56 protein-coding genes (1 of these 56 cut by a window edge) are annotated in these 55,580 nt (G+C 58.8%); 28 read left to right on the top strand and 28 right to left on the bottom strand.

Annotated features, from left to right (window positions below; translation table 11 throughout):
- The 6 genes from BLS87_RS19840 to BLS87_RS19815 form a co-directional block, all read left to right on the top strand.
- Positions 1–20: the 3' end of a LysR substrate-binding domain-containing protein gene (locus BLS87_RS19840; RefSeq protein ID WP_074754784.1), read on the top strand. It extends 883 nt beyond the left edge of the window; the window shows 20 of its 903 coding nt (coding positions 884–903); its start codon lies beyond the left edge, outside the window; its stop codon occupies positions 18–20.
- A gap of 171 nt (positions 21–191) precedes the next feature.
- Positions 192–767, top strand: coding sequence for a M12 family metallo-peptidase (locus BLS87_RS19835; protein WP_074754782.1), 576 nt, complete (start codon positions 192–194; stop codon positions 765–767).
- A gap of 230 nt (positions 768–997) precedes the next feature.
- Positions 998–1,489 carry a 5-(carboxyamino)imidazole ribonucleotide mutase gene (gene purE, locus BLS87_RS19830; RefSeq protein WP_074754780.1) on the top strand — a complete coding sequence of 164 codons (492 nt, stop codon included), beginning with the start codon at positions 998–1,000 and terminating at the stop codon, positions 1,487–1,489.
- A 7-nt stretch (positions 1,490–1,496) separates the two neighbouring features.
- Positions 1,497–2,579 carry a 5-(carboxyamino)imidazole ribonucleotide synthase gene (locus BLS87_RS19825; protein ID WP_074754778.1) on the top strand — a complete coding sequence of 361 codons (1,083 nt, stop codon included), beginning with the start codon at positions 1,497–1,499 and terminating at the stop codon, positions 2,577–2,579.
- A gap of 169 nt (positions 2,580–2,748) precedes the next feature.
- Positions 2,749–2,994: a GlsB/YeaQ/YmgE family stress response membrane protein gene (locus tag BLS87_RS19820; RefSeq protein WP_074754776.1), complete on the top strand. Its 246-nt coding sequence runs from the start codon at positions 2,749–2,751 to the stop codon at positions 2,992–2,994.
- Positions 2,995–3,075: 81 nt separating this feature from the next.
- Complete coding sequence (locus BLS87_RS19815) at positions 3,076–3,612, top strand: DUF3299 domain-containing protein (protein WP_074754775.1); 537 nt, start codon at positions 3,076–3,078, stop codon at positions 3,610–3,612.
- 77 nt (positions 3,613–3,689) lie between these two features.
- Here BLS87_RS19815 and BLS87_RS19810 read toward each other — a convergent pair whose 3' ends face one another.
- Entirely contained in the window at positions 3,690–4,601 is a 912-nt protein-coding gene (locus BLS87_RS19810) for a D-hexose-6-phosphate mutarotase (RefSeq protein ID WP_074754774.1), read from the bottom strand.
- A 100-nt stretch (positions 4,602–4,701) separates the two neighbouring features.
- A complete protein-coding gene (locus BLS87_RS19805) occupies positions 4,702–5,103 on the bottom strand; it encodes an acyl-CoA thioesterase (RefSeq protein WP_062379844.1) in 402 nt (133 codons plus the stop codon).
- Positions 5,104–5,483: 380 nt separating this feature from the next.
- Here BLS87_RS19805 and BLS87_RS19800 point away from each other — a divergent pair, with 380 nt between their 5' ends.
- Positions 5,484–6,779: an MFS transporter gene (locus tag BLS87_RS19800; RefSeq protein WP_074754772.1), complete on the top strand. Its 1,296-nt coding sequence runs from the start codon at positions 5,484–5,486 to the stop codon at positions 6,777–6,779.
- Between the two features lie 414 nt (positions 6,780–7,193).
- On the opposite strand, the gene BLS87_RS19795 is transcribed toward BLS87_RS19800, so the two are convergent.
- Positions 7,194–8,084 (bottom strand): DMT family transporter, encoded by an 891-nt coding sequence (locus BLS87_RS19795; RefSeq protein ID WP_083370720.1) that lies wholly within the window; start codon positions 8,082–8,084, stop codon positions 7,194–7,196.
- A gap of 1 nt (position 8,085) precedes the next feature.
- On the bottom strand, positions 8,086–8,958 hold the full coding sequence (locus BLS87_RS19790; protein ID WP_074754770.1) for an aspartyl/asparaginyl beta-hydroxylase domain-containing protein: 873 nt from the start codon (positions 8,956–8,958) through the stop codon (positions 8,086–8,088).
- 575 nt (positions 8,959–9,533) lie between these two features.
- On the opposite strand from BLS87_RS19790, the gene BLS87_RS19785 reads away from it, so the two are divergent.
- From BLS87_RS19785 to BLS87_RS19755, 7 genes are all read left to right on the top strand, one after another.
- Positions 9,534–10,505 (top strand): phosphate ABC transporter substrate-binding protein PstS family protein, encoded by a 972-nt coding sequence (locus BLS87_RS19785; protein WP_074754768.1) that lies wholly within the window; start codon positions 9,534–9,536, stop codon positions 10,503–10,505.
- Between the two features lie 195 nt (positions 10,506–10,700).
- Positions 10,701–12,986 (top strand): ABC transporter permease subunit, encoded by a 2,286-nt coding sequence (locus BLS87_RS19780; RefSeq protein ID WP_074754766.1) that lies wholly within the window; start codon positions 10,701–10,703, stop codon positions 12,984–12,986.
- 15 nt (positions 12,987–13,001) lie between these two features.
- Complete coding sequence (pstA, locus tag BLS87_RS19775) at positions 13,002–14,672, top strand: phosphate ABC transporter permease PstA (protein WP_074754764.1); 1,671 nt, start codon at positions 13,002–13,004, stop codon at positions 14,670–14,672.
- A gap of 111 nt (positions 14,673–14,783) precedes the next feature.
- On the top strand, positions 14,784–15,617 hold the full coding sequence (gene pstB / locus BLS87_RS19770; protein WP_074754762.1) for a phosphate ABC transporter ATP-binding protein PstB: 834 nt from the start codon (positions 14,784–14,786) through the stop codon (positions 15,615–15,617).
- Positions 15,618–15,671: 54 nt separating this feature from the next.
- Positions 15,672–16,430 (top strand): phosphate signaling complex protein PhoU, encoded by a 759-nt coding sequence (gene phoU / locus BLS87_RS19765; RefSeq protein ID WP_074754760.1) that lies wholly within the window; start codon positions 15,672–15,674, stop codon positions 16,428–16,430.
- 171 nt (positions 16,431–16,601) lie between these two features.
- Positions 16,602–17,495, top strand: coding sequence for a response regulator (locus tag BLS87_RS19760; RefSeq protein ID WP_074754758.1), 894 nt, complete (start codon positions 16,602–16,604; stop codon positions 17,493–17,495).
- Between the two features lie 389 nt (positions 17,496–17,884).
- Complete coding sequence (locus BLS87_RS19755) at positions 17,885–18,793, top strand: peptidoglycan DD-metalloendopeptidase family protein (RefSeq protein WP_074754756.1); 909 nt, start codon at positions 17,885–17,887, stop codon at positions 18,791–18,793.
- A gap of 187 nt (positions 18,794–18,980) precedes the next feature.
- Here the strand turns inward: BLS87_RS19755 and BLS87_RS19750 are convergent, their stop codons facing one another.
- From BLS87_RS19750 to phoB, 3 genes are all read right to left on the bottom strand, one after another.
- A complete protein-coding gene (locus BLS87_RS19750; protein ID WP_074754753.1) occupies positions 18,981–20,321 on the bottom strand; it encodes a hemolysin family protein in 1,341 nt (446 codons plus the stop codon).
- A gap of 98 nt (positions 20,322–20,419) precedes the next feature.
- A complete protein-coding gene (gene phoR / locus BLS87_RS19745) occupies positions 20,420–21,721 on the bottom strand; it encodes a phosphate regulon sensor histidine kinase PhoR (RefSeq protein WP_074754749.1) in 1,302 nt (433 codons plus the stop codon).
- 47 nt (positions 21,722–21,768) lie between these two features.
- A complete protein-coding gene (gene phoB, locus BLS87_RS19740) occupies positions 21,769–22,458 on the bottom strand; it encodes a phosphate regulon transcriptional regulator PhoB (protein WP_062379821.1) in 690 nt (229 codons plus the stop codon).
- A gap of 171 nt (positions 22,459–22,629) precedes the next feature.
- On the opposite strand from phoB, the gene BLS87_RS19735 reads away from it, so the two are divergent.
- A complete protein-coding gene (locus BLS87_RS19735) occupies positions 22,630–23,016 on the top strand; it encodes a COG4315 family predicted lipoprotein (protein WP_074754745.1) in 387 nt (128 codons plus the stop codon).
- A 39-nt stretch (positions 23,017–23,055) separates the two neighbouring features.
- On the opposite strand, the gene ubiA is transcribed toward BLS87_RS19735, so the two are convergent.
- Together ubiA and BLS87_RS19725 are read right to left on the bottom strand one after the other, a co-directional pair.
- Entirely contained in the window at positions 23,056–23,946 is an 891-nt protein-coding gene (gene ubiA, locus BLS87_RS19730; RefSeq protein ID WP_074754743.1) for a 4-hydroxybenzoate octaprenyltransferase, read from the bottom strand.
- On the bottom strand, positions 23,946–24,521 hold the full coding sequence (locus tag BLS87_RS19725) for a chorismate--pyruvate lyase family protein (RefSeq protein WP_074754741.1): 576 nt from the start codon (positions 24,519–24,521) through the stop codon (positions 23,946–23,948). Before BLS87_RS19725 ends, ubiA begins: the two co-directional genes overlap by 1 nt.
- Positions 24,522–24,724: 203 nt before the next feature.
- Here BLS87_RS19725 and BLS87_RS19720 point away from each other — a divergent pair, with 203 nt between their 5' ends.
- From BLS87_RS19720 to BLS87_RS19705, 4 genes are all read left to right on the top strand, one after another.
- Entirely contained in the window at positions 24,725–24,892 is a 168-nt protein-coding gene (locus tag BLS87_RS19720) for a rubredoxin (protein WP_074754739.1), read from the top strand.
- Between the two features lie 33 nt (positions 24,893–24,925).
- Positions 24,926–26,074, top strand: a complete 1,149-nt coding sequence (locus BLS87_RS19715) for an NAD(P)/FAD-dependent oxidoreductase (protein WP_074754737.1) — start codon at positions 24,926–24,928, stop codon at positions 26,072–26,074.
- Between the two features lie 189 nt (positions 26,075–26,263).
- Positions 26,264–26,563 (top strand): HU family DNA-binding protein, encoded by a 300-nt coding sequence (locus BLS87_RS19710; protein ID WP_074754735.1) that lies wholly within the window; start codon positions 26,264–26,266, stop codon positions 26,561–26,563.
- Between the two features lie 208 nt (positions 26,564–26,771).
- Positions 26,772–27,149, top strand: a complete 378-nt coding sequence (locus BLS87_RS19705; RefSeq protein WP_074754733.1) for an SCP2 sterol-binding domain-containing protein — start codon at positions 26,772–26,774, stop codon at positions 27,147–27,149.
- 240 nt (positions 27,150–27,389) lie between these two features.
- Here the strand turns inward: BLS87_RS19705 and BLS87_RS19700 are convergent, their stop codons facing one another.
- The 6 genes from BLS87_RS19700 to exbB all read right to left on the bottom strand — a co-directional run bounded on the left by BLS87_RS19700 (position 27,390) and on the right by exbB (position 34,115).
- Complete coding sequence (locus BLS87_RS19700; protein ID WP_074754731.1) at positions 27,390–28,784, bottom strand: HDOD domain-containing protein; 1,395 nt, start codon at positions 28,782–28,784, stop codon at positions 27,390–27,392.
- Positions 28,785–28,869: 85 nt separating this feature from the next.
- A complete protein-coding gene (recG, locus tag BLS87_RS19695) occupies positions 28,870–30,945 on the bottom strand; it encodes an ATP-dependent DNA helicase RecG (protein WP_074754729.1) in 2,076 nt (691 codons plus the stop codon).
- 8 nt (positions 30,946–30,953) lie between these two features.
- Positions 30,954–31,883: a hydrogen peroxide-inducible genes activator gene (locus tag BLS87_RS19690; protein ID WP_074754727.1), complete on the bottom strand. Its 930-nt coding sequence runs from the start codon at positions 31,881–31,883 to the stop codon at positions 30,954–30,956.
- A gap of 91 nt (positions 31,884–31,974) precedes the next feature.
- Complete coding sequence (locus BLS87_RS19685) at positions 31,975–32,718, bottom strand: energy transducer TonB (protein WP_074754725.1); 744 nt, start codon at positions 32,716–32,718, stop codon at positions 31,975–31,977.
- Positions 32,715–33,140 (bottom strand): TonB system transport protein ExbD, encoded by a 426-nt coding sequence (gene exbD, locus BLS87_RS19680; RefSeq protein WP_074754723.1) that lies wholly within the window; start codon positions 33,138–33,140, stop codon positions 32,715–32,717. The genes BLS87_RS19685 and exbD overlap by 4 nt, the downstream gene beginning before the upstream one ends.
- 3 nt (positions 33,141–33,143) lie before the next feature.
- Complete coding sequence (gene exbB, locus BLS87_RS19675) at positions 33,144–34,115, bottom strand: tonB-system energizer ExbB (RefSeq protein ID WP_074754721.1); 972 nt, start codon at positions 34,113–34,115, stop codon at positions 33,144–33,146.
- 212 nt (positions 34,116–34,327) lie between these two features.
- Between exbB and BLS87_RS19670 the strand changes: the two genes are divergently transcribed.
- On the top strand, positions 34,328–35,182 hold the full coding sequence (locus BLS87_RS19670; protein WP_074754719.1) for an SDR family oxidoreductase: 855 nt from the start codon (positions 34,328–34,330) through the stop codon (positions 35,180–35,182).
- A 129-nt stretch (positions 35,183–35,311) separates the two neighbouring features.
- Here BLS87_RS19670 and BLS87_RS19665 read toward each other — a convergent pair whose 3' ends face one another.
- The 6 genes from BLS87_RS19665 to BLS87_RS19640 all read right to left on the bottom strand — a co-directional run bounded on the left by BLS87_RS19665 (position 35,312) and on the right by BLS87_RS19640 (position 40,690).
- Complete coding sequence (locus BLS87_RS19665) at positions 35,312–36,049, bottom strand: hypothetical protein (protein ID WP_074754957.1); 738 nt, start codon at positions 36,047–36,049, stop codon at positions 35,312–35,314.
- Between the two features lie 63 nt (positions 36,050–36,112).
- Positions 36,113–36,493 (bottom strand): RidA family protein, encoded by a 381-nt coding sequence (locus BLS87_RS19660; RefSeq protein ID WP_074754717.1) that lies wholly within the window; start codon positions 36,491–36,493, stop codon positions 36,113–36,115.
- 24 nt (positions 36,494–36,517) lie between these two features.
- Complete coding sequence (gene spoT / locus BLS87_RS19655; protein WP_074754715.1) at positions 36,518–38,626, bottom strand: bifunctional GTP diphosphokinase/guanosine-3',5'-bis pyrophosphate 3'-pyrophosphohydrolase; 2,109 nt, start codon at positions 38,624–38,626, stop codon at positions 36,518–36,520.
- 60 nt (positions 38,627–38,686) lie between these two features.
- Positions 38,687–38,950 carry a DNA-directed RNA polymerase subunit omega gene (gene rpoZ / locus BLS87_RS19650; RefSeq protein WP_004887180.1) on the bottom strand — a complete coding sequence of 88 codons (264 nt, stop codon included), beginning with the start codon at positions 38,948–38,950 and terminating at the stop codon, positions 38,687–38,689.
- Between the two features lie 242 nt (positions 38,951–39,192).
- A complete protein-coding gene (gene gmk, locus BLS87_RS19645) occupies positions 39,193–39,813 on the bottom strand; it encodes a guanylate kinase (protein ID WP_074754713.1) in 621 nt (206 codons plus the stop codon).
- 13 nt (positions 39,814–39,826) lie between these two features.
- Complete coding sequence (locus BLS87_RS19640; protein ID WP_074754711.1) at positions 39,827–40,690, bottom strand: YicC/YloC family endoribonuclease; 864 nt, start codon at positions 40,688–40,690, stop codon at positions 39,827–39,829.
- Positions 40,691–40,987: 297 nt separating this feature from the next.
- Between BLS87_RS19640 and rph the strand changes: the two genes are divergently transcribed.
- Both rph and BLS87_RS19630 read left to right on the top strand, forming a co-directional pair.
- A complete protein-coding gene (rph, locus tag BLS87_RS19635; protein WP_074754709.1) occupies positions 40,988–41,710 on the top strand; it encodes a ribonuclease PH in 723 nt (240 codons plus the stop codon).
- A gap of 49 nt (positions 41,711–41,759) precedes the next feature.
- Positions 41,760–42,128, top strand: a complete 369-nt coding sequence (locus tag BLS87_RS19630; protein ID WP_074754707.1) for a DUF4870 domain-containing protein — start codon at positions 41,760–41,762, stop codon at positions 42,126–42,128.
- Positions 42,129–42,360: 232 nt separating this feature from the next.
- Here the strand turns inward: BLS87_RS19630 and BLS87_RS19625 are convergent, their stop codons facing one another.
- Positions 42,361–43,140, bottom strand: coding sequence for an exodeoxyribonuclease III (locus BLS87_RS19625; RefSeq protein ID WP_062379788.1), 780 nt, complete (start codon positions 43,138–43,140; stop codon positions 42,361–42,363).
- A gap of 82 nt (positions 43,141–43,222) precedes the next feature.
- Between BLS87_RS19625 and pyrE the strand changes: the two genes are divergently transcribed.
- Together pyrE and BLS87_RS19615 are read left to right on the top strand one after the other, a co-directional pair.
- Entirely contained in the window at positions 43,223–43,864 is a 642-nt protein-coding gene (gene pyrE, locus BLS87_RS19620) for an orotate phosphoribosyltransferase (RefSeq protein ID WP_074754705.1), read from the top strand.
- Between the two features lie 22 nt (positions 43,865–43,886).
- Entirely contained in the window at positions 43,887–44,501 is a 615-nt protein-coding gene (locus BLS87_RS19615; RefSeq protein ID WP_074754703.1) for a DUF4124 domain-containing protein, read from the top strand.
- An 82-nt stretch (positions 44,502–44,583) separates the two neighbouring features.
- Here BLS87_RS19615 and argB read toward each other — a convergent pair whose 3' ends face one another.
- The 4 genes from argB to coaBC form a co-directional block, all read right to left on the bottom strand.
- The gene (argB, locus tag BLS87_RS19610; RefSeq protein ID WP_062379782.1) at positions 44,584–45,489 is read right to left on the bottom strand and encodes an acetylglutamate kinase; all 906 of its coding nucleotides are present in this window, start codon (positions 45,487–45,489) and stop codon (positions 44,584–44,586) included.
- Between the two features lie 24 nt (positions 45,490–45,513).
- A complete protein-coding gene (locus BLS87_RS34990; protein WP_074754701.1) occupies positions 45,514–48,114 on the bottom strand; it encodes a phosphomannomutase/phosphoglucomutase in 2,601 nt (866 codons plus the stop codon).
- A gap of 108 nt (positions 48,115–48,222) precedes the next feature.
- Entirely contained in the window at positions 48,223–48,678 is a 456-nt protein-coding gene (dut, locus tag BLS87_RS19600; protein ID WP_074754699.1) for a dUTP diphosphatase, read from the bottom strand.
- Positions 48,679–48,684: 6 nt separating this feature from the next.
- Positions 48,685–49,893: a bifunctional phosphopantothenoylcysteine decarboxylase/phosphopantothenate--cysteine ligase CoaBC gene (gene coaBC / locus BLS87_RS19595; protein WP_074754697.1), complete on the bottom strand. Its 1,209-nt coding sequence runs from the start codon at positions 49,891–49,893 to the stop codon at positions 48,685–48,687.
- 133 nt (positions 49,894–50,026) lie between these two features.
- Between coaBC and radC the strand changes: the two genes are divergently transcribed.
- The gene (radC, locus tag BLS87_RS19590; protein ID WP_074754695.1) at positions 50,027–50,701 is read left to right on the top strand and encodes a RadC family protein; all 675 of its coding nucleotides are present in this window, start codon (positions 50,027–50,029) and stop codon (positions 50,699–50,701) included.
- 190 nt (positions 50,702–50,891) lie between these two features.
- Here the strand turns inward: radC and BLS87_RS19585 are convergent, their stop codons facing one another.
- The gene (locus BLS87_RS19585) at positions 50,892–52,481 is read right to left on the bottom strand and encodes an ABC transporter substrate-binding protein (protein ID WP_074754693.1); all 1,590 of its coding nucleotides are present in this window, start codon (positions 52,479–52,481) and stop codon (positions 50,892–50,894) included.
- A gap of 363 nt (positions 52,482–52,844) precedes the next feature.
- Between BLS87_RS19585 and rpmB the strand changes: the two genes are divergently transcribed.
- Positions 52,845–53,081 carry a 50S ribosomal protein L28 gene (gene rpmB, locus BLS87_RS19580; protein ID WP_037016669.1) on the top strand — a complete coding sequence of 79 codons (237 nt, stop codon included), beginning with the start codon at positions 52,845–52,847 and terminating at the stop codon, positions 53,079–53,081.
- Between the two features lie 11 nt (positions 53,082–53,092).
- The gene (gene rpmG, locus BLS87_RS19575) at positions 53,093–53,248 is read left to right on the top strand and encodes a 50S ribosomal protein L33 (RefSeq protein WP_062379766.1); all 156 of its coding nucleotides are present in this window, start codon (positions 53,093–53,095) and stop codon (positions 53,246–53,248) included.
- A 179-nt stretch (positions 53,249–53,427) separates the two neighbouring features.
- On the opposite strand, the gene BLS87_RS19570 is transcribed toward rpmG, so the two are convergent.
- Positions 53,428–53,790, bottom strand: a complete 363-nt coding sequence (locus BLS87_RS19570; RefSeq protein ID WP_074754691.1) for a cupin domain-containing protein — start codon at positions 53,788–53,790, stop codon at positions 53,428–53,430.
- A 265-nt stretch (positions 53,791–54,055) separates the two neighbouring features.
- Here BLS87_RS19570 and BLS87_RS19565 point away from each other — a divergent pair, with 265 nt between their 5' ends.
- Positions 54,056–55,549, top strand: coding sequence for an aldehyde dehydrogenase (locus tag BLS87_RS19565; protein WP_074754689.1), 1,494 nt, complete (start codon positions 54,056–54,058; stop codon positions 55,547–55,549).
- The last annotated feature ends 31 nt before the right edge of the window (positions 55,550–55,580 follow it).

The raw sequence follows: 55,580 nt of genomic DNA, 5'->3' as shown, positions 1-55,580 counted from the left end.
AGCAGGCAGCGGGCAGTTAAGTGGATGAGTGAGTGCGGGCGGTATTCTTACCGATCAATAAAACGCAGCCTACAAGCTGTAGTGCCGATGTCCGAGCTCTTTGCCTCTGATCTTGTTGTAGTTTGGTGTCCGGGCATTTACCCAGACCGCTGGCCATGAGGGCTGGCGAATACACCTAAAAGGAATTAGGTATGACAACTGCAAAAGAACCTGTGCACCTGCTTTTGTTTATTCACGACGACGTAAGCCTTGGGCAGCGCAAGAGCCTCTACAGCGATTACCTCAAGCACTTCTGCGTGGAAATGAAGGCCATTACCGACCGTGAAGTCATCACCTACGAGTTGACCTCGATCCCGGGCATGACCGATATCAGTTACAAGGGTAATCCGGGGCACGAAAGTTTTGTTCTGAGTACGTTTAACCGCAAAGCCTGGGAGTTCGTGCAGGGCCATCCTCATCTGCAGTGGGATAAGAACTTTCGCTACGGGTTGATCACACCTGCGCGTTTCACAGATAAGGTTCTGGGCCTGGCCCATGAATATTCGCCCGTGTTCATCGCTTCGCTTGAGGGTTACCAGGTCATCGCCCATGAGCTGGGTCATACCTTTGGGGCGCGTCACGAAGATGGAGAGGTGACTCGCAACTTCGTCGGTATTGGCTATGCATCCTACATGTACCCCGAAAACGATCCGTTCCATGCCAAGGCCTACCGGTACTCTGATGTCAACCGGGAACGGATAGCAAAGTTCCTGGCAGACGTTCCCTAAGACCCTTTTAGCGAACTTGCAGTTCGTCTAGGGAGGCGTCCCCAATCGCCGTACCCGATACGTCTGACTGTTGGTCGCCAAGGGGGCTGTCTTCGAAGCGGTTTACGGTATACTGCGCGGCCTTTGGCCGGTTCGACTGGTCATAATTCGTACGACAAGCCACGCCGGTCTTCCCGCGTGGCTTGTTGTTTTTAGACGCGCCTGCGGGCGCCCGATGAAGAGGCACGACGATGAGCGCACTGGTTGGCGTGATCATGGGCTCCAAGTCCGATTGGTCCACCCTTAGCCACACCGCCGACATGCTGGAAAAGCTCGGCATTCCGTACGAAGTCAAAGTGGTGTCGGCCCACCGGACGCCGGACCTGCTGTTCCAGTACGCCGAAGAGGCCGAAGGCCGCGGCATCGAGGTGATCATCGCCGGTGCCGGTGGTGCTGCTCACTTGCCTGGCATGTGCGCCGCCAAGACTCACCTGCCCGTGTTGGGCGTTCCGGTGCAGTCCTCGATGCTGTCGGGTGTCGATTCGCTGTTGTCCATCGTGCAGATGCCGGCGGGCATCCCGGTCGCGACCCTGGCCATCGGCAAGGCGGGCGCGATCAACGCCGCTCTCCTGTCGGCCAGCATCCTGGGCGCCAAGCACCCGCAATTCCACGCAGTGCTGAAAAAATTCCGCACTGAGCAGACAGACAGCGTTCTGGACAATCCAGACCCACGCGAGGCCTGAGGTTTTCATGAAGATCGGCGTAATCGGTGGCGGCCAGCTTGGCCGCATGTTGGCACTGGCGGGCACTCCGCTGGGAATGAACTTCGCGTTTCTCGACCCCGCTCCGGACGCCTGCGCCGCTGCGCTGGGCGAGCATCTGCGTGCCGATTACGGCGATCAGGATCATCTGCGTCAACTCGCCGATGAAGTCGATCTGGTCACGTTCGAATTCGAAAGCGTGCCCGCTGAAACCGTTGCGTTTCTGTCCCAGTTCGTACCGGTCTATCCGAGCGCTGACGCCTTGCGCATCGCCCGTGATCGCTGGTTCGAAAAGAGCATGTTCAAGGACCTCGGCATTCCGACGCCTGCGTTCGCCGACATCCAGTCTCAAGCAGACCTGGATGCCGCCGTTGTCAGCATCGGCCTGCCGGCTGTGCTGAAAACCCGCACCCTGGGTTACGACGGCAAAGGCCAGAAAGTCCTGCGCACACCGGAAGACGTGGTCGGTACCTTCGCTGAGCTGGGCAGCGTGCCTTGCCTGCTCGAAGGCTTCGTGCCGTTCACCGGCGAAGTCTCGCTGATCGCCGTGCGTGCCCGTGATGGTGAAACCCGCTTCTATCCGCTGGTGCACAACACCCACGACAGCGGCGTCCTGCGCCTGTCCATCGCCAGCACTGACCACCCGCTTCAGGCCTTGGCCGAAGACTACGCCGGTCGTGTGCTCAAGCAGCTGGATTATGTGGGCGTGCTGGCATTCGAATTCTTCGAGGTCGATGGCGGCCTGAAAGCCAACGAAATCGCTCCGCGCGTTCACAACTCCGGTCACTGGACCACCGAAGGCGCCGAGTGCAGCCAGTTCGAAAACCACCTGCGCGCCGTTGCTGGCCTGCCGTTGGGCTCGACGGCCAAGGTCGGCGAGAGCGCGATGCTCAACTTCATCGGTGAAGTCCCGGCGGTGGACAAGGTTATTGCCATCGAAGACTGCCACCTGCATCACTACGCAAAGGCATTCAAGGCGGGCCGCAAGGTGGGTCACGCCACCGTGCGCAGCAAGGACCGCGCAACGCTGGATCGCCAGGTGAAGTTGGTTGAGGCGTTGATCAAGAACTGATCGGCTGCGTCACCGCCTTTGTAGGCGCGCCCAGACCAAGGGCGCGCCTACAGTGATCGAGTCGCCTGCGGACTTTTGTTTGAACCATTCATCCCCCGTACCCCTCTCATAGCGTGTTGCCAATTGCCTACTAGGCTTTGGCATATTCATTCAAACAGAGGGAAATGGCATGGGAATCATCGGAACCATCTTCATCGGCCTGATCGTCGGTTTGCTGGCTCGCTTTCTGAAGCCTGGCGACGACAGCATGGGCTGGATCATGACCATTGTCCTGGGTATCGCCGGCTCTCTGGCCGCGACCTACGGTGGTCAGGCGGTGGGCATCTATCAGGCCGGTCAGGGTGCGGGTTTCCTGGGTGCGCTGGTTGGCGCGATTGTCCTGCTGGTGATCTACGGCATGATCAAAAAGAAGTGAAACTGAGTCTGGCCCTCTGCGCTATTGCCGCGCGGAGGGCTAGAATGCCCGGCACTTGAACCCTCCATGCCGAGCCCCTTAATGCGTCGTCTCCTCTTCGTTACCCTGCTGCTGGTCTGTGGACTGGCACGCGCCGCCGATCTCCCGGAAACCGACTGGCTCGAACTGATGCCCAAGTCGGACCAGAAAGCCCTCGAAGCCATGCCCGAAATCGATCACAACTCCCCGGAAGCCCAGGGAACGTTCGACAGCAAGGGTGGGCTGAAGCAGAGCAAAGGCCTGCCCGCCGTGATGTATTCGACCAAGACCGTCGCGGCCATGGACGGCAAGAATATTCGCCTTGGCGGTTACCCGGTGCCGCTGGAAACCGACGCCAAAGGTCACAGCACGCTGTTCTTCCTCGTGCCTTACCCCGGCGCCTGCATCCACGTGCCGCCACCGCCACCGAATCAGCTGGTGCTGGTGCGTTACCCGAAAGGCTTGAAGATCGACGACATCTACACGCCGCTGTGGGTCATCGGCACGCTCAAGGTCGAGAAAGTCAGCAACGATCTGGCTGACGCGGCTTATGCGCTGGATGCGTCTAAGGTGCGTGTGGTAGTAGAAGCGGATTTGTAAGAATCGGTTATGGTCTGGCGCAGCGTCGTGTAGGAGCGCGCTTGGTCCGGGCGCTCCTACAAAGGCACCGACTCCTGTCAGGCGTCAGTCAACGGCTCAGCCCAGATGCTCACGCTCATCACATGCATGTCGTTCGGCTTGATGGTCACGATGTCCGTCATGACGTTTGCCGTCTCGACGCACACCATGTTCTGCCAGCCATCGGCTTCCATGTCGCTGAACGTCTTGGTCTTCTCGATCCAGGGATTCCACACCACCGCTGAGCTTGAGCCGGTGGTCTGGATCTGAATCTTGCGCTTCCACTCAGGGTCAATCACCGAAATCAGGTCAGGCGTGTCCTGATAGATACGGTCCGTCTCGCCACTGAAGGTAATGTCACCGGCTTGCACCTTCTGCTGTTCCCAGCTTTCCAGCGTGTTCAGGTAGCTCACGCCGTCCAGGCCTTCGATGCGAACCTGCTTGATATCGCTGACCGCGAAATAACTGTGCAGCGCCTGGCTCAACGTGACGTCTTCAGGCCCCGCATTGAAGCTCAACAGGCTGACGTTCAAGGCTGTATCCAGACGAATCTGCAGCTTCAGGCCCACGGTGTGCGGCCAGCCCGGCAGATGCCCTTCGGCTTTGGGCTGAATGAACTCGACGATCAATGCATCGCCATCTTCGCCCATGCCCATCAACTCCCAGTCGATGGCGCGGACCTCGCCGTGGGCGTTGGCCGTTTCGCTGCTTTGACGCATCGCCTGCACGCTTTGCGGGTTGCGCTGGAAGTTGCCGAACCATGGCCAGCAGATCGGCATGCCGCCACGAATCGCCTTGCCGTGCTTGAACAGCGCGCCCGGGTTGGACCAGATCAAAGGCTGATCGCCGTCGACTTGATAACTGATGATGTGCGCGCCCTGCTGGGCAACCACCAGTTCGGCCTGACCGTGGCGAATACGCCAGCAATTGAGCTCACCGAGCTGGATGGATTCGACTTCTGGCGTAGGCATAGGGGTACTCACTCAAAGGACAGTGACTGAATCAGACTGTGCCAAGCTTGATGAGTTTAGTGCGCCCTGCCAAGTGCGAAGAACGCAGCGCCAGGCGGTTTCAGCGCCGCGCAGGAACCGAACGCGTGCGGCCACTGCCGTCGATCGCGACGAACACGAATACGGCTTCAGTCACCTTGCGCCATTCGCTGGACAGCGGATCATCGCTCCATACCTCGACCATCATCTGAATCGAGCTGCGGCCGATTTCCAGGGTCTGTGTATAAAAAGACAGCTGCGCGCCCACGGCGACCGGCACCAGAAAGGCCATGCGATCAATGGCTACGGTGGCCACGCGACCGCCTGCGACCTTGCTGGCCATGGCAGTACCTGCCAGGTCCATCTGGGCGACCAGCCAGCCACCGAAAATATCGCCGAAGCCATTGGTTTCGCGGGGAAGGGCGGTGATTTGCAGCGCGAGATCGCCCTGCGGTATAGGGTCTTCCTGTTCAAGTTCGTTCATTGCCTGGGGCCTCTGACCCATGACTCTCTAAGTCTTCATCACGTTAAATTAGGGAAACTCTGCGAAAACGACTTGGGCAAATGGTTTCGCACAAATTCCCTGAAAGACCGGTTGAGCCGCGGCCAGCGAGTATATCGGGCCATGGTTGAAGCTTCGACCGTTCGGTTCTGATTTTGACTGGCTGTTGTTTCGGTCTATGTGCATTTGGAAACAATTTGCTATCGTGCCGGACCGATTTGGCGCACTACGCCGTTATTGGCACGCAATTTTGATGCCCGATTACATCTTCGAGTCGATAAATCGCGTGCACAGCCGTTATCCCCGGCTGCATCGCAATTGATTTTTCGTCCCAAGAGAGCCTCAAAAGAGAAGCCCCTGTTATGTCCTCTGTGTCCACAAATGCTGCGCAGCCATCGCGTCCGCTGACTCGCAACGATTACAAAACCCTCTCGCTTTCTGCGCTCGGCGGGGCGTTGGAATTCTACGACTTCATCATTTTTGTGTTCTTCGCGGCGGTGGTCGGCAAGCTGTTCTTCCCCGTGGACATGCCGGAATGGTTACGTTTGATGCAAACGTTTGGCATTTTTGCCGCCGGTTATCTGGCTCGGCCGTTGGGCGGCATCGTCATGGCGCACTTTGGCGATTTGCTGGGTCGCAAGAAAATGTTCACCTTGAGCATTTTCTTGATGGCTGTGCCGACCTTGATCATGGGCCTACTGCCCACCTATGCGCAGATTGGTATCTGGGCGCCACTTTTGTTGCTGCTGATGCGCGTCATTCAGGGTGCCGCGATTGGTGGCGAAGTGCCGGGTGCGTGGGTATTCGTTTCCGAGCACGTTCCCGCACGTAACGTCGGTTACGCCTGCGGTACCCTCACCTCCGGTCTTACTGCGGGCATTTTGCTCGGTTCGCTGGTGGCGACCTGGATCAACAGTCTCTACACCCCGGCCGAAGTGTCGGACTACGCCTGGCGGATCCCTTTCCTGCTGGGCGGTGTGTTTGGTCTGATGTCGGTCTATCTGCGTCGCTGGCTGCACGAGACGCCGGTCTTCGCTGAACTTCAACTGCGCAAAGCGCTGGCTGAAGAGGTCCCGCTCAAGGCTGTGCTGCGTGACCATCGCGGCGCGGTCGTGCTGTCGATGGCCCTGACCTGGCTGCTGTCGGCCGGTGTGGTCGTCGTCATCCTGATGACCCCAACGTTGCTGCAAACCACCTACGGTTTCGCCCCGGCTGTCACTCTGAAGGCCAACAGCCTGGCGATCGTCCTGCTGAGTCTGGGCTGCATCGGCGCAGGCGCGCTGGCGGACCGTTTTGGCGCGGGTCTGGTGTTCTTGTTTGGCTCGCTGGGATTGTTGGTCAGTTCCTGGACCTTCTACCACACCGTAGGTGCTCATCCTGACTGGCTGTACCCACTGTACGCCATCACCGGCCTGTTCGTGGGCACCATCGGCGCCGTTCCGTTCGTGATGGTAAAAGCCTTCCCGCCGGTCGTGCGTTTCTCGGGCTTATCGTTCTCCTACAACCTGGCGTATGCCATCTTCGGTGGCCTGACACCAATGATCGTCACGCTGATGCTCAAGGCCAACCCGATGGGGCCGGCCTGGTACGTGGCGGGGCTGTGTGTGTTGGGGATGGTGATTGGGGTGTATCTGCTTAAAATAAGGCAGGCCTGCTGAGTTGTGAGAAGTAGTTGCACCTCAAAATAATATGAGGTGCACCTCATCATAAGTTGTTATTAGAAGTTAGAGTGTCCAAAAACTAGCACCCCGGTCCTACTGCAAAATTAGGCCACATAATCTCTGCTGGCGCGGTTTAGGCCCTATGATTTCACTGGTAGGAAACGCCCAGCCTCTAGGTGCTTCAGAATACGCCGTAAATGTTTGTTAGAGTCGGACTGATGGTCATCCTAAGTGGATAGGCGAACTGTTCAAAGTTACCTACGTAACCATGCGTTACGAGCTGAGGTTCGGGTTTTTGCCTTCAATCTAATCTACGAGAGGTCATAGAGGTTTCAGGCTCCAGCTCAAGGCCGCAGATCACGCCGAGCGAACAGAAAATGCTATTCAGAAAGGGCGATTCTTAAAATGAATCTAGGGTTGCTTCTCTGGAATTTCGGTCTGCCGGAATCCCCATACTGCACCGAGTACCACAAGCCCCCCAGCGACCGTGGTCCACGTCACTCCATTATCAAAAATTAAATAATCGAGAGTGATAGTTAGTATGGGAACTACGTAAAATAAGATGCCGACGTTGCTCGCTGAGTTGTATTTAAGGAGATAAAACATTAGCAAAACTCCTAGCGTTGAAACCATTACAATCATCCAGGTTGCAGACAATATAAATTCTGGCGTGATTGTTAGTTTAATGTTGGTCAATGGAAGGGCAATAAGGAAGACTAGAGATGCGCTTAGGCTTTGATAGAAGGCCGATGCTACTGTATCCGTCTTTAACTTTTTCTGCATGGCTGATCCCAACGAAATAGCAATAACAGATATCGTCCCGAAAATGATGCCCATTGATGTGATAGATCCAATTTCACGTGCCCCTATTATCGAAATAGTCAGGCCAAATATACCTAAAGCAAGGAAGAGGTAACCGGTCAGCCTCAGTTTTTCTCCTGCAAATAACGAAGTCAAAATAGGTTGGGTTCCTAGTACTATTGATAGTGATCCGGGGCTAAGATTATAATATAGGGCCAAAAAAAATGCTGACTGGTATCCGGCCTGTAGTAATAGCCCCGTGAGAACTGTTTGGAAAAGTAATGATTTCGTTAGGTATAGTTTTTTCCAAACCTCCCCTGTATTTGTAATTAGCGTAAGGGCGACAAAAAGCGCCACGGTAGCTCCGACTGATCGGATCGTCAGAAATACCGAAACTGATGCGTATTCCAACCCAAGTTTGACAAATATTGTTCCGCTACTCCATATCATAAGAAATAGCACAGGCGAGCATCTTTCAATTAATCTCATAGCGGAGCCCATGTCAAACCTGCCAATCGTTTATGACGTACCGCTCACCTATGTCACGTTTTTCGATCAAATATTTTTGCATGGATTTCGCTTTTCGGATGATTTCATTATCACTTATCATTTCTGCTGACGCGATAATCCAGTCGTAGCAGCAGGCGACTGGTATGTCATATAAAAAATGATACTTTGAAAGCGCGAACACTATATCTTTAAAGGTATGTCTATTTAAGATTCCAGCAGTTGAGTTAATAATAAGTTCAATTGCGCGCTCATCAAGTGGCTTGCGGTCAACGTAAAATGAGTTTCTATGGGTTGTTGTTGACACGCATTCTGCGAAAATATTATTAGTGTTTAGTTTCCCTTCGAACATAAAGTCAAGACAGAGGAACATTCGGCTGCCCAAGCCGAAATTCACCGCCGCATGATTTATGCCGGCATCTAGGAACCATACCTCCCCAGCTTTCATTTGAAAGACACCGAATTCGTCAGAGTGGAAGGATTCATTATTGGTTTCTAAAGCAACGAATGCTCTAAAATAAGTAGTGCTTTTTTCGAGTTCAACGAAATCACGGTGCGGAATTACCATGCCGTCCACCAGGCTTCGAGCTCTGACCATCTTCAAGTGTGTGAATTTGAAATTGTCCTCAACTAAACGCTGGATTTCCGGGCATTTCGAGGCATATTCAGTTCTCAAGCATTCATCACTTTTCCGGAACTGACTGTCTTCGGCTCTTCCACTTGCGTTATAGATAGACAGGTTTTTCCAGTAACCTTGCCCAAACTCGTCATATTCTTCTGGAAGTTTCGTAATTGAATTTAAGATTTTAATGTCTTTAGCAAGATCGTAGCGTGAGATGTCGATTTGACCTAGAATTCTAGACGCCATAACAAGTTTCCTTCAAGTGGATTTAAACTATTGCTGATTCGATATTGGTTAGTGATTTAACGGTAATGAGGTTGTATGGAAAAAAGAGTAACTTTTCTCTAGCGGTGTGAATTGAGTCGGTCGCACTTAGCATAAGTGTGATGCTTAAGATTTGGCAGGTTGTTAGGGCTTTTATATTGGTAGGATTGTCTTATTTACTTGTTATATTGGCTCATCTTCATTGTGTTTTTTCTAAGCAAGTTTTTTTTGCTATTCGGATATTTTTCCAGCCGACTAAGGTTAAGCTGCAGCACAGTGCTATGCAATCCTACAATTGTAGGGGAGCCTTCATTTTCGGAATTCTCCTACATTGCCTGTGAGGTCAGTGTTTATCTCTTGGAACCAATATTTTGCGTCGGGTAATTAAATTTTCTTTAGATCTGTCTCCGGAACACCTTAAAGTGAGTGGGTGCTGAATCTCATACGCTTGTAGTCTAAAAAATCGCAGCCTTCATTTAAATGTCACAATCTCGTCATAGAGTAGTCACATGGCCATCACCCCCTCGGCCACCCCAACACCTCGCCAGGAGCCAGGCATGACACTCAAGCGTTTGATGTCCGCATTCACCTTCGTAGCGGCGAGCGTCGCTGCAGTTCACGCGATGGCGGCGGTTGACCCCGCGATCAAGCCTTATGTCAAAACCACGGGGGTGTCCGGCAACCTTTCCAGTGTCGGCTCCGATACGTTGGCCAACTTGATGACGATGTGGGCCGAGGCGTACAAAAAAGAATACCCAAGCGTAAACATTCAGATTCAGGCGGCCGGATCGTCGACGGCGCCACCGGCGCTGACGGAGGGCACGGCCACGTTGGGGCCGATGAGCCGCAAGATGAAAGACGGCGAGCTGTCTGCCTTTGAGCAAAAGTATGGCTACAAGCCGACGGCGATTCCGGTTGCGGTGGACGCACTGGCGATATTTGTCCACAAGGACAACCCGATCAAGGGGCTGACGTTGCAGCAAGTGGATGCGATTTTCTCCGCGACCCGTCTGTGCGGCGCCAAGGCGGACGCGAAGACCTGGGGTGATATCGGTGTGACCGGTGACCTGGCAGGCAAATCGATCCAGCTGTTCGGCCGTAACTCGGTGTCCGGCACCTACGGCTACTTCAAGGAAGAGGCCTTGTGCAAAGGTGACTTCAAACCCAACGTCAATGAGCAGCCGGGCTCGGCGTCGGTGGTGAGCTCGATCAGCAGCTCGCTTAACGGCATTGGGTACTCAGGTATCGGTTATAAAACGTCCAGCGTGCGCACCGTGCCACTGGCGAAGAAAGAGGGCGGCGAGTTCATCGAAGACAACGAAACCAACGCGCTGAACGGCACGTATCCGCTGGCGCGCTTCCTTTATGTCTACGTCAACAAGGCGCCGAACAAGCCGCTGAATCCGCTGGAAGCTGAGTTCGTAAAACTGGTGCTGTCAAAACAGGGTCAGGAAGTTGTCATGAAAGACGGGTACATTCCTCTACCAGCCAAGGTGGTAAGCAAAGCGTTGGCTGATCTGGGGCTATAAGAACGGCTGGCGCGAGGCGCCTGCGGATAACCCTGATGCGGGGTGACAGGTTCGTCCCGCCAAAAACGAAAAAGGCCTTATGGAACGAGGCTCGCGAAACAATGAGCAGTCCGTTGCCACGATTCCGGGGCGACGGGCTTTTTTGCGTCACCCTGCTGTCATGTATTTGTCATACAGAGTGGCTAGGGTGTGCGCATGAATGATTTGGCCAATTCATCGATGACCGAAAGATCCCCTCCCGAGCGCATTGATTTCAATACGCCCGAGCTGCAACGCAAGCGTCGTATTCGTGCGCTCAAGGACCGCCTCACGCGTTGGTACGTGCTGGTTGGCGGTCTTGCTGTGTTGGCCGCAATCACCTTGATCTTCTTTTACCTCGCCTATGTCGTCGCGCCTCTCTTTCAGGGAGCGAAGCTGAGCGCCAATACCGTTCAAACGCCTGCCTGGCTGCAGGATGCTGGCAAACCGATGGTGCTGGTCATCGAAGAGCAGAACCAGGTCGGCATGCGCGTATCCGACAAAGGCGAAGCGCTGTTCTTTCTTCTCAGTGACGGCCGCGAGCTGTCGCGTGTGGCGCTGCCGGTGCCTGCAGGCGCGCACGTGACCTCAGTTGCGCAGGATCAACCCGGCAAGCCGCTGATCGCAGTGGGTCTGTCTAACGGTCAGGTGCTGGTGTTCAAGCATGCTTACCCGATCACGTACCCGGGTAACCAGAAAATCATCACGCCGGCCATCACGTACCCCTACGGCGAGACGCCTTTGGTGCTCGACGAAGAAGGGCGGGCGCTGGAACACGTCAGCCTCAATGCCAACGACTCCACCTTGATTCTGGCGGGCGCGACCGGCGCCCGGCTGCATGTGCTGTCTCTGACGCAGGCCGAAAACCTGATGACGGGCGAGACGACCAACGAGCAAAGCCGCATCGATCTGCCGCAATTGTCCGCGGCCGTGAAGGCGATCTACGTCGACCCGCGTCAGCAGTGGCTGTATGTGATCAATGGCCGTGCTCAAGCAGACGTTTTCAACCTTCGCGATCGCACGCTGAACGGCCGTTACAAGCTGCTTGAAGACGCCAATGCCGAAACCACGGCCAGCACCCAGCTCGTCGGCGGTATCTCGCTGATGATTGGCAGTTCCAGAGGCAACATCGCGCAATGGTTCATGGCCCGTGATGTCGATGGCGAGATGCGCCTCCAGCACATTCGTGACTTCAAAATGGGCGGAGCGCCGATCTCGCAGATCACGGCCGAGCAACGCCGCAAAGGCTTCATTGCCATGGACACCGCCGGCAAGCTGGGCGTGTTTCACAGCACTGCACATCGCACGCTGCTGATCGACCCGGTCGCCAGCGGCCCGGCCGTCATGGGCCTGTCGCCGCGTGCCGACCGCATCGTCGTGGAGGACGGCGGCAAGTTGCTACCGCTGAGTCTGAAGAACCCGCACCCGGAAGTGTCGTGGAGCGCGTTATGGGACAAGGTCTGGTACGAGAACTACGACGAGCCCAAGTACATCTGGCAGTCCACCGCATCCAACAGTGATTTCGAGCCCAAACTGAGTCTGGCGCCGCTGACGTATGGCACGCTCAAGGCTGCGTTCTACGCGATGTTGCTGGCAGCGCCGCTGGCGGTGGCTGCGGCCATTTACACGGCCTACTTCATGGCGCCGGGCATGCGCCGCAAGGTCAAGCCGGTGATCGAGCTGATGGAAGCCATGCCGACAGTGATTCTCGGCTTCTTCGCGGGCCTGTTTCTGGCGCCTTATCTGGAAGGGCATCTGCCGGGCATCTTCAGTCTGCTGATTTTCACGCCCATCGGCATCTTGTTGGCGGGCTTCCTGTGGACCCGCCTGCCTGATTCGATCCGCCTGCGGGTGCCGGAGGGTTGGGAAAGCGCGATCCTGATCCCTGTGGTGCTGTTGGTGGGCTGGGTTTCGCTGGGCATGAGCTCGCACATGGAGAACTGGTTCTTCGGCGGCGACATGCGCTCGTGGATCACCAACGACCTGGGCATTACCTACGACCAGCGCAACGCCCTGGTGGTCGGGCTGGCGATGGGCTTTGCCGTGATTCCGAACATCTATTCGATTGCCGAAGACGCGATCTTCAGCGTGCCGCGCGGCCTGACCCTGGGCTCACTCGCCTTGGGTGCCACGCCCTGGCAGACCTTGACCCGCGTGGTCATCCTGACCGCCAGCCCCGGTATTTTCTCGGCACTGATGATCGGCATGGGCCGCGCGGTAGGCGAAACCATGATTGTGCTGATGGCCACCGGCAATACGCCGATCATGGACATGAACCTGTTTGAAGGCATGCGCACGCTGGCGGCCAACGTTGCGGTGGAAATGCCCGAGTCCGAGGTGGGCGGCAGTCACTACCGCGTGTTGTTCCTGGCGGCGTTGGTTCTGCTGATGTTCACCTTTGTCATGAACACCTTGGCGGAGCTGATTCGTCAGCGCCTGCGCAAGCAGTATTCGTCTCTCTAGGGCAGGTAGATACCGATGAAAAAGACCTCCCTGAAGAGCTGGTTCAAAAGCGGTGGCCCCGGTGTCTGGTTGAGTGCGGGTGCTGTGTCTATCGCGGTGATCATGACCATCGGGCTGTTGGCTGTGATTGCCGTGCGCGGCCTTGGGCATTTCTGGCCCGCTGACGTGATCTCTGCGCATTACGACGTGCCTGGCCAAGAGAAGCATGTACTGGTGGGCGAACTGGTGCAGTCCGAGCAAGTGCCGCGTGCCCGCCTCAAGGCTGCAGGTCTTCCGGTGCCGGATCAGGGGCCTGAGTTCATGACCCGCGATCTGTTCAAGGTCGGTAACCGCGACATCAGCCCCAGCGATTTCAACTGGGTCATCGGCGAATGGCTCACCGATCAGACCAAGCCTGCCGAACTGATGACGATCGAACGCCGCGAGTGGGGCAATTTCTACGGCTATCTGGTCAACGTTAAAGAGAACGGCAACGTTGTCGCCCAGGGAGAGGCGGCCTGGCCGCAACTGCAGGAGCGTATCAAGCGGGTGCAGGCGATCTCGGACGAACTGGACGGTCTGGAAAAGTCAGACATCGGGGCCATCAACCATGGGATCGAACGCTTGCGTCTGCAAGCCCGCAAGCTCGAATTGAACGGCAAACTCGACGCCGAAGCCCAGGCCGACATGGCCTCGGAGCGTGCTGAGTACGATGCACGCTATAAGGACATCGAATCGCGCCTCGCTGCCTTGCACGCCGATTTCAACCGCGACAGCCTGACCGCGCGCGATGCCAACGGTAAAGAAGTCGAGATCAGCCTGGGCAAGGTGGTGCACGCTTACCAACCCAATGCCATGGGGATCGGCACCAAGCTGGGCTTCTATTTCCAGAAGTTGTGGGAATTCCTCAGCGACGACCCGCGTGAGGCCAATACCGAAGGGGGCATCTTCCCGGCGATTTTCGGCACGGTCATGATGACGCTGATCATGGCGGTAATCGTGACGCCATTCGGCGTGCTGGCGGCGGTTTACCTGCGTGAGTATGCCCGCCAGGGGCCGGTGACCCGACTGATCCGTATCGCGGTGAACAACCTCGCCGGCGTTCCGGCCATTGTTTACGGCGTGTTCGGTCTGGGCTTTTTCGTCTATGTGCTGGGCGGCTCGCTCGATCAGCTGTTTTTCCCAGAGGCACTTCCAGCCCCGACCTTCGGTACGCCGGGCCTGCTGTGGGCTTCGTTGACGCTGGCGTTGCTGGCCGTGCCGGTGGTGATCGTTGCGACGGAAGAAGGTCTGGCGCGTATCCCTTTGAGCCTGCGTGAAGGTTCGCTGGCGCTCGGTGCGACCAAGGCCGAAACGCTGTGGAAGATTGTCCTGCCCATGGCCAGCCCGGCGATGATGACCGGCTTGATCCTGGCCGTGGCGCGCGCAGCGGGAGAAGTGGCGCCGCTGATGCTGGTCGGCGTGGTCAAGCTGGCACCGTCGCTGCCGCTGGACGGCAACTATCCGTATCTGCACCTCGACCAGAAGATCATGCACCTGGGCTTCCACATCTACGACGTCGGCTTTCAGAGCCCCAACGTCGAAGCGGCGCGGCCGTTGGTGTATGCCACGGCGCTGTTGCTGGTGCTGGTGATCGCATTGTTGAACCTGTCGGCGGTGACGATCCGTAACCGCCTGCGCGAGAAGTACAAAGCGCTGGAAGAATGATTGAAAGCCACAAGCGGCGAGCTAAGCGCGGTCAGTCAAACGCCGCACGCCGCTTCTGCTCGAACTTGCAGCTTGCAGTTCGATGCGTGCCGCTATGAACGGAGTGAGAACATGCAGCATGAACCCCACACCCACGGCATCAACATGTCGGCATTGGGTCGCAAGCGTCAGGGACTGGACCTGGCCAGCGAAGCCGTTGCGCTGGAAGTCCCGGGCCTGAGCCTGTTTTACGGTGAAAAGCAGGCGCTGTTCGACATTCAGATGAACATCCCGAAACAACGCGTCACGTCGTTCATCGGACCGTCTGGCTGCGGCAAGTCCACGTTGCTGCGCACCTTCAATCGGATGAACGATCTAGTCGACGGCTGCCGTGTGCAGGGCGAGATCAAGCTTTACGGGCACGACATTTACACCAAGGGCGAAGACGTCGCCGAACTGCGCCGTCGCGTGGGCATGGTGTTTCAGAAGCCCAACCCGTTTCCCAAGACCATTTACGAGAACGTCGTTTATGGCCTGCGGATTCAGGGCATCAATAAAAAGCGCACGCTCGACGAGGCTGTCGAGTGGGCATTGCGCGGCGCGGCGTTGTGGGATGAGGTCAAGGACCGCCTGCACGAGTCGGCGCTCGGACTTTCCGGTGGTCAGCAGCAACGTCTGGTGATCGCCCGCACTATCGCCGTCGAACCCGAAGTACTGCTGCTGGATGAGCCGTGCTCCGCGCTTGACCCGATTTCGACGTTAAAAGTCGAAGAGCTGATCTACGAACTGAAATCCAAATACACCATTGTGATCGTTACCCACAACATGCAGCAGGCGGCGCGCGTGTCGGATTACACCGCGTTTCTGTACATGGGCAAGGTGGTCGAGTTCGGGGACACCGATACGTTGTTCACCAATCCGACCAAAAAACAGACTGAAGACTACATAACCGGTCGTTACGGCTAGCACGTGTTTCGTCAGCCCTGAACCACCGCGCAATCAATCGGACGGACACTCAGCATGATCAAAGACAGCCATACACATCACATCTCCCAGCAGTTCAACGCTGAACTGGAAGAAGTTCGCAGCCACCTGCTGGAAATGGGTGGTCTGGTCGAGAAGCAGGTCAACGACGCGGTCACCGCGCTGATCGACGCCGACTCGGGCCTTGCCCAGCGCGTTCGTGAGGTCGACGACCGCATCAACCAGATGGAGCGCAACATTGACGAAGAGTGCCTGCGCATTCTGGCCCGCCGTCAGCCTGCCGCTTCGGACCTGCGCCTGATCATCAGCATTTCCAAGTCCGTGATCGACCTGGAGCGCATCGGTGACGAATCCACCAAGATCGCCCGTCGCGCCATCCAGCTGTGCGAAGAAGGCGAGTCGCCGCGGGGTTACGTCGAAGTGCGCCACATCGGCGACCAGGTTCGCAGCATGGTGCGTGATGCACTCGACTCGTTCGCTCGTTTCGACGCCGATCTGGCCCTGTCGGTTGCGCAGTACGACAAGACCATCGACCGCGAGTACAAGACCGCGCTGCGTGAGCTGGTCACGTACATGATGGAAGACCCGCGCTCGATTTCCCGCGTTCTGAACGTAATCTGGGTGTTGCGCTCGCTGGAGCGCATTGGTGACCACGCTCGCAACATCTCGGAGCTGGTGATCTATCTGGTGCGCGGCACTGACGTGCGTCACCTTGGCCTCAAGCGCATGCAGGAAGAAGTCAAAGGTCTGTCCGCCGAAATACCTAATGTTCCGGGCGCACCTGACGATAAGTAAGATTGCCTGAGAAAAAACGCCTGGCGAACGCCGGGCGTTTTTGTTTTTGCAGGTACCTCTTTTTTCGGTCACCCGCGAATAAATGTCCCGGTGTCGTCAAACAATTTGGCAGTTGGCCACCAGCCAGCGATATGCTCGCCATTTGCGGTGAACACGCCATCAGGAGCGTCGATGAGTAAAGTCAGTGTATTGGTGGTGGATGACGCGCCGTTCATCCGCGATCTGGTCAAGAAAGGGCTGCGTAATGCGTTCCCTGGCGTCACCCTGGAAGATGCCGTCAATGGCCGTAAAGCCCAAGTGTTGCTGACCAAAGAGGTCTTCGATCTGGTGCTGTGCGATTGGGAAATGCCTGAGATGTCCGGGCTGGAATTGTTGACCTGGTGCCGTCAGCAGGAAAGCCTGAAGAACATGCCGTTCATCATGGTCACCAGCCGCGGTGACAAAGAGAACGTGATCCAGGCGATCCACGCCGGCGTTTCCGATTTCATCGGCAAGCCGTTCACCAACGAACAGTTGCTGACCAAGGTCAAGAAAGCGCTGCACAAAGTCGGCAAGCTGGAGGCCCTACTGACCGGCGCCCCGGCGCGCGCCAACGCAGCCTTCGCCAATGACTCGCTGAGCGCGCTGACTGGCAATCGTCCTGAAACGGTGAGCGCGACGCCAGCCGCCGCGCCTGCACAACCTTTGATCAAACCCATGGCCAAGCCCGCTGCGGCGGCAGAGCCAACGGGCCGGGGTCAGGGGCAGTTGCGTCTTTCCAGTGGCACTCAGCCGTGTGTGATCAAGGCGCTGACCCTCAAGGAGGCGTCGCTGGTTGTGCGTCGCAGTGAAACCCTGCCGCAGATCCTCGACAGCGCCGTGCTCGATCTGGAGCAGGGCGACAACGCCGAGGTGGCACGTCTGAACGGTTACTTGCATGCCATCGCCGCATTCGAGCAGAAACCGGACAGTGACTGGCTGCAGCTGACCTTCCGTTTCGTCGACCAGGACACTCAGAAGCTCGACTACCTGTCGCGCCTGATCGCTCGTGGTACGGCGCAGAAGCACTTCGTGCCCGGAGCCTGATTCTGCTAACGCTGCAGAACCTGTAGGAGCAGTCGGAGGTTACGACGGCCGCGAATGCGATTTATCTGACACATCGCAATTCGCCACCGTCGTAACCTCCGGCAGCTCCTACAGTGGTTTGCGCGACCTGACCGCGATCCGACCCATCTCTATACCGTACGATTCTCGCGAATCAACGCGCTTCCTCAGGCATTTGTTTCCAGGATATTCCTCTGTCAGCCCGACGAACCGCACTCCCTGCAAGCATAGAAATTGCAAATCCCTTCGCGCCTGACCCTGACGCGATTTCCTTGACGCTTCGTCTATTACCGATTGATACGGATGAGTCCTTTTCTATCGGTTTCGCTGTTAGGCTGGCTCCCATTGTCCCCTAAGCCAGGCCTATCCAGATGTTAGAGCGCTTGCTGACGGTGTGTGTACTGCTTCTGGCTGCGCAATCGGCCGCAGCTGTCACCATCTACAGATTCACCGATGCCAACGGAGTGGTTTCGTTTACCGACCAACCCGTCCCTGGCGCGCAGGTGATGAAACTCCGAGAGCGCATGGTTGAGCGCATCGACAGCCAGGTTCGCCTCAACGTCAAGAAAGCCAAAGGCACCGACAGCCTGTACGTGCGCAACGACCTGTATGCGCCGGTCGAAATCGAGCTGAGGTTGTCTGGCGTGAAAAACGTGGTCGGCGTCGCCGATCAGGTCATCCGCCGCACCATTCCTGCCCGCAGCAACGAACGATTGCTGGCCCTGAGCCCGCAAATCCCCAGCAAGGCCATGTCGTACAAGCCGAGCCTGCGCTCGATTGTCGGCGATCCTCAGCGCAGTGTTTCAGCCGGCGGGCTGGCTTACCGTTATCCGCTGCCGTGGGTCGGCGGTCCTTTCCGCATCAGTCAGGGGCCTAACGGTTCTTACAGCCATGTCGGCGCCAAGAGCCGTTACGCCATCGACATTGCCATGCCCGAAGGCACGCAGATCATCGCGGCCCGTAGCGGCACGGTGATCAAGACCGAGAACGGTCAATCCGGGCGAGGGGCGAATCCTTCGGGCAACTTCGTGCGCATCCTCCACGACGACGGCACCATGGGTGTGTACCTGCACCTGATGCAGGGGTCGGTCAGCGTGAAGGAAGGTGAACGCGTGGCGGTAGGCACGCCGCTTGGGCGCTCAGGCAATACGGGCAACAGCACCGGCCCGCATTTGCACTTCGTGGTGCAGCGCAACGTCGGGCTGGCGCTGGAGTCGATTCCGTATGAGTTCGCACGGCCAGTGCAGAGCCTGCCGAATTTCGCCATCGGCGGGAATTGACCATTTTGGCTGAGACCTCTGTAGGAGCGTGGCTTGTCCCGCGATCTGCTGCGCAGCAGTCGTAATCCCATGAGCATCGGCGGTGTCAGGCGAAAATGCATTCGCCAGGCTTACCGCCGGTTTCCGGCAGGTCGTCCGAAGGGGCCCAGACACGAGCCGCGTTCCTACAAGGATTTGGTGCAATCCATCAATCCAGCTTCAACACCTTCGCCAGCACGATCTTCGGGCCTTTCATCTTCTTGATGATGATGCGCAGGCCTTCGACTTCCATCACTTCCTCTTCCTCAGGCACGCGCTTGAGGCTGTCGTAGATGAGGCCTGCGAGGGTTTCTGCCTCGACGTGGTCCAGATCGATGCCCAGCAGGCGTTCGATCTTGAACAGCGGCGTATCACCGCGCACCAGCAACTTGCCCGGTTGATAGGCGAGGATGCCGCGTTCTGCCTTTCGGTGTTCGTCCTGAATGTCACCGACCAGGACTTCCAGCACATCTTCCATGGTCAGGTAACCAATGATCTTGCCGTCGGCCTCTTCCACCACAGCGAAATGCGCGCCGCCCTGGCGGAACTGCTCCAGCAGGCGCGACAACGGCATGTGCTTGGACACGCGCTCCAGTGGTCGCGTCAGCTCATCGAGGTTGAACGATTCGGGAATGTGATCCAGCGCCGCCAGTTCCAGTAGCAGGTCCTTGATGTGCAGCAGGCCGACGAACTCGTTGCGCTGTGCGTCGTACACCGGATAGCGGCTGAATTTGTGACGGCGGAACAGTGCGAGGATCTCTTTGAGCGGCGCATTGCAGTCCAGCGTCACCAGGTCTTCCCTGGAGTTGGCCCAGTCCACCACTTCAAGCTCGCCCATTTCCACGGCCGAGGCCAATACGCGCATGCCCTGGTCGCTCGGGTCTTGACCTCGGCTGGAGTGCAGAATCAGCTTCAGTTCGTCGCGGCTGTAGTGATGCTCGTGATGCGGGCCGGGTTCGCCCTGACCGGCAATGCGCAGAATGCCGTTGGCGCTGGCGTTGAGCAGGTAGATGGCCGGGTACATGGCCCAGTAAAACAGGTACAGCGGAACGGCCGTCCACAACGACAGCAGCTCAGGCTTGCGGATGGCCCAGGATTTAGGAGCCAGTTCGCCGACCACGATGTGCAGATAAGAAATCACGAAGAAGGCGGAGAAGAACGACACGCCCTTGATCACTTCGGGCGAGCCAACGCCCATGGCTTCCAGCAGCGGCGCCAACAGGTGCGCGAACGCGGGTTCACCGACCCAGCCCAAGCCCAGCGAGGCGAGCGTGATACCGAGCTGACAGGCAGAAAGATAGGCATCGAGCTGGCTGTGTACGGTGCGAAGGATGCGGCCGCGCCAGCCGTTTTTCTCGGCGATGGATTCCACGCGAGTGGAGCGCAGTTTGACCATGGCGAACTCTGCTGCGACGAAAAAGCCGTTGAGCAGGACCAGAATCATTGCAAAGAGAATCATGCCGAAGTCGGCGAAAAGTGACGCGAAGCTAATACCTGGGGAAGGGTCCATGATGGGGTTTTGCGGGTTCCGTTTTGAAAAAGGATGAAATAAGCCCTCACAAATGGAGGGCACAAGCGATGCAATTTAGCGGCTATCGGCCACCAATACTAGGGCTTGGTCATCTGGATCGGGGCAAAGTTGCAGATGAATACGCTGCCTTTGCCCGGCACGCTGTTGATCTCCAGCGCGCCGCGATGGCGAAGCAACACGTGCTTGACGATCGCCAACCCCAGTCCTGTGCCACCGGTATTGGACGCCCGGCTGGAATCCACTCGATAGAAACGCTCGGTCAGGCGCGGGATGTGTTTGGGGTCGATACCGATCCCGGAGTCCTGCACGCTCAGGTGCGCGCCCCGGCCATCGGCCCACCAGCGGATGCGAATCTTGCCCTCGGCCGGTGTGTACTTGACCGCGTTGAAAATCAGGTTCGAGAACGCACTGCGCAATTCCGCCTCGCTGCCTTTCAGGCTCCAGTCGCTTTCCACGTCCAGGGTGATTTCCTGATTCTTGGCGCCTGACAGGGCCTGAGCGTCGTTCTTGATGCTCTGCAGTAACGCCGGCACGGCGATCGGCTGGTTGTCCGAGGGGTAATCCGTCGCCTCAAGCTTGGCGAGCAGCAGCAGGTCGTTGAGCAACGTCTGCATGCGGCCGCCTTGTTGCTGCATCTGTTGCAGCGCGCGGACCCAGCGCGGGTTCACCTCTTCCACATTATCCAGCAGCGTTTCGAGGTAACCGCAGATCACCGTCAAGGGTGTGCGCAGTTCATGGGAGACGTTGGCCACGAAGTCTTTGCGCATTTGCTCCAGCAGATGAAGACGCGTCACGTCACGCACCAGCATCAGGTGCTCGTTGTTACCGTAGCGAGTGATCAACATCTGAATGCGCAGGCGGTCGTTGACCGGAGAAGGGATCTCCAGCGGTTCGGCGTAATTGGCGTGCTCGAAGTATTCCTTGAAACGCGGATGGCGCACCAGGTTGGTCACGGGCTGGCCGCTGTCCTGAGGTGTTTTCAGACCCAAGAGCGTTTCGGCAGCGCGGTTCCACCATTCCAGGTTGCCTTCGCTGTCGAGCATGATCACGGCGTCTCTCAGCGCCGCCGTGGACTCTTGAACCCGGTCGATAACGGCTTGCAGACGACCACGCACACGCTGATCGCGGCGTTGCAGGTGATAGATGCTGTCGAAGACTTCGCCCCACAGTCCGTAGCCATCGGGCGGCGGCTCATCGGGTTTGTGATGGCGTAGCCAGTCATGCAGCCTGAGCAACTGTTTGAGGGTCCAGGCCAGGTACAGGCCCAGGCCGATTGCCAGGCACCCGCCATAATGGCCGCTGATCAGCCCGGCCAGCAGCGAGGCCGTGACCAATAGCAGCAGATGGCGGATCAGGGTGCCATGCCAGTTTTGGTTCAATTAACGCGTCCTTGTCTTCCGCGATCGGAGTCGCTACCAAAAGCTGCTCAGCTTTTGGTGGAAAAACGGTAGCCAGTACCGCGGACGGTTTGTACCAGATTTTCGTAAGCATCGCCGAGGGCTTTACGCAGGCGACGAATGTGAACGTCCACCGTGCGCTCTTCGACGTAAACGTTGCCGCCCCAGACCTGATCGAGCAGCTGGCCGCGGGTGTAGGCGCGCTCCTGGTGGGTCATGAAGAACTGCAGCAGGCGGTATTCGGTCGGGCCCATTTCAGCAGGTTTGCCGTCGATGGTGACGCGATGACTGATCGGGTCCAGCAGCAGACCGCCCACTTCGATGGGCGACTCACCGTCGTTCGGGCCCGCGCGGCGCAGCACGGCCTTGAGGCGCGCCACCAGTTCACGAGGAGAGAAGGGCTTGGTGATGTAATCGTCGGCGCCGACCTCAAGACCCTGAATCTTGTTGTCCTCTTCGCCTTTGGCCGTGAGCATGATGATCGGGATGTCCCCGGTCAGCTCATCACGCTTCAACCGACGCGCCAGCTCGATGCCGGACGTGCCGGGCAGCATCCAGTCGAGCAGGATCAAATCGGGTTTGCGGTCGACGATGACCGCGTGGGCTTGCTGAGAGTTCTCTGCCTCCATGCAGTCATAGCCGGCCATTTCCAGTGCGACGGCGATCATCTCGCGAATCGGCGCTTCGTCGTCGACGATCAGAATGCTCCTGCCAACCATGCCTTGAACCTCATGTCATTTAACTGTCTTGGGGCGCATTAGATAACGGAATTATTGCAGTCGTGTGACAGGTTAGTTCGAACCAGGCGCATTGCCCGGTCTAGGGCTAAGCTTGTGGTCTTGTCCTACAACGTTTGTCCAACCTACGACTAACAAAAAGGGAACATACCGATGGCTAAAATTTCTTCTGCTTTTATGGGTCTTTTTGCTGCTGTTGCACTGGCATCCTCCGGGATGACGTTTGCTGCTGACCCCGCGATGGTGACGAAGGACGGCATGATGGCCGACCACAGCAATATGATGCTGTACACGTACGACAAGGACTCAGGTGGCAAGTCCATGTGCAACGACCAGTGCGCAACCAACTGGCCACCGATGATGGCACCGGCAGACGCCAAGGCGTCAGGTAAGTGGACCACGATCAAGCGTGACGACGGCAAGATGCAGTGGGCCTATGACGGCAAGCCGCTCTATACCTTCAAGAACGACAAGCCCGGCGAAATGACCGGCGATGGCAAAGGCGGCGTGTGGCACGCCGTCCACGGCATGAAGCACTGATCGGAGCCGCCCTTCAAACCTGCGCTGGCCTGTCGAAGGTCAGCGCAGCGCGTAGTCCACGACGATCCCCACGAATATCGCCAACCCCGCCCAATGATTGTGCAGGAAAGCCTTGAAGCAGGCCTGCGGCGCTTTATCCCGCGTCGACCAGAATTCCCAAGCGAAGCATCCCGCCGCGACCAGCAGGCCGAGGAAGAAATACAACCCAAGCTCAAACCTTGAGCCGGCGAGCATCAGGCAGAACAGCGCCAGGCACTGCAGCGTCAGGATGATCACCCGATCGGCGTCGCCAAACAGCACGGCCGTGGATTTCACCCCGATCTTCAGGTCGTCCTCGCGGTCGGTCATCGCGTAATACGTGTCGTAGCCCACCGTCCACAACAGATTGGCGATGTACAGCAGCCACGCGGCGGCAGGCAGGTCGCCGGTCTCGGCCGTGAACGCCATCGGCATGCCCCATGAAAACGCTGCGCCCAGCACCACTTGCGGGTAATAGGTGTAACGCTTCATGAAGGGATAGGTGGCAGCCAGGGCCAGGCCGCCGAATGACAGCCAGATCGTTGTCGAATTGGTCAGCAGCACCAGCAGAAAGCTCAGTCCCACCAGCACGGCGAACAGAATCAGCGCTTCTTTGGAGGTGACCCTGCCGCTGACCAGAGGGCGTTGCTCGGTGCGTTTGACGTGGCCGTCCACCTTGCGGTCGGCGAAGTCATTGATCACACAGCCCGCAGCGCGCATCAGGAACACGCCAACGACGAAGATCAGGACGTTGCTCAGCGATGGCGAGCCTTTGCCGGCAATCCATAAGGCCCACAGCGTTGGCCACAGCAACAGGTAGATGCCAATCGGCTTGTCGATGCGGGTCAGTTGAATGAAATCCCAGGCGCGTGGATGCAGGCGGTTAAGGGACTTGAGCAGCGACAAGTACATCAGTGACGCTCCTTGGCGGATTCGGAGGCGGCATCAATGGCGCGCCAGACGGTCGGCAAAAATACCTCGGCGACGAGGATGCCCAGCGCCCCTCGCGTGAAACAGGAGCGACGACCCCAGAGTCCTGCGCGGTTATCCGCTTGCGGCAACCAGGACGAGGGGTATTGGCAAATCTGCAAAGGTCCGCGCGCGAACGCCCGGTCGCTGAACAGCAACTCGCCCAGCGAGCGCGTCCCCAGTTCGTCCATGTGCAAGCCATCGTTTTCCAGCGCGGCACGCGCGGCGACGCTTCGGGCAAATACCCACTTCTCGCCATGCCCGAGCAGGTACACCTCGCGCACCCAGCCTTCACTGCCATCCGGCAGGTTCAGCGCCGCACATTCATCGGCACGCAGCGGTTGCCAGCCTTCGAACAACGGCGTGACGCTAAAGCCATCGTGGGACAGTCGGGTGAGGCGGCGGGTCAGGGAGTCTTCGTGGAACAGCCACTCAAGGACGACGGGCGCGGGCGCGTTGATCAGTTGATCGCGCAACAGCCATTCGGGCGTTGGGCATGCAGGATTTTGCTGGATCACAGTGAACAGTTATTGGCAGCAATCGAGGCGGCGAGCTTAGCATGATTGAGGTGGCTGGCCGACGACCGGATCGGGGGCTGCGCGTCGATGAAACTTGCGTGAACGCCCGGTGATCAGTAAAACGCCCAGACCCATTCGAAAAAGCGCGCGATGGCCGCCAAGCGTCTGGGCACGTATAGCCTGTGAACCAAGAGAACCAACCCATGAAAAAGTGGCAATGCATTGTCTGTGGCCTGATTTACAACGAAGCCGATGGTTGGCCGGATGACGGCATTGCACCGGGCACCCGCTGGGAGGATGTCCCGCAGGACTGGCTCTGCCCTGACTGCGGTGTCGGTAAAATGGATTTCGAGATGATCGAAATCGGCTGATCCGCCGTTCCTTATCTGATTCAGGAGACACGAATGAACGCACCTGTGGTGATCGTCGGTACCGGCCTTGCGGGTTATAACCTCGCACGGGAATTTCGCAAGCTCGATGGCGAAACGCCGCTGCTGCTGATCACGGCCGATGACGGTCGTTCTTACTCCAAGCCCATGCTCTCCACCGGTTTTGGCAAGAACAAGGAAGCCCACGGCCTGAGCATGGCCGAGCCCGGCGCCATGGCCGAACAGCTCAAGGCCGAAGTGCGCACCCACACTCGAATCAGTGGTATCGACCCGGGTCACAAGCGCCTATGGATAGGTGAAGAGTCGGTGCACTACCGTGATCTGATCCTGGCCTGGGGCGCAGAGACCGTGCGTGTGCCGGTGGAGGGCGATGCTGGCGACGCCATCTTCCCTATCAATGATCTTGAGGACTACGCGCGTTTTCGTGCCGCCGCGGCAGGTAAACGGCGTGTGCTCATCCTCGGCGCCGGCCTGATCGGTTGCGAATTTGCCAATGACCTCATCGTGGGCGGTTACGAGGTCGATCTGGTGGCGCCTTGCGAACAGGTCATGCCGACCTTGTTGCACCCGGCGGCAGCGGCGGCTGTTCAAGCCGGACTTGAGGGTCTGGGCGCGCGGTTCCACTTGGGCCCTGTCCTGACCCGGCTCTTGCGAACGGGCGATGGCCTTGAGGCGCACCTGTCCGATGGCGAAGTTGTGCTGTGTGATCTGGTAGTGTCGGCCATTGGCTTGCGGCCCCGAGTCGATCTGGCTGCTGCCGCAGGCCTTGAGGTTGGCCGAGGGGTGGTGGTTGATCGTCACCTCAAGACCTCTCACGCCAACATCTATGCGCTGGGCGATTGCGCCGAAGTGGACGGGTTGAATCTGCTCTATGTCATGCCGCTGATGAGCTGCGCGCGTGCCCTGGCGCAAACACTGGCTGGCACATCTACGCCGGTCAAATACGGCCCCATGCCGGTGACGGTGAAAACGCCTGTTTGCCCACTCGTGGTTTCGCCACCGCCCAAGGGCCGGGAAGGCGTCTGGACCGTTGAAGGGCAGGGCGCGGACATCAAGGCGCTGTGTCACGATGCGGACGGAAACCTGCTGGGTTACGCCCTGACAGGCGCCGCCGTCATGGACAAACTGGCCTTGAACAAGGTCTTGCCACCGCTGCTGGCATAAATAGCTGTCGTTCTGTCGGATAAGGCACGTTTTTGTTGATACAAACGTGGCCCACGTACTGGCGCGGGGATCGGCAGCATGCCATCCTCATTCCGGTCTGCCGCAACGTAGAGCCGTTGCGGTACCTGCTCGCTGCCCTGGAAGGGTGGCACGGGACATAAAAACAAAAAACCGTAAAAGAGGCTTCATATGCGTAAACCAGAACTCGCAGCCGCTATTGCCGAAAAGGCAGATCTCACCAAAGAACAAGCCAATCGTGTCCTCAATGCCGTCTTGGATGAAATCACCAACGCCTTGCACAAAAAGGACAGCGTGACCCTCGTGGGTTTCGGCACGTTCCTGCAGCGCCATCGCGGCGCGCGCACAGGCAAGAATCCACAGACTGGCGAGCCGGTCAAAATCAAGGCCAGCAACACCGTTGCATTCAAGCCGGGCAAGTTCCTGAAAGACAGCGTTAACCCTGTCGTGACGCCTGCGAAGAAGAAATAAATAGCTGGACGTCTTGCGGAAGGCGAACAGCGTGGAAATGGGCATACCAAGCAGTTGGATGCCCATTTTTTATGGCCGGTTGTCTGGCCCGGCGAGCTGTCTGCGTCGCCACTTTGCGACCGTCGGGTTCTGTTACGTCATTCGGTGTTCAAGCTCGCTACACTGCCGTTGGTTGCTCATCCGCACCTGATCGCATGAGGCGTCGCACATGAAGTTTCGTTTTCTCCTCTGGATGCTGGGTCTGCTCATGACCCGCGCCAGCCGCAACAACCCTGCATTCCAGCAACAGCTCGCCGGCAAGGACCTGACGTTCCAGCTGCAGACCTGCGACGGCAAAGTGGCTCGTCATTTCGTGGTGAAGGATCAACGCGTCAGCAGCCGCAGTGGCGCTGTCGCCGCGCCAGCGTTTGCGATCTCGTTCAAGGACGCGACTTACGGCTTCGCCACGATGCAGGCGAAGAACAAGCAACTGGCGTTCATGCAGGGGATTCAGGACAAGAACATTCAGGTCACCGGCAACACCGGACTGGTGATGTGGTTTCAGGGCCTGACGAAATATTTGAAGCCGAGGAAGAAAAAGGTCTGAGGCTGGAAAAAATCCAACGGTGGGAGCGAATTCATTCGCGATGAATCAGCAGGACCAATACAAACGTGTCGGCTGAAAGATTTATCGCGAATAAATTCGCTCCCACAGATTTTCGAGTCGTTTCATTCACCCTTGCAGTCATTGACCGCAGCTTTCGGCGGAATGCCGCTCAGGTCGAGCTTGGTCCCACAGGTCGTTCCAACCGCCGTGGAATCAGAGGCGGTTGGCACAAGCGGTCAATCAGTGGAACTGCGAGGCGAGTTCGCGCAGCAGCACTTCGGCTTCCAGCACCTTGTGCACCACGTCCTGCGCTTTATCGCGTGGCAGTTCCAGGCGTTCGAAAAGCTCGTCCGGAATGCTTTCCATCGGGCCGGAGCCGATCCCCTCCTTGCGCAGCAGACGCACCGCCAAACACACCAGGTTGGCGTACTCGCAATGTTCGCCGTTGTAATGCGGGTCGTGCTGGAAACGCAGCGCGGTGGAGAGTTCTTCAGGCATGTCCCAGTTGCGCATCAGCCAGGCACCGATCTGCTCGCGGGAGATGCCCAGCAGATGCTGCTCCACGAAGCTGTGGTGAAGGTGCGGGTTGACCTCGATTTGTCGGCAGATCAGCGAGAAATGCGGCGGAAAGACGTGCGCCAGCAACAGATAGCCGAAGTTATGCAGCAAACCGGCAAGGTACGTCAGGCCGCTTTCAGGGCGCTTGGCGCGCGGCATGGCGCGGGTCAGGCCTTCGATAACGGCGGCGGTGTAAATCGACTGCTGCCAGTACGGCGTCGCGTGCTGCGGATGATCCTTGGGCAAGGCCAGTGTCTTGCCCAGCGCCAGACCCAGGGCCAGGTTGATCACCAGGTCGAAGCCCAGCACGCGCACGATGGCGTCTTCAACCGAGCGAATCTTGCCGGCGGAGCCGTAATACGGCGATGCCGCCCAGCTGACCACCTGCGCGGCCAGCGCCGGATCGGTTTCCACGACACCGGTAATGTCGTCGATGGTCGCATCCGGATCGACACGCAGTTTGATGATTTTTTGAGCAGTGTCCGCCAGCGGCGGAATTTCCACCGTCGCTTCCAGGCGTTGCTGGATGCGGCGGGCGGTGAAGTTCTGGACGGCCTTGGTGATCTCCTCACGGTCGTCATCGGGACGCGTCAGGTTCGGTTGCACCAGATTGACCGGCTCGCCGAAGGTGGCGGCGCTGGCTTTGCTCAACAGGGATTTGAAGTCTTCGCTGCTGATCTCCAGCAGCAGGCCAGGTTCGCCCGAGTCGATCAGTACCGTGGGCTCCTGAAGGATGCGCTCTTCGTACAGGCACGGTGAACTGGTCAGGGCCGGAAGGGCGGGCAGGCTATGCAGGTTGTTCTTCCCGAGCATCTGATCCAGGTGCTCTTGCGACACGGCGGTCAGCTTGCGACCGGTCAATTCGGTAATCCGATTGAGGTCCAGCAACTGGCTCTGCGGGAAAAGGATCAGCAACGCACCAACGGAATCGTGGACCAGAACGGCCTGGACCTTCTGCGCAGTGGGGAGCGTTTCGTCGTCCATGACTTCCCGGAAGTTGATGGCCGCTTTGCCAAGCAACTGCCGGATGACAGACGGGGCGTGTTGGGTTGCGTCGATGTGGGCAACTTCTGTCATGGTCTGTATCCAGATTCCTACAATTGCTGAAGTATAACCAGCTTAGTTGTTAGATAGGTGAGACAGGTTCTTATTGTTGACTGCTTCACACTTGCCCGTATTGCTGCCCGTGGCGCAACCAGCGCTCCAGCAGCGGGCTGACATGTTGCGGCCAGCGTTCCAGCAATGCCTGCGCGGCGTCTCGAACGGCTGGCAAGAGGTCTGCGTCGCGCATCAAATCGGCGACCTTGAATTGCAGCAAGCCTGTCTGCCTCGTTCCCAGCATCTCGCCCGGCCCGCGCAGTTCCAGGTCCTTTTCGGCGATGACGAAACCGTCGTTGGTTTCGCGCATGATCCCCAGTCGCTGCTTGCCGATCTGAGATAGCGGCGGATGGTACAGCAGCACGCAATGACTCGCTGCGCTACCGCGTCCGACCCGGCCGCGCAACTGATGAAGCTGGGCGAGACCCAGTCGTTCAGGGTTCTCGATGATCATCAGGCTGGCGTTGGGAACGTCCACACCCACTTCAATGACCGTCGTTGCGATTAACAACTGCAGATTGCCTTGTTTGAACTCGGCCATGACCGCCGCTTTTTCCACCGGCTTCATGCGGCCATGAATCAACCCGACCTTGAGTTCGCCCAAGGCGCTCGTCAGCTCTTCGAAGGTGGTTTCGGCAGCCTGGCAGGTCAGTTCTTCAGATTCTTCGATCAGCGTACAGACCCAATAGGCCTGACGGCCTTCGGCACACGCGTTGCGGACCCGCTCTACGACCTCGATGCGACGGCTGTCGGCGACCAGCACGGTGTTGACCGGCGTGCGGCCCGGCGGCAATTCGTCGAGGATCGAGGTATCGAGGTCAGCGTACGCGCTCATCGCCAGCGTGCGCGGAATGGGGGTGGCGGTCATGATCAGCTGATGCGGACACATCAGGCCGCCGACGCCCTTTTTGCGCAACGCCAGCCGCTGTTGAACGCCAAAGCGGTGCTGTTCATCGATGATCACCAGCGCGAGGTTCTTGAACTGCACTTCATCCTGAAACAGCGCGTGGGTGCCGACCACCATGGGAGCACCGTTGGCGATCTGTTCAAGCGACGCAGCCCGGGCCTTGCCCTTGAGCTTGCCGGCCAGCCAGGCGGTTTCAATGCCCAGTGGCTGCAGCCAGCGCGTGAAGTTGATGAAGTGCTGTTCGGCCAGAATCTCGGTCGGCGCCATCAGCGCGACCTGGTAACCGGCCTCCAGCGCCTGCAACGCTGCCAGTGCGGCGACCACGGTCTTGCCCGCGCCCACGTCACCCTGAATCAGCCTCAGCATGGGTTCTTGCTGACTGAGGTCGTAGGCGATTTCCTTGCCGACGCGTTGCTGTGCGCCTGTGGGTGGAAACCCCAGGTTAGCGAGGAACTGCGTTGGAAGCCGCTTGGCGACCGGCAACGCTGGCGCCCGCTGGGAGCGCAGGCTTTCACGCAGACGTTGCTGCGACAACTGATGAGTCAGGAGTTCTTCAAAGGCCAGCCTGTGCTGCGCCCAGTGGTGACCCAGCGCGAGTTCTTCGACATCAGCGTCGGCGGGCGGGTTATGCAGGTAATGGATCGCGTCAGCCAGTGGCGCCAGTTGATAGTCGCGCGCGAGCTCTTCCGGCAGCCAGTCAGGCAAACTTCTTGGCCCCAGCATCCCCAGGCTTTGCTGACATAACTGGCGCAAGCGCTGCTGGGTCAGGCCTTCGGTGGTGGGGTAAATCGGCGTGAGCGTCTGCTCGACCGCGACGTGCTCTTCGTCGGTGATCGCACGGTATTCGGGATGGTAGATCTCCAGTCCCGAGGCGCCGGGACGGGCTTCGCCATAGCAGCGCACATGCGTGCCGCGCTTCAAGCCATCCTTCTGTGCGTTGCTGAAGTGGTAAAAACGCAGGCTCAGCACGCCAGTGCCATCACCCAGACGGACCAGCAGGCTGCGACGTTTGCCCATCACGACGTCGGCACCGCTGACGACGCCTTCGATCACCGCATCCTGCCCCGGGCGCAACGCGCCAATGGGCACGACGCGGGTGCGATCCTGATAACGCAGCGGCAGATGGAACAGGACGTCCTGAATGTTCTCCAGGCCGACCTTCGCCAGCTTTTCAGCCATGGCCTCGCCGACGCCCTTGAGCGCCGTTACCGAGACGTGGGACAGCTCAGTCATACCGCCTCTTAGCTCGCTTGTGCCTGGGCTTTAGGGCGAGCAACGGAGCACAGACGAATGGAGTCGGCGAGGATTTCGATGGCTTTGGGCCGCGGGAAGCTCGCACGCCAAGCGATGGCGACCGTGCGGAATGGCACAGGAGGCGACAGCGGACGCACTTCAATCACGCCCGGCGCATAGTGATGGCTGTCGACTGCGGACATGGGCAGGATCGAGACGCCCAGCCCCGAGGCCACCATGTGGCGGATGGTTTCCAGCGAGCTGGATTCGACCGTCGTGTGCTTGGCGCTGTCGCCCCCTTTGACCAGCGTCGGGCACGCTTCGAGCACCTGGTCGCGGAAACAGTGGCCTTCGCCCAGCAACAACAGACTCTTGTCGTTCAGTGCCGATGCGTCGATGGTGGTTTTCTGCGTCCACGGATGATCAGCCGGCATGAGCACGTAGAACGGCTCGTCGTACAGCGACATGGTCAGTACGTCGGCTTCGTTGAACGGCAGGGCAATGATGATCGCGTCGAGTTCACCGTTGCGCAGCTTGTCGCGCAGCACATGGGTGAAATTCTCTTCGATGTACAACGGCATTTGCGGAGCGACCCGGTGCAGTTGCGGAATCAGGTGAGGAAACAGATAAGGACCGACGGTGTAGATCGCACCGACTTTCAGCGGCGCCGTCAGTTGGTTCTTGCCCGTCTGGGCGAGCTCACGAATGCCTTGAGCCTGCTCGAGCACCTTCTGCGCCTGAGCTACGATGCCCTCGCCAACCGGCGTAAGACGTACGGCACTCTTGCTGCGCTCGAAAATCAGCACACCGAGTTCATCTTCCAGCTTCTTTACGCCGACCGACAGTGTCGGCTGGCTGACGTGGCAGCGTTCAGCCGCATGGCCGAAATGCTGCTCTTGAGCGAGGGTAACGATATAGCGCAATTCTGTGAGGGTCATAGCGTGCGTCCATGAAGTTGCGGCCCCAGCATAGCGGGTGCAATCGATAGACGCACGTTATCAGGCCCTCTGTTGTCACAAAATCAACGTTTCAACGTTTATCCAGTGAATAAACGAAGGGCGCGACCACTTCCAGCGTGCCATTGTTGAGCAATTCCGCTGGCGGCTTGGGCAGCGGCTGGGCACGGCGAATCATCTCAAGGGTTGCGCGGTCCAGCGATGCACTGCCCGAACCCCCTGCGATTTCGTACGACAGCACCCGGCCTTCGCCATCCACCACGAAACGCAAACGGTTGATGCCTTGCATGCCACGCCGACGGGCGTCGTCCGGATAACGTTTGTACTTGCTCAGGTGGCGCAGCAGGTCACCCTGCCAGGTTGGCAGTGCGGTGCTCGGCGGTGTGGGCGGAGCGGGTTGCGGCGCAGCCGATTTTTCCGGTTTCGCGTTGGAAGGTGGCGTGTCTACCGGTTTCTCATCGGCAGGCTTTTCCTCCTTCGGCGGCTCAACCTTCTTCACCGGCTTGGGCGGCTGTGGTTTGGGCTTGGGTTTGACCGGTTTGGGTATCGCGATTTCCGGCTTTTGCGCTTCGGCAATGGGCGGAATCGGCAACTCTTCTTCCGGCGCAGGCGGCTGCGGCGGCTGCACCACTTTCGGCGGTGGTGGCGGAGCAGGCTCAGGTAAGGGCGCCAGCTCGACCATCATGGCTGCCGGGGGCAGCTCGATGGCCTGCGAGGCGGGCCAGCGCAGCGCGACGATGATCGCAACCGCGTGAACCGCCAGCACCAACAACAGACTACCGCTATAGCGCGTCAGTTTTTGGCGCGTATTGATCATTTCTTACCAACCGTCTCAAGACCCACCAGACCGACTTTCAGGTAACCGGCGCCGCGCAGGGCATTCATGACGTCCATGAGGTCCCCGTAGTCCACGCCCTTGTCGGCCTGGAAGAAGATCGTGGTGTCCTTCTTGCCTTTGGTCCTGGCATCCAGGACCGGGCCGATCTGCTCGCGCGCAACCTTTTCGTCGCCCAGGTACAGGCTCTGGTCAGCCTTGACGCTCAGAAAAATCGGCTTTTCCGGTCTGGGCGCCGGTTTCGCTGTGGAGGCGGGCAGGTCGACCTTGATGTCGACGGTTGCAAGAGGCGCTGCCACCATGAAAATGATCAGCAGCACCAGCATGACGTCGATGAACGGCGTCACGTTGATTTCGTGGTTCTCGGCGAGATCGTCGCCACCTTCGTTCAGATGCAGGCCCATGGTTTACCCCATTTTTACCCTGTGCGGCTGCTGGACACGCTCAGCAACGGGCTGGTGATCCAGATCGCGGCTGACGAGCAGCAGAACTTGAGCAGAGGCGTCGGACACCTGCGCCTTGTAACCGGCAATGGAGCGTGCGAACACGTTGTAGATGACCACGGCAGGAATCGCGGCCACCAGACCGAGAGCGGTGGCCAGCAGCGCTTCGGCGATGCCCGGTGCGACGACCGCCAGGTTGGTGGTCTGGGTCTTGGCGATGCCGATGAAGCTGTTCATGATGCCCCAAACGGTACCGAACAGGCCGACGAAGGGCGCGGTCGAGCCGATGGTGGCGAGTACGCCGGTGCCCATGCTCATGTTGCGGCCGCAGGCTGCTACCAGGCGCTCGAGGCGAAACGCAACGCGCTCCTTGATGCCTTCACGTTCGCGACTGTTGACCGAGAGGTGCATCTCTTCCAGCGCATCGTGAACCAGCAGGTGGGCCAGCGTGCCCTCCTTTTTGGCGCCGGCGCTGGCTTCATCGAGCGTGCGTGCGCGCTTGAGGGCGGCGATCTCGCCACGCAGACGACGCTTGGCGCCGATCAGTTCCAGGCCTTTGGCAATCCAGATGGTCCAGGTGATGATCGAGGCGATGGCAAGGCCGATCATTACGGCTTTAACGATAATGTCTGCATTCTTGTACATGCCCCAAGGCGACAGGTCGTGGGACATGCCCAGGCTGTTCTCTTCGGCGACGGGCTCGATCGAATCTGCGGGGAAGGCAGGATCCTGAACGGCAGGGGCTGTCGCGGTGTCAACCGGAGCAGCAGCAGGCGCTGCCGACTGAACCGCAGGGGTTGGCTGGGCAGGAGCGCTGGAATCGGCAAGCGCAACTGGCGTCAGCATCAGGCTGAATAGAACGGCGACAATGGCGCGCCCTGCACGAGGCAGACCTGAAAATGTGATTGACGAAGCGGCGGATTGAATAGGTGTCATGCTGGCCCGACCTGATATGAAAATAGGTGTTCGTTCTGGATGCGTCGCGCTGGCCCGAGGCGAGCGGAGGAGAACAAAGGGCCGACATTATTGCAAGTAATTCTTGTTAACAAAAGTAATAGAGTCTCTTTTTTTAACGCGAACGCGTCCCGATGGTCGCTTTTCAGGCCGGTTTTATTGGTCGAAACCTACTTTTGATGTGGAGATTGGTCATGGCGGCACCGTCCGTTCTGATTGCTGGATGTGGTGACATTGGTGGGCGTCTGGCGTTGCAGCTACTGCCTCAAGGGTGGACGGTGTACGGCCTGCGCAGAAATGTGGCGAAGCTGCCGCACGGTGTGCGAGGCGTGGGCGGTGACCTTTTTGACGCGCGAATCCCGGTTCAATGGCCCGAGAGCCGAATCGATTATCTGGTCTATTGCGCGACCCCGACGGCGCGGGACGAAGCCGGTTATCGCGCAGCCTACGTACAGGGCTTGCGTCATGTGCTCGGCTGGACAGAGCGCAGCGGGCAGAAGCCCAAGCGGATTCTGTTCGTGTCGAGCAGCAGTGTTTATGGGCAGCAAGGAGGCGAGTGGGTCGATGAGACGTCGCCTGCCGAAGCCGACGGATTCTCAGGTCGCGTGATGCGAGAGGCCGAGCAGGTGGCCCTGAACAGTGGCGTGCCGGCGAGTATCGTCAGATTGACCGGAATCTATGGGCCGGGCCGTAGCGATTTGATGAACCGGGTTCGTCAGGGTTACAGCGTGGCCGTCGATCCGCCGCTGTACGGCAACCGCATTCACGTGGATGACGCTGCGGGTCTGCTGGCTTTCCTGTTGCAGGCCGATGCGAAGGGGGACGCACTGGAAGACTGCTATCTGGGCGTTGACGACGCGCCGGTGCCTTTGGCTGAAGTGGTGGACTGGATGCGTACTCGCCTCAACGTGACGCAGTGGTCCGATGAGAACAGTGTGAGACGCGCAGGCAGCAAGCGGTGCAGCAACGCGCGGGCCAAGGCGCTGGGCTGGGTGCCGCGTTATGCGAGTTATAAGGAAGGGTATGAGGCGATGTTGGCTGATAATTGATTAAGTCTTGTGACAGACCCTGTAGGAGCGCGCTTGCCCGCGATGGCATTTCTGCCTTCACCACAGAGGTGATTAGCTGATTGCAATCGCGGGCAAGCGCGCTCCTACACACTCAAACAGACGTAGAACTCAATTTTTCTCCAACACCCAATGCCGCTCGCCCGGACGCAAGTCCGGCATTTCAGTAGCCTGGGCATTGTTTACGGCCTGGAAGATTTCCAGTTGCTTGCCTTGGCGCACAAAGACCCACGGGTTGCCGCGCTCATTTTTCTCGAGCCACATGCTGTCGTACTCGCCACTCATGGCGGCGCAATCGCCCGCCAGACAGAGCGCGTAACGGTCGTTGCCCGGCAGGCCTGTCACGCTGCCATCCGGCTGAAACTCAACGACGCTGCCTTGTCCGTCGCCATTGACGATCGTCCATTTGCCGCCCAGGTAGGCGGTATAGAGCGCACGCTCAAAGCTGCTTCCGGGTGGTGCGCCAGCGGGAGCGGCTTGCTTGGGCATGCGGAAATGCTGTTCGGGGCCTGAATCGCTGGCGCTCTGAACCAGCTCGTCGCCTTTCAGCTTGAGGTCGTCAGAGGCGCTGCCATAGACATTCACCTTCCACGATCCGTCGGGATCTTTGGCGATCTTGCCTTCGGTGAGTTCGAATCCGTTGTAGGACGTAGCCTGGCCTGCCGCTGTATTGACGTTCCATTCCAGTGTCGGCCCGTACGCCAGCAGCGACTGGCGCAAGTTGCCGCCTTCTGCCGCAGCGTCGATGGCGGCCTGATTGATCCAGGTACCGTCCGGGGTTTTGTTGGAATGGCTGGCGCAGCCGCTCATCAGCGCGGCCAGCAGCGAGAGGGCGAACGCGACGCGCATATGCATGCGGAGTCCTTCCTTTGCTCTGAGGGTAGCGGAGCGTGAATACGCTCCGCAGGGGATTTACTCGACGACCAGCACGGCGTCCATTTCAACCATCGCGCCTTTGGGCAGTGCAGCCACGCCGATGGCGGCGCGTGCAGGATAAGGCTGTTCGAAATACTTGCCCATGATCTCGTTGACCTTGGCGAAGTGGCTCAGATCGGTCAGGAAGATGTTCAGCTTGACGATGTCCTTGAACGATCCGCCTGCAGCTTCAGCCACGGATTTCAGGTTTTCGAAGACCTGAACGGTCTGGGCTTCGAAGCCTTCAACCAGTTCCATGGTTTTTGGGTCCAGAGGAATCTGGCCGGACATGTAGACGGTATTGCCAGCTTTGATCGCCTGAGAATACGTGCCGATGGCGGCAGGGGCTTTGTCGCTGGAGATAACGGTCTTGCTCATGAAGAACTCCTGTTGGCGGTTTGGCTACGCACGCATGCGGGTGATGCGAATCACACCGGTCAAGGCGCGCAGTTTCTTGATCACACGGGCCAGGTGCACGCGGTCGTGCACGCTGACCACCAGTTGGACCACGCTGATACGACCATCGCGTTCGTCCATGCTGATTTTCTCGATGTTGCCGTCGGCGGCGTTGACGCTGCTGGCCAGCAAGGCGATAAGCCCGCGCTGGTGCTCCAGCTCGACCCGCAGCTCGACATTGAATTCGCCGGTCACGTCCTTGGCCCAGGAAAGCTGAATGCACTTTTCCGGGTTATGCCGGATTTCGCTGATATTGCGGCAGTTATCCAGGTGCACGACCATGCCTTTGCCCGCAGACAAGTGGCCTACGATCGGGTCACCCGGAATCGGCGTACAGCATTTGGCGTAGCTGAGCACCAGGCCTTCGGTGCCACGAATCGCCAGTGGGCCTTCAGCGCTAGGCAGCTCTTCACCCTCGCTGGCGAGCAGGCGCCTGGCGACGACATACGCCATGCGGTTGCCCAGGCCGATGTCTTCGAGGAGGTCTTCAATGACCTCGACCCGGTACTCGGCCAGGATCAGTTGCACGCGTTCGTTTGGAATCTTTTCCAGGCTGCTGTCGAAGCTGTTCAGCACCTTGTTGAGCAGGCGCTCACCCAGGTTGATCGACTCCGAGCGCCTTTGCAGCTTCAGCGCATGGCGAATGTGCGTGCGCGCCTTGCCCGTGACGACGAAGTTGAGCCATGCCGGATTCGGGCGTGCGCCCGGCGCACTGACGATTTCAACGGTCGAACCGCTCTGCAGAGGTTCGGACAGTGGCGCCAGGCGGCGATTGATCCGGCAGGCAATGCAGCTGTTGCCGACGTCCGTGTGAACGGCGTACGCGAAGTCGACGGCCGTGGAGCCTTTGGGCAGCTCCATGATCCGGCCTTTGGGCGTGAACACGTAGACTTCGTCCGGAAACAGATCGATTTTTACGCTTTCGATGAATTCCAGCGAGTTGCCGGCACGTTGCTGCATTTCCAGCACGCCTTTGACCCACTGACGGGCGCGGGCATGAGTGCCTTTTGGCTGCTCGTCGCCAGAAGATTTGTACAACCAGTGCGCCGCGATGCCGTTGTTGGCCATCTCTTCCATTTCGCGCGTGCGAATCTGGATCTCGATGGGCACGCCATGCATGCCGAACAGCGTGGTGTGCAACGACTGATAGCCGTTGGCTTTGGGAATCGCGATGTAGTCCTTGAAGCGTCCTGGCAGCGGTTTGTACAAATTATGTACAGCGCCGAGCACGCGATAGCAGGTGTCTACCTTGTCGACGATGATCCGGAACGCGTAGACGTCCATGATCTCGTTGAAGGCGCGACGCTTGCCGCGCATCTTTTTGTAGATGCCATACAGGTGCTTCTGCCGCCCGCTGACTTCGCCTTCGATGCCGTCGACCGCCAGACAGTGGCTCAGCGACTCTTCGATCTTGTTGACCAGTTCCTTGCGGTTGCCGCGAGCCCGTTTGACGGCCTGACCGATGCGCGAGGAGCGCATCGGATACATGGCCTTGAAACCCAGGTCTTCAAATTCGATACGCACGCTGTGCATGCCAAGGCGATTGGCGATAGGCGCGTAGATCTCGAGGGTTTCCTTGGCGATGCGCCGGCGTTTTTCGCCTGACAGCACTTCCAGCGTGCGCATGTTGTGCAGGCGGTCAGCGAGCTTGACCAGGATCACGCGGATGTCGCGTGCCATGGCCATGGCCATTTTCTGGAAGTTTTCGGCCTGTGCCTCAGCCTTGGTCTCGAAGTTCATCTGGGTCAGTTTGCTGACCCCGTCGACCAGTTCGGCCACGGTTTCGCCAAACTGCGCACAGAGCGCTTCCTTGGCGATGCCGGTGTCTTCGATCACGTCATGCAGCATCGCGGCCATCAGGCTCTGATGGTCCATGTGCATGTCGGCAAGGATATTGGCCACCGCCAGCGGGTGCGTGACGTAGGCTTCACCGCTGCGACGGCGTTGGCCGTCGTGGGCTTGTTCGGCGTAGAAATACGCTCGGCGAACCAGATTGACCTGGTCGGCGCCGAGGTAGGTCGAGAGGCGATCGGCGAGGGCGTCTATGCTCGGCATGGTGCAACTCCTTGCCGAGGATGGTGACCCTGCGCCTTGCTACGTCGACCGGGCATAGGCTTAGACGGCCTCGTTGGACTCGTCCTCGAACGCTGCGAACAGTGGTTCATCTTCAACGATTTCGGCTTCTGCAATGACGGCGTAATCCATCAGGCCCGCTGCGATTTCGCGCAGGGCAACAACGGTAGGCTTGTCGTTTTCCCAGGCCAGCTTTGGCTCTTTGCCGCCGGTCGCCAGTTGACGCGAGCGCTTGGTGGCGAGCATGACCAGCTCAAAGCGGTTATCTACATGTTCCAGGCAGTCTTCAACGGTCACGCGGGCCATGGGTATTCCTCGTAGCAAATGCGGTATGCGCGGTGCCCGGATGGGCGAGCGGACTCGGTAGTTTACAAGCGGACAGCTCAAAGCTTCAAGCGGCAAGCCCCAAGCGGTCGGTTTTTGGCGCTGTTTCGATGCGCTTTGCACCGCCCCTGTAGGAGCGCGCTTGCCCGCGATGGCGGTGTGTCTGGCAATGAATGGGTTGAATTCATCGACGCCATCGCGGGCAAGCGCGCTCCTGCAGTTGATTATGCAAGCAACTGGGTCAGCAGCTCGGTATGACGCTGTTGCTGGTGTTCCTGGCTCAACAGGTTGGCGCGGAAGATGGCTTTGAGGTCTTCCAGGGCCGTCGCGAAATCGTCGTTGATGATGACGTAGTCGTATTCGACGTAATGGCTCATTTCACTGACCGCTTCGCGCATCCGGCCTTCGATGATCTCGTCGCTGTCCTGCCCGCGATTGGTCAGGCGCTGACGCAAGGCCTGCTGGGTCGGCGGCAAAATAAAGATCGAACGCGCGTGGGGCATCAGCTTGCGCACTTGTTCGGCGCCTTGCCAGTCTATTTCCAGAATCAGGTCGTGACCTTCGTCCAGCGTCTGCTGCAGGCGGCTTTGTGAGGTGCCGTACAGGTTGCCAAACACCTCGGCCTGCTCGAGGAAGTCGCCGTGTTCGATCATCCGCACGAACTCTTCGCGATCAACGAAGTGGTAATTAACGCCGTCCACTTCGCCCGGGCGCATGGCGCGGGTGGTGTGGGAGACGGAAACGCGAATCTGCGGCTGAGCATCGATCAGGGCTTTGACCAGGCTGGTCTTGCCCGCGCCCGAGGGGGCGGAAATGATGTACAGAGTGCCGGTGCTGTGGGTCATGTCTAGATTGGCCTTACTCAATGTTCTGCACTTGTTCGCGCATCTGCTCGATCAACACCTTGAGGTTGACTGCGGCTTGAGTGCTGCGAGGGTCGAAGGCTTTGGAGCCCAGTGTATTGGCTTCGCGGTTGAGCTCCTGCATCAGGAAGTCCAGCCGGCGTCCGGCTTGTCCGCCGGTCTTGAGCACGCGGCGAACTTCGGTGACGTGGGTGCTCAGGCGGTCGAGTTCTTCTGCGACATCGCTCTTCTGCGCCAGCAGGACCATTTCCTGTTCCAGGCGTTGTGGATCGAGCTCTGCCTTCATGTCGGCGAAGCGATCCAGCACCTTCTGGCGCTGGGTCGCGAGCATCTGCGGCACCAGGGTGCGCAGGGTAGCCACTTCGGTCTTGATCGACACAAGCCGTTCGTCGAGAAGTTTGGCCAGGTCTGCGCCTTCGCGGGCGCGACCGGCTTTGAGTTCATCCAGCGCTTCGTTGAACAAGGCCAGTGCATCGTTGTTCAGCGCCTGTGGATCGCTTGCATCGGCGACCAGCACGCCGGGCCACGCCAACACTTCCAGTGGATTAAGGGCGGCAGGCTGCTTGATCAGGCTCGCGATGACTTCAGCGGCGGCGACCAGTTGGCTGGCGCGTTCACGGTCTACCTGCAACGGTTTGCCGGCCGTTTCCTCGGTGAACCGCAACGTGCATTCGACCTTCCCGCGCGACAGGCCCTGACGCAACGCTTCGCGTACGGCGCCTTCCAGGTCCCGGAAGGATTCAGGCAAACGCAGATGAGGTTCCAGATAACGATGATTGACCGAGCGCAATTCCCAGCTCAGCGTGCCTTGAGTGCCGGCTCTTTCAGCCCGGGCGAAAGCCGTCATGCTGTGCACCATGGGAATTACCTCTATAAAAGTCAGGAGTTAGCCTGGAAGGGACGATGTTCTGTCCAGATGAATGTGATGAAGAAGCGACAGGCTATAAAGGCGCAAGATTGTAGCTCAGTGCGAGGTGCGCGCCCAACGTTGGCGATGTCGCAAGACGTGTGCAATGTCGCCGTTTCGCTGCCTTGTAGCGCTTTTTCATAAGCCCGCGGGTGCCCAGTGGTCATTGATGCCTCATTAGATGTCCCCAGCGCGGGTCCTCGCCTCTATAATGTTGGTCAGTTTTCCGTCTCAGTACAGGTATCCCAGATGAAACGTCCAAGTGGTCGCGCTGCCGATCAGCTTCGCTCGATCCGCATCACCCGCAACTACACCAAGCACGCCGAAGGGTCTGTACTGGTCGAGTTCGGTGACACCAAGGTGATCTGCACCGTCAGCGTCGAAAACGGCGTGCCGCGTTTTCTAAAAGGTCAGGGCCAAGGCTGGCTGACTGCCGAATACGGCATGCTGCCGCGCGCGACGGGCGAGCGTAACCAGCGCGAAGCCAGCCGTGGCAAACAAGGCGGCCGTACCCTTGAGATTCAACGTTTGATCGGTCGTTCCCTGCGCGCTTCGCTGGACATGTCCAAGCTGGGCGACGTGACGCTGTATGTCGATTGCGACGTGATCCAGGCCGATGGCGGTACTCGCACGGCGTCGATTACGGGTTCGATGGTGGCGCTGATCGATGCGCTGAAAACCATCAAGAAGCGCGGCGGCCTCAAAGGCGGCGATCCGTTGAAGCAGATGATCGCGGCGGTTTCGGTCGGCATGTATCAGGGTGAGCCGGTGCTGGACCTAGACTACCTGGAAGACTCGGCCGCCGAGACCGACCTCAATGTGGTCATGACCAGCACAGGCGGTTTCATTGAAGTTCAAGGCACCGCCGAAGGCGCACCTTTCCAGCCTGCCGAGCTCAACGCAATGCTGGCGCTGGCGCAGAAAGGCATGAACGAAATCTTTGAATTGCAGCAGGCGGCGCTGGCCGACTGATTGCCGAAGATGTGATTCGCGTTACCACCGTCAGAACAGGGAAAGCATGATGATCGACAGTCAGCCGCCGTTGCCAGTGCCGAGCAAGGAAGTCCGCCAATGGGCCATGATGTGCCACTTTGCGGCGTTCTTCGGCCTGATCTTTCCGTTCGGTAATCTGCTGGGGCCATTGATTGTCTGGCAGTTGAAGAAAGAGGCCGATCCGTTCATCGATGCTCAGGGTAAGGAAGCCCTCAACTTTCAGATTACCGTGGCCATTGCTGCGATGATCTGCTTCCTGCTGATGATCGTCGTCATTGGTTTTCCACTGCTGATGCTGGTTGGCGTTGGAGCCTTGGTGCTGACGATCATTGCCGGGGTCAAGGTCAACGACGGGATCGCCTATCGTTATCCGTTTACCTGGCGGTTGATCAAGTAAGCGAGGCGATGGTTTGCTGCACCTGTAGGAGCGTGGCTTGTCCCGCGATCGGCCGGGAACCGGACGTAAAAGCTGAATTCGAAATATCCCTGATAGGACGACATCGATGAATTCGCTGCCGCTTCGCGCCAGATCGCGGGACAAGCCACGCTCCTACAGGGTCAGGCAGCTGTCTAAACGCCGGACAAACAAAAGCCGACTTCACGTCGGCTTTTTTTTGAGCAACTGAACGTCAGATCGTCAACGTCCAGTCGTAGTCCACAATCAGCGGCGCGTGCTGTGAGAAGCGCGGCTGGCGTGGCAGGCGTGCGCTGCGTACGAAACGGCGCAGACCCGGCGTCAGCAACTGATAGTCGAACCGCCAGCCCAGATTCAGCATCTCGGCCTGTTCGTTATCCGGCCACCAGCTGTACTGGTCGCCTTCGCGGCTGACTTCGCGCAGGGCGTCGACATAACCCATGTTGCCGACAATCTCGTCCATCCAGGCACGCTCTGGCGCCAGGAAGCCCGGAGATTGCTGGCTGTCGCGCCAGTTCTTGATGTCCAGCTTCTGCTGCGCAACGTAGAGCGAGCCACAATAAATGTACTCGCGACGCTTGCGGCGTTGCTTGTCCAGGTACTTGCCGAAGTCGTCCATGAGCTTGAACTTCTGGTTCAAGTCCTCATCGCCGTTCATCCCGGAGGGGAGCAGCAAGGTTGCAATACTGACTTTGTCGAAATCCGCCTGCAGGTATCGCCCGTAACGGTCGGCCGTTTCAAAGCCCAGACCGTTGATTACCGCCTTTGGCTGCAGCCGCGAGTAAAGCGCCACACCACCTTGGGCAGGAACTTCGGCATCGCAGGCATACAGGAAGTAGCCGTCCAGTTGGTAAGCTGGATCGTCCAGTTCAAAGGCGGAGGCGCGGGTATCCTGAAGACAGATGACGTCGGCATTCTGGGCTTGCAGCCAACTGAGCAAACCACGCTCGACTGCAGCCTGAATACCATTAACGTTCACACTGATGATCCGCATAAATGGCCCCAAAAATCACGTGCGTGTATGATACCCGAGCTCTACCTAATTAGCTAAATCCGTGGTATTCGGGGCTTTTTTCATGCAGGCGTATCAGCGCGATTTCATTCGTTTTGCCATCGATCGCGGGGTTTTGCGCTTCGGTGAGTTCACTTTGAAGTCGGGACGCACCAGTCCTTACTTCTTCAATGCCGGTCTTTTCAACAGCGGTTCAGCGCTTGCTCAACTGGGTAAGTTCTATGCCGCCGCCGTCGTGGAAAGCAGTATTTCCTTCGATGTTCTGTTCGGGCCAGCGTACAAGGGTATTCCTCTGGCGGCCGCGACAGCCGTAGCTTTGGCCGATCACCACAACCTTGACCTGCCGTGGTGTTTCAACCGCAAAGAGGCCAAGGCGCACGGTGAAGGCGGGAGTCTGGTGGGGGCTCCACTGACCGGCGATGTCCTGATTATCGACGACGTGATCACGGCGGGTACCGCGATTCGCGAAGTCATGCAGATCATCCAGGCTCAGGGCGCGAATGCGGCGGGCGTGCTGATCGCATTGAATCGTCAGGAGCGTGGAAACGGTGAGCTTTCTGCGATCCAGGAGGTCGAACGTGACTTCGGCATCCCGGTGGTGAGCATCGTTTCGTTGAACCAGGTTCTCGAGTTCCTGGCTGACGATCCTCAGCTCAAACAACATCTACCTGCCGTCGAAGCGTATCGGGCTCAGTACGGAATCTGAGTCATCAGAGGATCTCGTTTTTATGCTCAAGCTGGGCACAGTAGGTCTTTGTTGGGTTCTGGGTGTGGGCTGCGTTGCAAGCGTTCAAGCCGACGATAATCCGGGCATCCTGCTCTATCGCTATGTCGACAGTCGCGGGGTGACCGTGCTGGATCGTCAGGGCGTGCCCGCTGAGTACTCCGGTAAGGGCTACGAAGTGCTGAATCAGCGCGGTCGCGTGATTCAGGTCGTGCCGCCCGCGCCCACAGCCGATCAGGCGCGAGAGGCGCAAGCCGCCGCGCAGGCGGCCAAGGTCCAGGCTGACGCCGATGCGCAGTTGTTGCACCTGTACAGCAGCCTGGCAGACGTGGACCGTGCGCGAACGCGGAAACTCGCGGAGCTGGACGGCCTTATCTCGGTTGCGCAAGGCAACATCCAGAACCTGTCGACCCAGCAGGCAGCCTTGCAAGGTCAGGCTGCGGATCAGGAGCGGGCAGGGCGACAGGTGCCGCAGAGTCTCATCGATCAGATGAACGATGTACGTGATCAGCAGCAGAACCTCAAGGTCGACATCTTGCGGTATCAGACCGCGCGACAGCAGGCCGATACCGAATTCGCCCAGGATCGAGCGCGTTTGAAGCAGTTACTCGCGCAGTGAAGCGCTGAAACAAGACCCTCGACATACAGAAAGACCCCGCCGGTTTGCGCCGACGGGGTCTTTTTTTGCGCGTTGCCCGTACTCAGTGACGCTTGCGGTTACTGATCAGCGTGCCCACGCCGGTGTCGGTGAAGATTTCCAGCAGGACAGCGTTCGGCACGCGACCGTCGATGATGTGGGACGTGGTGACACCGCCCTGAACCGCTTCCAGCGCGCAACGGATTTTTGGCAGCATGCCGCCGTAAATAGTGCCGTCGGCAATCAGGCCGTTGACCTGTTCGGTGGTCAGGCCGGTCAGAACCTTGCCTTCCTTGTCCATCAAGCCGGCGATGTTGGTCAGCAGCATCAGTTTCTCGGCCTTCAGCGCTTCGGCGACTTTGCCTGCAACCAGGTCGGCGTTGATGTTGTAGGACTCGCCGTCAGCGCCGACGCCAATCGGTGCGATGACCGGGATGAAATCGCCTTTGACCAGCATGTTCAGCAGGTCGGTGTTGATGCCCACGACTTCCCCGACATGGCCGATGTCGATGATTTCCGGCTTGGTCATCTCCGGGGTTTGACGGGTCACGTTCATTTTTTTCGCGCGGATCAGTTGCGCGTCTTTACCGGTCAGGCCGATGGCGCTGCCGCCATGACGGTTGATCAGGTTGACGATGTCCTTGTTGACCTGGCCGCCCAGCACCATCTCTACGACGTCCATGGTCTGGGCATCGGTAACGCGCATCCCGTCGATGAAGTGGCTTTCGATGGACAGGCGCTTGAGCAGGTCGCCGATTTGCGGGCCGCCGCCGTGAACCACGACCGGGTTGATGCCCACTGCCTTCATCAACACGATGTCGCGCGCGAAGCCGGTCTTCAGCTCTTCGCTCTCCATGGCGTTACCGCCGTACTTGATCACCAGCGTCTTGCCAACGAAGCGTCGGATGTAAGGCAAGGCTTCGGAAAGGACCTTGGCGGCATTGGCTGCGGCGTCACGTTCGAGGGTCATTTGGGCTCCACTCAAAAAGTTAGATCAAAAAGGAAGTTCTAAATCCGGTGCTACGTTTTTCAGCTGAGCATGGAACACGTCTTTGATCCGCTGCAGCTCGGCCTCTGTTTCGGCTTCGAAACGCAATACCAGCACGGGTGTGGTATTGGAAGCGCGGACCAGACCCCAGCCTTTCGGATAGTCGACGCGCACGCCGTCGATGCTCGTCAGGTTAGCGTTGCCCCACTGTGCATCCCGTTCCAGCGCTTCGATGATGCTGAACTTGCTGGTTTCGGTGACCTTGATATTGATCTCCGGTGTCGACAGGTCATTCGGGAAGGTCTGGAACAGCTCTTCGGCGCTCAGCGTCTCCTGGCTGAGAATCTCCAGCAGGCGCGCAGCACTGTAGATACCGTCGTCGAAACCGAACCAGCGTTCCTTGAAGAAGATGTGGCCGCTCATTTCGCCTGCCAGCAGCGCGCCGCTTTCTTTCATCTTCTTTTTGATCAACGAGTGACCCGTCTTCCACATGACCGGGCGACCGCCATATTCCTGGATCAACGGTATCAGGCGACGGGTGCATTTCACGTCGAAAATGATGTCAGCCCCCGGATTGCGTTTGACGACATCGCGGGCGAACAGCATCAGCAAACGATCGGGGTATATGACGCTGCCTGTGTTGGTGACGACACCTACGCGATCGCCGTCGCCATCAAACGCCAGGCCCAGATCGGCACCGGTTTCCTTGACCTTGGCGATCAGGTCTTGAAGATTTTCCAGCTTGCCCGGGTCGGGATGGTGGTTCGGGAAGTTACCGTCGACCTCGCAAAACAGTGGAATGACCTCACAGTTCAGGGCCTCCAGCAGTTGAGGGGCGATGACGCCGGCTGCGCCATTACCGCAGTCGACCACGACCTTGAGGCGGCGTGCCAGTACCACGTCATTGGTGATCTGCCCAGCATACAGGTCGAGGATGTCGACCTTGGTCACGCTGCCTTTGCCTGCGGGCAACTGGTTGCGCTTGATGCGCTCGTGCAGCGCCTGGATCTGCTCGTTCGCCAGCGTGTCGCCCGCGATCATGATCTTGAAGCCGTTGTAGTCTTTCGGGTTGTGGCTGCCGGTCAGCATCACGCCGGTACGGCCCTGGAGGACATTCGCGGCGTAATACAGCGCCGGGGTGGGAACCAGGCCGATATCGCTGACGTGACAGCCGCTGTCATGCAGGCCTTTGATCAGCGGTGCAACCAGTTGCGGGCCGGACAGGCGCCCGTCGCGGCCAACCGAAACGTTCGGCTCGCCCTGTGCCAGGCTCTGTGCACCAATGGCGCGGCCGAGCCAGTAAGCGGTTTCGCTGGTCAGGGTTTGGCCGACGATGCCGCGGATGTCATAGGCGCGGAAGATGGAGTCGGGGAATTCGGGGGCGATGGATACGGTACTGCTCATTGCGTGGGCGTGCTCCGACTTCAGGGAATCTTGTGATTCATCGAGCAGGTCGATGTCGAGAATGTCGGTGTCTTGAAACAGCGGATCGGTCAGCTCGGTGTCATCGACATCGGGTGACGAAAATACGGCGTTGCTGCTCGTTGAACCGTGGCTGGCGGAGGGCGAGGCAGCGTTGCTGGCCGCCAACGGCGATGCCGGTTGGTTGCGCAGCGAAAATCTCGCCATGCTCTGCGCCAGTCCGTTGAGGGCTGGCATGCTCAAGCCGAAGGCTTTGACGGCTTTGCCCCCCGAGAGTTCTTGCAGCAGTTGTTCCAGTTGTCGGGCGTCGGCGAGGACGCGACGCTTCAGGGCGCTTTCGTTCAGATACAGCCCCAGCAGTACACTGGCGATGGCAACCAGCGCGGCGAGCAGCAGCATCAGTGATGGCGGCGACGCGCTCAGCGCGGGGCCGGGGGTGAACGTCAGCTTCCAGTTGGCATAGCCGGTCGGGAAATCCATGGCGCGACCGCCATCGGCCTGTCCGCGGGTCAGAAAGCTTTGTGCCGTTGCGTTGCCGAACTGCTGGCTGAGCACAATCTGCCCGACATCAGCGGGGGCCTCAGGCAGTGCATTGGTCAGGCGCTGCATTTTGAACGCCAGCAACAACGTCCCGGTGATTGGCGCGTCCGCTGCTTCACGCAGTGGCGCAACACTGTAAATCACCCAGCCGTCGCCGACTTTACGGGCCTCGGGAGTCGGAATTTCACCTTTGCCGGCTTTGGTGAGCATGTCCAGCGTCGCGAAGCTGATCGGCAACGGGCCCTGATTGTCCACGGTGTTGAAGCCGAGCGGTGAGAGCCGGGCGCCGATCACGCCGTCCCGGTAACCCAGCGGGCGTTGAGCGGCTTCGATCTGCTGCGGATTATTGCTTTGCAGGGCCTGAGCCAGCGTAGCGTCCGTCGCTGCTGCCTGAGTGTCGGCAGTGATCTGACGTAACGCTTTGCCAGCGGCTCCGGCTTGCGCAGTGCCCCATGCCTGGGCGAGGAGATCTTTCTCCTGAGGCTGGCTGAGCAGGCCCAGCCAGACCAGGATGCCCGCAGCTATAAGGCCGATGAGCGCAGGGAGAAGGCCCGGACTTGCCAGGCTCAGGTTTGAGTCCTTGACCGTTGCGTCAGTGGTTTCCGGGCGGGACGTCGCCTTGGCTGTGCGCTTGATGCCTTTCAAACTTGACTCTCCCTGCTCGTACTTCCTGGGGCGATTTTTTAGTTATTGCATCGTGCCAGACCGATTCAGGTCTTTGGCGACAGCGCTGCCAGGGCGATGTGCGCAGAATCAGTGGGTGCCGGAATGACCGAAACCACCTGCACCACGCTGGCTTTCATCGAACTCCTGAACGATTTCGAAGTGCGCCTGAACGACCGGAACCAACACCAATTGGGCGATACGCTCCCCGATAGCAATCTTGAAAGCCGTCTGACCCCGATTCCAGCAGGAAACCATCAGCTCACCTTGGTAATCGGAGTCGATCAGGCCCACCAGGTTGCCGAGCACGATGCCGTGTTTATGACCCAGGCCTGAGCGCGGCAGAATCAGCGCGGCAAGGCTTGGGTCTGCGATGTATATCGACAGGCCGGTGGGAATCAAGAGGGTCTGGCCGGGTTCGAGTACCGTTTCCTCTTTGAGCATGGCACGCAAGTCCAGCCCGGCGGAGCCAGTGGTGGCGTAGGCCGGAAGCGGAAATTCGTCGCCAATGCGAGGGTCGAGGATCTTGGCTTGTAGAGCATGCATACGTGATTAAACCTGGTTCATACGGTCGGCAATAAAAGTCATCAGCTGGCGGGCAATCTTGGCCTTGCTGGTTTGGGCGAAGAGCGTTTCTTGCAACGCTCGGTCGATCACGCTGCACGCATTCTCTTCGCTGTTGAAGCCGATGCTGGGATTGGCGACGTCGTTGGCGATGATCAGGTCAAGGTTCTTGTCCTTGAGCTTGCGGGCGGCGTAGTCGAGCAGGTGCTCGGTTTCAGCGGCGAAACCGACGCTGAACGGGCGGTCCTGACGTTGTGCGATGGTCGCGAGAATGTCCGGGTTTCGAACCATCTGCAGCAGCAGGCCATCACCGTTCGTAGGGTCTTTCTTCAATTTTTGTGGGGCAACAACTTCTGGGCGGTAGTCGGCGACCGCAGCAGATGCAATGAACAGGTCGCAGGGCATGGCGGCTTCGCACGCGGCGAGCATGTCGCGCGCGCTCACTACATCAATGCGCGACACCCGGTCCGGGGTCGTCAGGTTAACCGGCCCGGTGATCAGCGTGACGCGTGCACCGGCTTCGGCCGCAGCTTCGGCCAACGCAAAGCCCATTTTTCCGGAGCTGTGGTTGGTGATGTAGCGCACCGGGTCGATGTTTTCTTGCGTCGGCCCGGCCGTGATCAGCACATGCTTGCCGGTCAGCGTAAGGCGCTGGAAGCAGTCGGCCGCGGATTGAGCCAGATCGTTGGGTTCGAGCATGCGCCCGAAACCCACGTCGCCGCACGCCTGACTGCCGCTGGCCGGGCCAAACATACGGAAGTCTCGCGCTTCGAGGGTCTGCAGATTGGCTTGCACCGACGGGTCGCGCCACATGGCCTGGTTCATGGCCGGGGCGACAGCGACGATGGCGTCTGTCGCCAGCACGACCGTGGTCAGCAGGTCGTTGGCGATGCCCTGAGCCAGTCTTGCGATCAGGTCGGCAGTGCCGGGAGCGATCAGCACCATGTCAGCCCATTTCGCCAGCTCGATGTGGCCCATCGCAGCTTCAGCAGCGGGGTCGAGCAGGTCCATGTGGACCGGGTGACCGGACAAGGCCTGCATGGTCAGAGGTGTAATGAACTCGGCCCCGCCCTTGGTCATGACCACGCGCACTTCGGCCCCGTGGTCGCGCAACCGGCGAACCAGTTCAGCGCTCTTGTAAGCCGCGATGCCGCCGCCGACGCCGAGAACGATGCGTTTCCGATACAGCCGCTGCATAGGCCTGCCTTTTGGTCGAGTTAACACGCGGCAATCAAACGCCTCCCCAGGCCGGACTGTCGCGCAAAAAAGATGGGCTAAGATAGCACAGCGACCGCACGGGAACAGCGGCGCCCATGTCCATGGAGGTGCTATGAGTATTCGAGATTGGCCTGCGGCCGAGCGACCGCGGGAGAAGCTGCTGGAGCGAGGGGCATCGAGTCTCTCCGACGCTGAATTGCTCGCCATTTTTTTACGCACGGGCGTTTCCGGCAAAAGCGCCGTGGACCTCGCCCGACATCTTTTGGGGCAGTTTGGCAGCCTGCGTGCGCTGCTCGAGGCCAATCTCGCTTCGTTCAGCAACGAGCTGGGCCTTGGACCGGCAAAGTTCGCGCAATTGCAGGCGGTCATGGAAATGGCCCGGCGGCACATGGGAGAAAATCTCAAGCGGGGTTCAGCCTTGAAAAGCCCTGCTGAGGTGCGCAGCTACCTCAAAGCGATACTCCGGCACGAGCCGCATGAAGTGTTTGGTTGCCTGTTTCTGGACAGCAAAAATCGTGTTCAGGCGTTCGAGGCGTTGTTTCACGGCTCGATCAATGTCGCTCATGTACACCCTCGGCAGGTGGTCAAGCGGGCTTTAGCCCATAACGCCGCAGCGCTCATCCTTTGCCACAATCATCCGTCCGGCATCTGCGATGCCAGCCCTCAGGACATCGAACTCACTCGGCGGCTCAAGGAGGCGCTGGCGATGATCGACGTGGTGGTGCTTGATCACGTGATCATCGGGGATGGCGATCCGCTGTCGATGGTGGAAAGCGGGTTAATGTAGTTTTCGCCAAATCTGCAGAAGCCCGCTGACTCCTGTTCGGCCCAAGTCCTGTGAGAGTGAGCTTGCTCGCGAATGCAGTGTGTCAGTCACCTTCAACAGTGACGGACACACCGCGTTCGCTGCCGTCGTAACCTCCGACGTCTCCTACAGGATCCGCGATCGGACTTTGGTTTTTGCGGCGGATGGGCAATTACTTCACAGTCACCTTCGAAAAGTCCTGGCGTCCGAACGGGCTGACCTCATACCCCAACACGTTCTTGCGGGTCAGGGCGAAGGCGGTCGGGTGTGCCAGTGGCAGCCACAACGCCTGTTTCTGGATCTGCTCCTGCGCCTGGTGATACAGCTTGCTGCGCTGCGCCTGATCGGTCACGGCCTTGCCGCTGCTGATCAGCTTGTCCAGGCCCTCGTCGCAGTAGCGCGCGAAATTGGTGCCGGATTTGACCGCTGCGCAGGAGAACTGTGGCGTGAGGAAGTTATCCGGATCGCCGTTGTCGCCCGCCCAGCCCATGAACAACAGGTCGTGCTCACCGGTTTTGGCGCGCCGAATCAGTTCGCCCCATTCGATCACCTTGATTTCAGCCTTGATGCCGACAGCGGCCAAGTCGTTCTGCAGCAATTGCGCGCCTGCACTCGGGTTCGGGTTAAGCAGACTGCCGGACGGGCGGGTCCAGATCGTGGTCTTGAACCCGTCCTTCAGTCCGGCTTTCGCCAGCAGCTCTTTCGCCTTTGCGACGTCATATTTGTAACCGGGCAGATCGCTGGCGTAACCCCAGGTGTTAGGTGGGTACGGGCCATTGGCTGCTCGCGCCGAGCCTTCAAAGACTGCTTTCAGGTAGGTGTCCTTGTCGAACGCAAGGTTGATCGCCTGACGTACTTCGGACTTGTCGAGTGGCGGATGTTGGCTGTTGATTGCCAGGAAGGCTGTCATGAATGCGTCGGTCTTCTCGACTTTCAGGTTCGGATCCTTCCCTGCCTCGGTGACATCCAGCGGTTTGGGTGAGAGGGCAACCTGACACTCGTTCTGCTTGATCCGCTGCAGGCGCACATTGGCATCCGGGGTGATGGCATACACCAGCGTGTCCACCGCAGGTTTGCCCGCGAAGTAGTCCGGGTTGGCTTCGTAACGCACTACGGAATCTTTCTGAAAGCGCTTGAACACGAACGGCCCGGTGCCGATCGGCTGGCTGTTGAGCTTTTCCGGTGTGCCGGCTTTCATCAGCTGCGCGGTGTACTCCGCCGAATAAATAGACGCAAAACCCATGCTCAGCGTGGCGAGGAAGGTCGCGTCAGGATGGTCGAGGGTAATGCGTACCGTATTCGCATCCGGCGCTTCGACTTTTTTGATCAGCGACGGCCACTGCATCGACTGCGCGTGAGGGAAGCCCTGTACCGCCACCTTGTTCCAGGGATTGGCCGGGTCGAGCATGCGCTGGAAGCTGAACACCACGTCCTCGGCGTTCATGTCGCGGGTCGGGGTGAAGTAATCGGTGTGATGAAATTTCACGCCGGAGCGCAATTTGAAGTCATACGTCAGGCCGTCCGGCCACACACTCCAGCTTTCTGCCAGACTAGCGACCAGCTTGCCGGTCTGGGCGTCATAATCCACCAGACGGTTCATCAGGACATCGGCCGAGGCGTTGGTGGTGGTTAGCGAGTTGTATTGCACCACGTCAAAGCCTTCGGGGCTGGCTTCGGTGCAGACGCTCAGGCTGGTGGCGGCGTGAGCCATCAATGGCGCTGACAATGACGCGAACAAAAAGGGTAAAACAGCTAGGCGCATGGCGATTTTCCTTTCAGAGAGAGCCCATCTGCCGGCGCAGTCTGGTGAGCGACTTACCCTAGACTATGGATTGGCGCAGAACAATCGCTGTGGCGCGACGAGTGGTATATTTCCCGTTGCGCCCTGCGCTGCTGGCCTTGTCGGGCGCAAAGCCCTGAGTTTCTTTCAGGTAATTCGTCGTTTCTGTTGTTGCTCCCCAGGGTTTCTGGTATAAAGCAGCGCTCTTTTCTAGGGGCCCGCTGCCTTCACCGCAGGTGTGGCCGGTAAGACCCCTGAAGAAACGCGGCGCCTGGCGCCAAATGACTGAGAGATTAAGCGGCCAACCCATGCCGGGTTGGGCATGTGGTTTTAGAGGGCTGAGGCATGTCGAGAGTCTGTCAAGTTACCGGTAAGGGTCCGGTAACCGGGAATAACATTTCCCACGCGAACAACAAAACCCGTCGTCGTTTCCTGCCAAACCTGCAGCATCACCGCTTCTGGGTTGAAGAAGAGAAACGCTTTGTACGTCTGCGCGTATCTGCCAAAGGCATGCGCATCATCGACAAGCGTGGTATCACGGTTGTTCTGGCCGAAATCCGCCGCGCTGGCGCTAAGGTTTAAGGGAGAGAATCATGCGTGAATTGATCCGTTTGGTGTCGACCGCTAACACCGGCCACTTCTACACCACCGACAAGAACAAGCGCACTACCCCGGACAAAATCGAAATTAAAAAATTCGATCCGGTTGCTCGCAAGCACGTGATCTACAAAGAAGCCAAAATCAAGTAATTGATTTTCGCCTCTTACAAAAAGCCCGCAGCGATGCGGGCTTTTTTGTGCGCGATGGGTTTGTATCGCAATTGATCATGTAGGAGCGCGCTTGCCCGCGAATGCGTCTTTTCAGCCAAATCTCTGGTGCTGACCTGACTCATTCGCGGGCAAGCGCGCTCCTACAGTTGAAGATCGCATCAAGCCTTCTGCTCAAACACCACGTAAATCTTGCGGCACGCCTCCAGCACTTCCCAAGTGCCTTTGAAACCTGCCGGTATCACGAAGCGATCCCCGGCGCGCAGTGTCTTGGCGTTGCCTTCCTCGTCACGCAATACAGAGACGCCCTGCACAATCTCGCAGTATTCGTGTTCGGTGTAATTGACCTTCCACTGTCCGACTTCGCCTTCCCACACGCCTGCGCTCATCTGGCCGCAGGGGCTGTTGTAATGGTTGTAGACGGTTTGCTCCGGGTCGCCTTTGAGGATTTTCTCTGCGGCAGGTTTGAAGCGCTCTGCAGCAGTGGTGGCTTCGCTGAAGTCGACGACGCTTTGGATACTCATGTCTCTGGCTCCTGAATGGCATTGGAAGAATGATTGTTTGATGAGGACGTTGGGCGATAGTGCCGGGCGCCTGATGACGCGCTGTTGAATAAAATGCACGATTTCGCGTCGTTTTGCCTCTTTTTGTCCAATATATTGGAAATTCATCGAGCGCTGGTTTAGGGTGACGTTTGCCTTTGGCCGATCCGACAGCATGTCAGGCGATGTCCTACAGCACGGTTCATGAGCGCGAGGGCGCGCACAATTCATAAGAGGAGGATGTTTCATGACCACCCTGACTCATGCTGACTGGGAAAAACGCGCCCAGGATCTGAAGATCGAAGGCCGCGCCTTCATCAATGGCGAGTACACCGCCGCCGCTTCCGGCGCAACGTTTGACTGCATCAGCCCGGTCGATGGTCGATTCCTCGCCCACGTCGCCAGCTGCGATGCCGCCGACGCCCAGCGCGCCGTCGAAAATGCACGCGCTACCTTCAACTCGGGTGCCTGGTCACGTCTGGCGCCGGTCAAGCGCAAGGCGGCAATGATTCGCTTTGCTGCGCTGATCAAAGAAAACATCGAAGAACTGGCGCTGCTTGAAACCCTGGACATGGGCAAGCCGATCAGTGATTCCTATGGCATCGACATTCCGGGTTCCGCGCAGGCGTTGAGCTGGAGCGGTGAGGCCATCGACAAGCTGTACGACGAAGTAGCGGCTACACCACATGACCAATTGGGTCTGGTGACCCGTGAGCCGATCGGTGTGGTCGCGGCGATCGTGCCGTGGAACTTCCCGTTGCTGATGGCGTGCTGGAAGCTGGGCCCTGCGCTGTCGAGCGGTAACTCGGTCATTCTCAAACCGTCGGAAAAGTCGCCGCTGACCGCCATTCGTGTCGCGCAGTTGGCAGTTCAGGCGGGTATCCCGGCTGGCGTGCTCAACGTTCTGCCGGGTTACGGTCACACCGTCGGCAAGGCGCTGGCGCTGCACATGGATGTCGACACGGCGGTATTCACCGGTTCGACCAAAATCGCCAAGCAGTTGCTGGTCTACTCGGGCGAATCGAACATGAAGCGCGTCTGGCTGGAAGCGGGCGGCAAGAGCCCGAACATCGTCTTCGCGGATGCGCCGGACCTGCAGGCGGCCGCTGAGTCGGCTGCCAGCGCCATCGCCTTCAACCAGGGCGAAGTGTGCACCGCGGGCTCGCGCCTGCTGGTCGAGCGTTCGATCAAGGATAAATTCTTGCCGATGGTCATCGAGGCGCTTAAAGCCTGGAAGCCGGGCAACCCGCTGGACCCTGCAACCAACGTCGGGGCGCTGGTGGACACTCAGCAGATGAACACCGTGCTGTCCTACATCGAAGCAGGCCATACCGACGGCGCCAAGCTGGTTGCCGGCGGTAAGCGCATCCTGCAAGAGACAGGGGGCACTTACGTCGAACCGACGATTTTCGACGGCGTGACCAATGCCATGAAGATCGCCCAGGAAGAAATCTTCGGCCCGGTGCTGTCGGTGCTGACGTTCGATACCGCGGAAGAGGCGATCCAGATCGCCAACGACACGCCGTATGGTCTGGCGGCCGCCGTATGGACCGCTGACCTGTCCAAGGCGCACCTCACAGCACGTGCGTTGCGCGCGGGCAGCGTCTGGGTCAACCAGTACGACGGTGGCGACATGACCGCGCCGTTCGGGGGCTTCAAGCAATCGGGTAACGGTCGCGACAAGTCGCTGCATGCGTTCGACAAGTACACCGAGCTGAAAGCGACCTGGATCAAGTTGTAAAGGCCAGACGTTACACACTCTGTGGGAGCGA

Source organism: Pseudomonas abietaniphila, from assembly GCF_900100795.1.
Classification (GTDB): Bacteria; Pseudomonadota; Gammaproteobacteria; order Pseudomonadales; family Pseudomonadaceae; genus Aquipseudomonas; species Aquipseudomonas abietaniphila.
The sequence above is the reverse complement of the archived record's forward strand: the minus strand, read 5'-3'. Positions and strand labels throughout refer to the sequence as shown.

What these genes read in the sequence shown, in the direction of transcription:
- BLS87_RS19835 (WP_074754782.1), top strand. Translation starts at nt 192, where the DNA reads ATGACAACTGCAAAAGAACCTGTGCACCTGCTTTTGTTTATTCACGAC.
- purE (WP_074754780.1), top strand. Translation starts at nt 998, where the DNA reads ATGAGCGCACTGGTTGGCGTGATCATGGGCTCCAAGTCCGATTGGTCC.
- BLS87_RS19825 (WP_074754778.1), top strand. Translation starts at nt 1,497, where the DNA reads ATGAAGATCGGCGTAATCGGTGGCGGCCAGCTTGGCCGCATGTTGGCA.
- BLS87_RS19820 (WP_074754776.1), top strand. Translation starts at nt 2,749, where the DNA reads ATGGGAATCATCGGAACCATCTTCATCGGCCTGATCGTCGGTTTGCTG.
- BLS87_RS19815 (WP_074754775.1), top strand. Translation starts at nt 3,076, where the DNA reads ATGCGTCGTCTCCTCTTCGTTACCCTGCTGCTGGTCTGTGGACTGGCA.
- BLS87_RS19810 (WP_074754774.1), bottom strand. Translation starts at nt 4,601, where the DNA reads ATGCCTACGCCAGAAGTCGAATCCATCCAGCTCGGTGAGCTCAATTGC.
- BLS87_RS19805 (WP_062379844.1), bottom strand. Translation starts at nt 5,103, where the DNA reads ATGAACGAACTTGAACAGGAAGACCCTATACCGCAGGGCGATCTCGCG.
- BLS87_RS19800 (WP_074754772.1), top strand. Translation starts at nt 5,484, where the DNA reads ATGTCCTCTGTGTCCACAAATGCTGCGCAGCCATCGCGTCCGCTGACT.
- BLS87_RS19795 (WP_083370720.1), bottom strand. Translation starts at nt 8,084, where the DNA reads ATGGGCTCCGCTATGAGATTAATTGAAAGATGCTCGCCTGTGCTATTT.
- BLS87_RS19790 (WP_074754770.1), bottom strand. Translation starts at nt 8,958, where the DNA reads ATGGCGTCTAGAATTCTAGGTCAAATCGACATCTCACGCTACGATCTT.
- BLS87_RS19785 (WP_074754768.1), top strand. Translation starts at nt 9,534, where the DNA reads ATGACACTCAAGCGTTTGATGTCCGCATTCACCTTCGTAGCGGCGAGC.
- BLS87_RS19780 (WP_074754766.1), top strand. Translation starts at nt 10,701, where the DNA reads ATGAATGATTTGGCCAATTCATCGATGACCGAAAGATCCCCTCCCGAG.
- pstA (WP_074754764.1), top strand. Translation starts at nt 13,002, where the DNA reads ATGAAAAAGACCTCCCTGAAGAGCTGGTTCAAAAGCGGTGGCCCCGGT.
- pstB (WP_074754762.1), top strand. Translation starts at nt 14,784, where the DNA reads ATGCAGCATGAACCCCACACCCACGGCATCAACATGTCGGCATTGGGT.
- phoU (WP_074754760.1), top strand. Translation starts at nt 15,672, where the DNA reads ATGATCAAAGACAGCCATACACATCACATCTCCCAGCAGTTCAACGCT.
- BLS87_RS19760 (WP_074754758.1), top strand. Translation starts at nt 16,602, where the DNA reads ATGAGTAAAGTCAGTGTATTGGTGGTGGATGACGCGCCGTTCATCCGC.
- BLS87_RS19755 (WP_074754756.1), top strand. Translation starts at nt 17,885, where the DNA reads ATGTTAGAGCGCTTGCTGACGGTGTGTGTACTGCTTCTGGCTGCGCAA.
- BLS87_RS19750 (WP_074754753.1), bottom strand. Translation starts at nt 20,321, where the DNA reads ATGGACCCTTCCCCAGGTATTAGCTTCGCGTCACTTTTCGCCGACTTC.
- phoB (WP_062379821.1), bottom strand. Translation starts at nt 22,458, where the DNA reads ATGGTTGGCAGGAGCATTCTGATCGTCGACGACGAAGCGCCGATTCGC.
- BLS87_RS19735 (WP_074754745.1), top strand. Translation starts at nt 22,630, where the DNA reads ATGGCTAAAATTTCTTCTGCTTTTATGGGTCTTTTTGCTGCTGTTGCA.
- ubiA (WP_074754743.1), bottom strand. Translation starts at nt 23,946, where the DNA reads ATGTACTTGTCGCTGCTCAAGTCCCTTAACCGCCTGCATCCACGCGCC.
- BLS87_RS19720 (WP_074754739.1), top strand. Translation starts at nt 24,725, where the DNA reads ATGAAAAAGTGGCAATGCATTGTCTGTGGCCTGATTTACAACGAAGCC.
- BLS87_RS19715 (WP_074754737.1), top strand. Translation starts at nt 24,926, where the DNA reads ATGAACGCACCTGTGGTGATCGTCGGTACCGGCCTTGCGGGTTATAAC.
- BLS87_RS19710 (WP_074754735.1), top strand. Translation starts at nt 26,264, where the DNA reads ATGCGTAAACCAGAACTCGCAGCCGCTATTGCCGAAAAGGCAGATCTC.
- BLS87_RS19705 (WP_074754733.1), top strand. Translation starts at nt 26,772, where the DNA reads ATGAAGTTTCGTTTTCTCCTCTGGATGCTGGGTCTGCTCATGACCCGC.
- BLS87_RS19700 (WP_074754731.1), bottom strand. Translation starts at nt 28,784, where the DNA reads ATGACAGAAGTTGCCCACATCGACGCAACCCAACACGCCCCGTCTGTC.
- recG (WP_074754729.1), bottom strand. Translation starts at nt 30,945, where the DNA reads ATGACTGAGCTGTCCCACGTCTCGGTAACGGCGCTCAAGGGCGTCGGC.
- BLS87_RS19690 (WP_074754727.1), bottom strand. Translation starts at nt 31,883, where the DNA reads ATGACCCTCACAGAATTGCGCTATATCGTTACCCTCGCTCAAGAGCAG.
- BLS87_RS19685 (WP_074754725.1), bottom strand. Translation starts at nt 32,718, where the DNA reads ATGATCAATACGCGCCAAAAACTGACGCGCTATAGCGGTAGTCTGTTG.
- exbD (WP_074754723.1), bottom strand. Translation starts at nt 33,140, where the DNA reads ATGGGCCTGCATCTGAACGAAGGTGGCGACGATCTCGCCGAGAACCAC.
- exbB (WP_074754721.1), bottom strand. Translation starts at nt 34,115, where the DNA reads ATGACACCTATTCAATCCGCCGCTTCGTCAATCACATTTTCAGGTCTG.
- BLS87_RS19670 (WP_074754719.1), top strand. Translation starts at nt 34,328, where the DNA reads ATGGCGGCACCGTCCGTTCTGATTGCTGGATGTGGTGACATTGGTGGG.
- BLS87_RS19665 (WP_074754957.1), bottom strand. Translation starts at nt 36,049, where the DNA reads ATGCGCGTCGCGTTCGCCCTCTCGCTGCTGGCCGCGCTGATGAGCGGC.
- BLS87_RS19660 (WP_074754717.1), bottom strand. Translation starts at nt 36,493, where the DNA reads ATGAGCAAGACCGTTATCTCCAGCGACAAAGCCCCTGCCGCCATCGGC.
- spoT (WP_074754715.1), bottom strand. Translation starts at nt 38,626, where the DNA reads ATGCCGAGCATAGACGCCCTCGCCGATCGCCTCTCGACCTACCTCGGC.
- rpoZ (WP_004887180.1), bottom strand. Translation starts at nt 38,950, where the DNA reads ATGGCCCGCGTGACCGTTGAAGACTGCCTGGAACATGTAGATAACCGC.
- gmk (WP_074754713.1), bottom strand. Translation starts at nt 39,813, where the DNA reads ATGACCCACAGCACCGGCACTCTGTACATCATTTCCGCCCCCTCGGGC.
- BLS87_RS19640 (WP_074754711.1), bottom strand. Translation starts at nt 40,690, where the DNA reads ATGGTGCACAGCATGACGGCTTTCGCCCGGGCTGAAAGAGCCGGCACT.
- rph (WP_074754709.1), top strand. Translation starts at nt 40,988, where the DNA reads ATGAAACGTCCAAGTGGTCGCGCTGCCGATCAGCTTCGCTCGATCCGC.
- BLS87_RS19630 (WP_074754707.1), top strand. Translation starts at nt 41,760, where the DNA reads ATGATCGACAGTCAGCCGCCGTTGCCAGTGCCGAGCAAGGAAGTCCGC.
- BLS87_RS19625 (WP_062379788.1), bottom strand. Translation starts at nt 43,140, where the DNA reads ATGCGGATCATCAGTGTGAACGTTAATGGTATTCAGGCTGCAGTCGAG.
- pyrE (WP_074754705.1), top strand. Translation starts at nt 43,223, where the DNA reads ATGCAGGCGTATCAGCGCGATTTCATTCGTTTTGCCATCGATCGCGGG.
- BLS87_RS19615 (WP_074754703.1), top strand. Translation starts at nt 43,887, where the DNA reads ATGCTCAAGCTGGGCACAGTAGGTCTTTGTTGGGTTCTGGGTGTGGGC.
- argB (WP_062379782.1), bottom strand. Translation starts at nt 45,489, where the DNA reads ATGACCCTCGAACGTGACGCCGCAGCCAATGCCGCCAAGGTCCTTTCC.
- dut (WP_074754699.1), bottom strand. Translation starts at nt 48,678, where the DNA reads ATGCATGCTCTACAAGCCAAGATCCTCGACCCTCGCATTGGCGACGAA.
- coaBC (WP_074754697.1), bottom strand. Translation starts at nt 49,893, where the DNA reads ATGCAGCGGCTGTATCGGAAACGCATCGTTCTCGGCGTCGGCGGCGGC.
- radC (WP_074754695.1), top strand. Translation starts at nt 50,027, where the DNA reads ATGAGTATTCGAGATTGGCCTGCGGCCGAGCGACCGCGGGAGAAGCTG.
- BLS87_RS19585 (WP_074754693.1), bottom strand. Translation starts at nt 52,481, where the DNA reads ATGCGCCTAGCTGTTTTACCCTTTTTGTTCGCGTCATTGTCAGCGCCA.
- rpmB (WP_037016669.1), top strand. Translation starts at nt 52,845, where the DNA reads ATGTCGAGAGTCTGTCAAGTTACCGGTAAGGGTCCGGTAACCGGGAAT.
- rpmG (WP_062379766.1), top strand. Translation starts at nt 53,093, where the DNA reads ATGCGTGAATTGATCCGTTTGGTGTCGACCGCTAACACCGGCCACTTC.
- BLS87_RS19570 (WP_074754691.1), bottom strand. Translation starts at nt 53,790, where the DNA reads ATGAGTATCCAAAGCGTCGTCGACTTCAGCGAAGCCACCACTGCTGCA.
- BLS87_RS19565 (WP_074754689.1), top strand. Translation starts at nt 54,056, where the DNA reads ATGACCACCCTGACTCATGCTGACTGGGAAAAACGCGCCCAGGATCTG.